The following is a 56237-nucleotide window of genomic DNA, read 5'->3' as shown; positions in this document are numbered from 1 at the left end:
GCGTCGTCGAGGCTCTGGATGCCCCGCAGCGGCCTGCGCGAACCATCCTGCAGCTCGGCCGCGACGTCGCGCCACTCCGGCACGTCGTCAGGGTTCTGCAGCAGATGCTCATCGGCCAGGTCAGACACCGTCACCTCGTCGACCGCTGCGACAGCGTGGTCGCGAGACACCATGACAACCTGAACCTCCTGGTACAGGTTGATCACGCTGAGTGCCTCAGCATCGATCGGCAACCGCACAAAACTCACGTCAGCACTCACCTCAGCGATGACGTCGTCGTCAGCAACGCCAGCCCCGAGCACCGCCGTCTGCAGCCCCGGTTCACTGCGGAACACGCTCAGCGGAACATCGGGGTGGCGCTCCTGCCAGAGCCTGGTCCACTTCGTCACCGTCACCCCGACGGCGAAGGCGATACGAAAGGGCGGAACCTCGTCGAACGGGTTGTCGCTCATGCCGGCCCCGATCATCTTGTCGCCGCGCACTCTGCACCGCTCGAACTTCGCCAAGCGATATTTGCCGCGCGCCACTCGACGCGCGATATTACCGCTCAATGCTTCAGGATACGCTGGCCTCATGACCGCGCAGAAATCGCCCCAGACAATGAAACCCGAAACCGCCGCAAAAAAGCTGGGCATCTACCTGCCCGCAGCGCCGGCCGAGTTTCACGGCGTCGACGTGACACGGGCCGAATTGAACGCCCTGCTCGAGAGCCCTCCCGAGTGGCTCGTCGAGTTGCGCCTGAACGGGCCGCACCCCCGGCAGGAAGTCGCGCGCAAGCTCGGCATCTCGATCTCGGGCCTCACGAGGGCCGGAGTAGACGACCCATTCACGACGGCGGAGATCAAGGCGCTGCTCGCCGCCCCGCCCGAGTGGCTCGTCGTCGAACGCGCCCGCCAGGCCGGAGTACACGAGGAGAACGCGCGCATCAAGACCGAGCGCGCCGAGAAGCTGGCCGCCAAAGAGCGCGCCGAACGCCACGCCCGCACGAACCCCAATGCCGTTGCTCCCAAGAGCCCGGCCGCAGCCAAGAAGAAGCGCTGACCCCACCGCCCACCGCTGAGACCGGAGCCATGACCTCGACACCGCCTCGCGCCGCCGACCTCCGTCGCTGGCGTCAGTACATGGCCGACGAGCAGGCCGAAGCCTCTGTCTACCGCGATCTCGCCGAGCGTCGCACCGGCGAAGAGCGCGCCATTCTGCTGGCCCTCGCCGAGGCCGAGGCCCGACACGAGTCGCATTGGCGTGAGCTGCTCGGTGACAACGTGGGCCGCGCGCACCGGGGCGACGTGCGTACGCGCGTGCTCGGTTTTCTGGCCCGGCGCTTCGGGTCTGTGTTCGTTCTCGCTCTCGCGCAGCGGGCCGAGACCCGCTCGCCGTATGCCACCGATTCCGACGCCACCGCGGCGATGGCAGCCGACGAGCAGGTGCACGCCGAAGTGGTTCGCGGGCTCGCCGCGCGCGGCCGCAACCGCCTCTCGGGCACCTTTCGCGCCGCAGTGTTCGGGGCCAATGACGGCCTGGTGAGCAACCTGGCCCTGGTCATCGGAATCTCCGCCAGCGGCGTTCCCAACTCCGTCGTACTCGTCACCGGCCTCGCCGGCCTCCTCGCCGGCGCCCTCTCGATGGGAGCAGGCGAGTACGTCTCCGTGCGTTCGCAGCGCGAGCTGCTCGAGGCCTCCACCCCCAGCCCCGAAGCCACCCAGGCTGTGCCGCACCTCGACGTGAACGCGAACGAACTCGCGCTCGTGTACCGCGCCAGGGGCATGTCACCCGACGAAGCCGAGGCCCACGCCCGCGAGGTGCTGAACCACCCTGCGGCTCTGGATGCCCTCCCACCCGTTCCCGCCCTCGCGACGTCTGCAACCTCAGACATCGTCGCGGAGGCCGCCGTGTCCTCCGTCGCCGACCCTGCCGCCCACGAAGAGGTCGACGAGCACGAAGCCGTCGGAACCGGCCTCAGCGCAGCCATCTCGAGTTTCTGCTTCTTCGCCTCGGGCGCCGTGATTCCTGTGCTGCCCTACCTGTTCGGCCTGCAGGGCCTGCCCGCGCTGATCGTGGCGGCAGTGCTGGTGGGCATCGCGTTGCTCGGCACCGGGGCCATTGTGGGCATCCTGTCGGGAGGCCCGCCGCTTCGGCGAGCACTTCGCCAGCTGCTCATCGGCTATGGCGCCGCAGCCGTCACCTACCTGCTCGGCCTGCTCTTCGGCAGCGCGTAACCCGCACCGCCCCGCGTATCACGGCCGCATCACATCGAGCATGAACCCGCTCACCCGAGTTTCGAGCCCCATCACCTTCTCTGCCAGAACACTCTCGGGGTCTGAGTAGTACGACGCCTGCGGCACGTCGACTCGAATGTTGCCCGAACACCCCAGGTTGGCACAGATGTACGTGCCCACGGTGTTGCCGTTCATGCCCGCCTCACCTGCGCGCCTGGCGCTGAACAGCGAGACGCCGTGCCCGGTGTGGGTTGCCCGGCAGAGCTGGCACATCATCATGCGTCGCTTCGACAGGGGCCCGTCTGCTTCGCGAACGACGATGCCCATCGGCTTCTCCCCCTGCCACCGGATGATGTACCCCAGGTGAGGCGAATGCGAGTCGCGCCAGCCCAGGTAGTCGAGGTTCTCCCAGTCGAGTTCGACGAAATTCGAGGGCAGCACCAGGTTTGCAGCCTCGGTTGCCGACCCGTTGACAAGCGAATGCCGTATCTCGATGCCGGTCATTCTCTTCACTCACACACTCCCTTGCATCCGAGCTTCCAGCCTAAACCTGCGTCGTGCGCGGGGCACCCGAGAGCGGCCGGGTCAGGTTCAACTCACGAATGAGGCTCGCCGCGTCGTAGGGCCCGTGGTGCCGCTTGCCGTCGATGAAGAAGGTCGGTGTCGAGTGCACGTCCATCAGGTCGGCGTCGATCGTGTCGTCACGCACGCGATTCACCACGTCGCTTGAGCGCATGTCTTCTTCGAATCGGTCGAGATCGAGCCCGAGGGCGGCCGCGTAGCCGAGCAGGTCGTCGAACTCGAGTTCGTCTTGATTCTCGAACATCACAGGCGACAGATCGAAGAACCGCCCCTGCAGCGCTGCGGCCTCGCTGGCGCGCGCCGCGAGGAGCGCGTGCGGGTGAACCCGAGTGAGCGGCAAGTGTCTCCAGACATACCGGAGGTCATCGCCGAAGTGCGCGCGAACCTCATCGATCGACCCCGTTGCCTTCGAACAGAAGGGGCACTCGAAGTCGCCGTATTCGACCAGCGTGAGCGGGGCATCCAGCGGCCCTTTGATGTGGTCGCGCCGAGGGTCGACGGGTCTGGCGAGCACCTGGCTCATGCGCGACGGAGGCTGCACCCTGTCGACGATTCTGAACACCGCCCAGCCGAGCAGAAAGGCGATGAGCGACGCCGCGAGCACGCCGACGCGCGCTTCGTCTTGCTGCTGCGGATCGGTGATGGCAAGATCGATGATGAACAGCGAGATAGTGAACCCGATGCCTGAGAGCGCGGCCCCGCCGGCCACTCGGCCCAGGGTGAGACCGGGCGCGAGTACGCCGAGTTTCAGTACCTTGATGAGAGCCGTGATTCCGGTGATGCCCACGAGCTTGCCGATGACGAGCCCCGCCACCACACCCCAGGTGAGGGGTGACCGGATGGCCGCCGCCAGCGTCTCGCCGGTGAGATGAACCCCGGCGTTGGCCAGCGCGAACACCGGCAGAATGATGAAGCTCGTGTAGGGCGAGTAGAGCGTGTGCAGCCGATCGTTCACCGAGACAGACCCGAGCAGGCCCCTGACGGCAGCCTGCGCGTATGCGGGGTTCGGCGATTGGCGGAACGCCCGGCTGAGAGCCGCCGCGTTCTCAACTTCGCGCCGCCGCGGCGCGTAGACCGGAATCGCCAGCGCAATGGCGACTCCAGCCAGGGTGGGTTGCACGCCAGAGGCATACAGCGCGACCCACACGACGATGGAGAACACCACGTAGGCCGGCCCCTGGCCGAGTCGCAGGTACCTCAGAGACCAGATGACAGCCAGCCCGAGCACGGCCACGACCAGCGGAACTATGTCGAGGTGCCCGGTGTAGAAGATGGCAATGACCGCGAGCGCACCGACGTCGTCGACAACGGCGAGTGCGAGGAGAAAGATGCGCAGATGCCCGGGCAGCCGGGGCCCGACGATGGCGAGGGCCCCGAGCAGAAATGCCGTGTCGCTCGAGATGACGACTCCCCACGCGTGGGCCGTCTCACCGCTCGGGTTGATGGCCAGAAAGATCACGGCGGGAATCGCCAGACCCGCTATGGCGGCAGCCACGGGCACCACCGCACGCGACCAGTCGCTGAGCTCCCCCAGCGCGAATTCACGTTTCACCTCGAGCCCCACAACGAAGAAGAACAGCGTCATCAGCGCTTCGTTGACCACCGACCGAAAGTCGAGTTCGAGCGACGAGCCGCCGATACGCAGCGAGATGGTCGAGTGCCAGAAGGAGTCGTACGTGCTGCCGCCCGGCCAGTTCGCCCACACCAGCGCCGCGACGGTGGCGATGAGCAGCAGCGCCGCGGCCGTCTTCTCGGTGTCAGAGAAGCCTCTCCGTTGATTCAGCTTCTCTCGAAGCCGGGGAAAGAACGGCGCGCGATCACCCTCAGTGACCTCGGGGCTCTCTGCGCCAGCCGTCATCGGTCAGTGCCTCTGCCCGCGCCCGCCGCCGCCTCGGCCGACGCCAGGCGCCGTACTGCCTCTGTCAGCACCTCCGCCGAGCACGCCAGGTTCAGCCGCGCGAACCCCCTGCCCGGCGAGCCGAACGAGGGGCCCGGGTTCAGAGCAACCGCTGCCTCCTCGAGCGCCCGGATGCTCGGGTCGTCGCCCCAGGCGAGAGCCCTGAAGTCGAGCCACGCCAGGTAGCTCGCCTGCGGGCGACGAAACCGCACTTCGGGCAGGTGTTCGGCGAGCAACTCTTCGAGCAGGTCGGCGCTCCGACCGATGCACGCGAGTGCCCCGTCGAGCCACGGTTCGCCGTCGGTGAAGGCGGCCACGCTGCCGTGCAACCCGAACTGGCTGGTGCGCATGCTCACCTCGGCGGGCATCGCGTCGAGCAGAGCAAGCATCTCGGGGCCCGCAGCGACCATGAGAGCGCACTTGGCACCAGCGACGTTCCAGCCCTTGCTCGCCGAGGTGACCGCCACCGCGTGCCGGCGTGCGGCATCAGAGACGCTGAGGTACGGCGTGAACGTGACGCCGGGGTGCACCAGCGGCCCATGGATCTCGTCGCTCACAACGATGGCGCCATACCGCTCGGCCAGCGCAGCGACCGCCGACAGCGTCTCCCTGGTGTGCACGAGCCCCAACGGATTGTGCGGGTTGCAGAGCAGCACCCCCTTCGCACCGGCCTCGAACGCCCGTTCGAGACCGTCGAGGTCGATCGAGCATGTCTCGCCGTCGTCGTTCAACGGCACTTCGACCACCACACAGCCCGCTTCGGGCACCAGCTCAAAGAACGGCGCATAGACCGGCGGCATGATCACGATTGCCGAGCCGGGGGCCACGGCCTGGCGCAGGGTCTCGACGATCGCCACGCTCACATCGGTGGTGGTGCGGATGCCCGTGGCATCGATGCTCCACCCCCACCGTGTGGCAGCGAACGAACTGAAGGCGGTGCCCACCGCATCGGGCGAACCGATGTAGCCCACGTCTGAGCGTTCGATCACGGCCCGGAAGGCTGCGGCGAGGGGAGCGGCGAGAGGGTAATCCATCTCGGCGACGAACAGGGGGAGCACGTCGTTCGGGTAGGTGCGCCACTTGGCGCTGGTGCGCTGGCGAAGAAGGTCGAGCGTGTCTGAGCGAAGGGAATCTGCAGGAACAGCGGGCATTGCCCCAGTCTGCCCGATGCTGCCCACCGATCGACGAATCATTTTTGTTCGCCTGCTTGACTTAACGATATATAGCGATATATCTTTAACCCATCGCCGATACTCGGTGATACATCAATCATCAGAAAGGTGAACGCGATAATGAACCGCAATCACATCAACTCAGAGAACACGCCCTTCGGGCGCCAGCACGACTCGGGCCACCACAACGGTGGTCATCACAATTCAGAACACCGCAGCTTCGAACACCGCAACTTCGGCGGCGGGTTCGGCGGCGGAGAAGGCCGCGGCTTCGGCCCCGGCGGTTTCGGCCCCCTCGGCGGCGGGTTCGGCCCGGGCTTCGGGCCCCGCGGCAACCGGCGGGCAGGCAAGGGCGACATTCGCTCGGTCATCCTGTCGCTGCTGGCCGATGGCCCTTCAAATGGCTACGGCATGATCAAGGCCATCGCGGAACGCACCGGCGGCACGTGGCGCCCGAGCCCCGGCTCGGTCTACCCCACGCTTCAGCAGCTCGTCGATGAGGAGCTGATCGCCTCTTCTGGCGACGGTCGCCGCACCGAGTACGAGCTCACTCACGCCGGTCGGGCCTACCTCGCCGAGCACGAAGACGAACTGAAGAAGGCGTGGGAGGCGACCCCCGGCCGCAACGCCCAAGACACTGCGTTCATCGAGAGCGTCGGCAAGCTCATGGGCGTCGTTCAGCAGTTTCGGCACGGCGCAACAGAGGCGCAGCGCACCGCCGCCATCGAGAAGCTCGACGAGGCGCGCCGCGCCCTCTACCTGATCCTCGCCGACTAAACGGCGGGCAGCGACCGCTCGATCAACCCGATGATCTCGGGGTCGTCTGGCTCGGTGCGCGGGCGGAAGCGGTGAACCTCACCCGACGGGGTGATGACGAACTTCTCGAAGTTCCAGGTCACCCGCCCGGCCTTGCCCTGGGCATCCGGAGTCTTCTTCAGCTCGGCGTAGAGCGGGTGGGCCGAACGGCCGTTCACCTTGATCTTCTCGAACATGGGAAACGTGATGCCCCAGGTCGTTGAGCAGTACTCCTTGATGGCCTCTTCGGTGCCGAGCTCCTGCAGAAACTGGTTGCTCGGAAACCCGAGCACGGTGAAGCCACGGTCACCGTAGGTCTTCTGCAGCTGCTCGAGCTTGTTGTACTGCGGCGCGAGACCGCACCGCGAGGCCACGTTGACGACGAGCTTCACCTGGTCGCCGAACTCGGCGAGGGTGGTCTCACCGCCGTCGATGGTGGTAATGGCGATGTCGTTGAGCTCAGGCACGCGTCAGCTCTCTTCGATGTCGGAGAACAGCAGCCGAACGCCACCGGTGGCGAGGCCGAAGATCGACGGGAACAACAGAGCGGCCTCGGGCGTGGCGACGGCCGCGCTGGCCGAGTCGTAGTCGTCGAAGTACAAGTCGATCATGCGGTACGCGGGCGTTGGGGTGCCGTCTTCTTTCGGCCACACCTTCGACGATTCGAACCGGATGAGCCCGGGAACCTTCTTCGCCAGCGCCACCTGTTCACGCGCGTAGCCCTCTTCGAAGGCCTCTGCGTCGGTGGGGTTGTCGTAGATGACAGTGAGTTTTGTTGGCATGGCACACGCCTTCTTGTCGATTGTCAGAGAACGGGCATCCGCTCGTCGCCGTGCGGAGCGCGTGCTTTCATCGTACGTGCGTATTACGCTCACAGGGATGACTAATTCACTCGCCACCCCCTACGAAGACCTGCTACGCCACACGCTCGCCGAGGGAGTTGCGAAGGGTGACCGCACGGGCACCGGCACCACGAGTGTGTTCGGCGCGCAGTTGCGCTTCGACCTCTCGCAGGGGTTTCCGTTGATCACCACCAAACGGGTGCACTTCAAGTCGATCGCCTACGAGCTGCTGTGGTTTCTGCGCGGCGAGAGCAACGTGGGCTGGCTGCAGGAGAACGGCGTCAGCATCTGGAACGAGTGGGCCGACGCCGCTGGCGAACTCGGCCCGGTGTACGGCGTGCAGTGGCGCTCGTGGCCCACGCCCGACGGCTCGCACATCGACCAGATCAGCCAGGTCATCGAAACGCTGAAGACCGACCCCGACTCGCGGCGCATGATCGTGTCGGCGTGGAATGTGGCCGACATTCCGCAGATGGCGCTCGCGCCCTGCCACGCGTTCTTCCAGTTCTACGTGGCCGACGGCAAGCTCTCATGCCAGCTGTACCAGCGGAGCGCCGACCTGTTTCTCGGGGTTCCCTTCAACATCGCCAGCTACGCCCTGCTCACCCACCTGGTGGCGGCGCAGGCCGGCCTCGAGGTGGGCGACTTCATCTGGACGGGCGGTGACTGCCACATCTACGACAACCACCGCGAGCAGGTCATCGAGCAGCTCAGTCGGTCGCCTTTCCCTCTGCCGACCCTCGAACTGACGCGCACCCCCGCGAGCATCTTCGACTACACCTATGACGACTTCGCGGTCGTGAACTACCAGCACCACCCGGCCATCAAGGCGCCGGTCGCGGTGTGAGCGTCTCGCTGATCTGGGCCGAAGCCCGGGGCGGGGTCATCGGCGACGGCGGCGGTATTCCCTGGCACGTGCCCGAAGACCTCGCGCACTTTCGCGAGGTGACCACCGGCGGCACTGTGCTCATGGGCCGGCGCACCTGGGATTCGCTGCCCGAACGCTTTCGCCCCCTGCCGGGCCGGCAGAACCTCGTGCTCACGCGCGACCCAGGCTGGTCGAGCCGCGGCGCCGAGGTGGTGCACTCGCTCGACGAGGTTCTGCCCCGCTTCACGGCTCCGGATGCTCCGCTCTGGGTCATCGGGGGCGGCGAGCTCTACCGCCAGAGCATCTCTCACGCCGCCCGGCTCGAGGTGACAGAGGTCGACCTCGACGTCGCGGGTGACACCGTTGCGCCGAGGCCGGGCGACTCGTGGCAGAGCACCGCCACGGCCTGGGCCATCTCCCGAACGGGCATCCGGTACCGTTTCGTCACCCACACCCACGCCCACAGCCGCTGACCCGCGGGGCGACGTCAGCCCGCGGCGAGGGCGAGGCCGGCGAGCACCTGGTGGATGGTCGGCACGCCAGCCGAGCGAAAGACCTCGGTGCCGTCGTCGGAGGAGAAGATGACGGTGGGCGTGGCCTCGATGCGGGCGAGTTCGGCAGCGTCAGGGGCGAGTGCCACGTTGCGCTCACTGAGAGTCACGCCGGCTACAAGCCACTGTGCCTGTTCGATCACGGCGCGCGTCGAGGCGCACGCTCCGCAGAACGACGACGACCAGAGTTCAACCTTCACTCTGGGTACAGCCGCACGGCAGCCCCGAACATTCCCGCGCGGCGCACCGGAGTGCTTCGAACTGGCAGCCGCACCTCGACCTTCGGCAGCTCGACCTACAGAACCTCGCTCTACAGCGGCTTGATGCCGAACGCCTGAGCCAGCTTGTCGATCTTCTGCGCGCGGCCGAGGCGAGGCAGGTCGCTGCCGTCGCGAATGACGCGGCCGCGCGACTCGAAGTCGGCGAGAAAGTCGCGGGCCCACGTGGCGTCTGAGCGGGTGGGGCTGATGACCTCGTTGATGACGGGTAGCTGCTCGACGTCGAGGCAGAGCTTGCCTGTGAGGCCGAGTGTGACGGCGAGCGCCGACTGTTCACGCAGCACCGGATGGCTGCTGCCCACCGTAGGGCCGTCGATCGGGCCGGGAAGCTTGCCGATGCGGCTCGCCACCACGAGGCGCGAGCGCGGGTACGCCATGGCGAGGTCGTCGGCACCGGTTCCGGTGTCGCGCCGATAGTCACCGCTGCCGAACGCCAAGCGGAACGCGCCGCGCGCCTCAGCAATGGAGCGGGCCTCTTCGATTCCCAGCGCCGACTCGATGAGCGCGATGACCGGAGTGCTGCCGCCCAGCCGGTCGAACGTCTCGGAGACGTGCGCGCCGGCCTCGGTCTTGGCCAGCATGACACCCCTCAGACCGGGAATGCCTTTCAGGGCATCCACGTCACCCGACCAGAAGTCGGTGGTGCGGTCGTTGATGCGCACCCAGGCGCTGCCGCCCTCGCTCAGCCAGCGCGCCACGCCTTCACGGGCGGCTGGTTTTGCTTTCGGGTCGACCGCGTCTTCGATGTCGAGAATGATCTGGTCGGCGCGCGAGGCGGCCACCTGATCGAAGGTCTCGGGCCGTGTGGCATTCACCAGCAGCCACGAGCGGGCGATCTCAGCCGAGACACCGCGGCGGGTGTCAGGCGACGAGGCGGAGGTTTCTCGTTCGGGGGTAAACGTCATCGACGACCTTCTCTACGGCAGTGTGTTCGGGTGCGGTGGTGAAACTGTTCGAGCCGCGAAGCTACTCAAGCAGCTCAAGCAGCTCAGGCAGTTCAGGCCGTGGTGTTGGCTTCGACGCCCACGGTCACGGTGGCGAGCACGGCGTCGAGCGCCGCTGAGGCCTCTTCGTCTGTCATGCTCTGCGCAAGCGCGAGTTCGGAGACGAGAATCTGGCGCGCCTTCAGAAGCATGCGCTTCTCGCCGGCCGAGACACCGCGCTCGACGTCGCGGCGCCAGAGGTCACGAACAACCTCGCCGACCCGAAAGACGCTGCCGCTGGCCATCTTCTCCTGGTTGGCCTTGTACCGGCGCGACCAGTTGCCCGGCTCTTCGACGAACGGGTTGCGCAGAACGTCGTAGACCGCTTCGACACCGGCGTCGTCGATGACGTCTCGAACGCCCACGAGGTCGATGTTGTCGACCGGGAGCTTGATGGTGAGTTCGCTGGTGTGCACGCTCATCGTGAGATAGGTTTTTTCGACACCCTTGATCGTGCGGGTTTCGACGTGTGTAATGGTGACCGCACCGTGGTGCGGGTAAACCAAGGTTTCTCCGACTTCGAAGTTCATGCGAGTATGCCTCAATCCGTTTGTCGTGCATTCGACCAGCGAAAATAGGCCGACGTCAATTCTACCAGTTCTACGGTATGCTCCCCGCCGGGGCAGATGAGGTTCTTACAGGGGGCCCAGCGTGCACGATTCGGGGTACAGATCAGCCCACAGAACGCTGGTCAGATCCGGTCTGCGGCGCCTCGCCGCCGGCGCGATCGCACTGCTTCTCGCGGCGGGGGGCCTGAGCCTCACCTCTGCCACTGCAGCGACCGCGGCGAGCACCGCCGGCGGGGCGACCGCCACCACGCCCGCGCCGACGACCACCCCCTCCGGCTGGCTGCACACCGACGGCGGCAGCATCAAAGACAGCACCGGCAAGACCTACGTCATCAAGGCCGCCGCCTGGTTCGGCATGGAGACATCGAACTGCGCACCCCACGGCCTCTGGAGCATCAGCCTCGACGCCGGGCTCGCCCAGATCAGATCGATGGGGTTCAACACCATCCGCCTGCCGTACTCGAACGAGTGCCTGGCCGCCCAGGCCACCACCTCGATCAACTACGCCGTCAATCCCACCCTGAAGAATCTCTCGCCGCTGCTCGTCTTAGACGCCGTCGTCGCCCGCGCCAAGGTCTACGGCCTCAGCGTCATTCTCGACCAGCATCGCCCCGACTCCGGCGCACAGTCAGAACTCTGGTACACGGCCCAGTACCCCGAATCCACCTGGCTCTCAGACTGGCGGATGCTCGCCAAACGCTACGCGTCGAACCCCACCGTCATCGGGGTCGACCTGCACAACGAGCCGCACGGGTCAGCCTGCTGGGGCTGCGGCACTGCGGCCGTCGACTGGCAGGCCGCGGCCACCCGCGGAGGAAACGCCGTGCTCGGCGTCAACCCGAAACTGCTCGTCATCGTCGAGGGCACCGACAGACAGCCCGACGGCACCACTACATGGTGGGGCGGTGCGCTCGGCGGGGTCAAGGCGAAACCGGTGACCCTGTCGGTCGCCCACCAGGTCGTCTACTCGCCCCACGACTACCCGTCGTCGGTCTACACCCAGAGCTGGTTCAGCGCGGCGAACTACCCGGCGAACCTCGCGCCGCTGTGGGACAAGAACTGGGGCTACCTCGCGAAGTCGAATATCGCGCCCGTGCTGCTCGGAGAATTCGGCAGCACGCTCGCAACCCCCTCTGATACGAAGTGGATGACGTCGATCGTCAGCTACCTCGCAAACACGGGCATCAGTTTCGCCTACTGGTCGTTCAACCCCGACAGCGGCGACACCGGCGGCCTGGTGAAAGACGACTGGGTCACTCCCCAGGCGGCCAAGCTCAGCGCACTCAAACCCCTGCTCGGCGCCGGGGCACCGGTTCCCGTTCAGACACCGACACCCGTTCCGTCAACCGGCACCACAACCACGCCGACCCTGCCGATTACTCCCACTACACCAGCACCGGCGCCTTCGCCGAAGCCCACCACCGGGACCCCACCATCGTCGTCACCGCCACCCCCACCGTCACCGTCGCCGAAACCGCAGCCCGGAACCACCGGCCCTCCCACCGCGAGCGCCGCCGGCCCCGTCGCCGCGAGCGCCAGCTGGGCACTGCAGAGCTCATGGGCCGACGGCTACGTGGCCACCGTCTCGGTGACCAGCACCACGGGAGCTTCGGGCTGGAGCGTCACCTGGCCCGACACCCGTGCCACCGCGATCACCAACGCGTGGGGCATGACGTGCTCGCTGAAGGCGTCGACGTCGATCACCTGCACCGGCGTCGATTGGGGCGCCGCCGTGGGCACGGGACAGACACTCTCCGTGGGCCTGCAGGTGGCGGCCCCGGCAGCTCCCACGCTGCCGAGACTCACCGTCACTGCCCGCTAGCCCGGCACCGCCTAGAAGTACTGCGACCCGGCGTCGATACTCAGGTGCTCCGCCGTGATGAGCCGAGCGTCGTCAGACGCGAGAAACGCCACCGCGTTTGCGATGTCTTCGGCCTCGGCCGCCCACACCGGCAGAAACGGCGTGCCCATCGCGGCGAGTGGCGGGTTGCTCGCATTGGTGCGCGTGATGGCCTCGATCATGTCTCCCGACCCCATCGGTGTGTTCACCGCGCCCGGATGCACACTGTTCACCCTGATGTTGTGCTTGCCGAGTTCGGCCGCGAACGCCCGCGTCATACCGGTGACCGCGTGTTTGCTCGCGGTGTAGTGCACCATGAACGGCTGCATCTTCTTACCGGCATACGAGCTGGTCAGGATGATCGATCCCCCGCCCGCTGTCACAAGGTACGGCGCACCCACCATCACCGTGTTCCATACCCCAGTCACGTTCGTGTCCATGGTGACCTGGAACATCTCGGGCGTGGTTTCGTCCCACGTCGCCGGAATACAGATTCCTGCATTCGCGACGACGATGTCGAGGTGACCGAGCTCGGCCACCCCCTTCGCCACGATCTCCTTCATGCGGGCGAGGTCACGCACGTCGCCCTGCTCTGCCACGATGCGCCGGTCGAGCCCTTCGACCAGACGAACCGTCTCAGCGAGGTCTTCTGGCGTCGACGAGTCGTACGGCACCAGTGGGATGGGGCCGGCGAGGTCGAGCGCGATGATGTCGGCCCCCTCGCTCGCGAGCTTCACCGCGTGCGCCCTGCCCTGGCCGCGGGCCGCGCCCGTGATGAATGCCACTTTGCCTTCGAGCCTGCCGGTCATGATGCACTCTCTTTCGTTTCGCTCTTCATTGCGTCGGTCTTCATTGAGTCGTTGTGAACTGAGTCGGTGTGAACTGAGTCGTTCTGCACCTGCGGAAGCGTGCGCGCGAAATCTTTTGCGATCACGAGGTCGGCCGGGCTGAGTTCGGAGATCGACGAGTGCCCGAGCCCGAGCACCGCCGAGTCGAGACCCCCGCGCAGAATGTCGAGCACGTTCTCGACGCCGGCCTGCCCATTGGCCGCCAGCCCCCAGAGGTAGGCTCGGCCGATCATCACGGCGCGCGCTCCGAGTGAGAGCGCCTTCGCAACGTCTCCGCCCCGGCGAACCCCGCCATCCAGAACCACTTCGATCTGCCCGTCGATCACCTCGGCCACCGAGGCGAGAACGCGAATCGTGGCCGGTGTGCCGTCGAGGTTGTTGCCGCCGTGGTTCGACACCGAGATGGCGTCGACGCCGGCATCGATTGCGCGCCGGGCATCGTCGGTGCGCGAGACCCCTTTCAACATGAAGGGGCCACCCCATTCTCTGCGAAGCCACTCCACGTCATCCCACGAGGGGGGCGGCGTCTGCATCCATTCGTAGTAGGCACCGAAGAAAGTGGGTGCCTCACCGCCGGGCGGAGTGAGGTTGGGGGCGGTGAGGTCGGGAACCCTGCCGGTCTTGGCGAACTGCCAGAGCCACTGTGGGTGCGGCAGTACGTTCGGCGCGAAACTCACCATCGTCTTCAGGTTCATGCGTTCGGGAATCTGCGGGCTGCCCCAGTCACGCCCGTTCGAGAACGACCAGTCGAGGGTGGCGATGAGCCCTTTGGCACCGGCCCTGCGCGCACGATCCATGCGCTGCACCATCGCCTCACGCGTACCTGTCCAGTACATCTGAAACACCGTGTTGGGGTTGGCGGCGGCCACCTCTTCGATCGGCTTGCTCGCGAACGAACTCAGCCCCATGATGGTGCCGCGGTTGGCGGATGCCCGGGCCACCGCCACTTCGCCGTCGGGGTGTACCGCCTGAACCCCCGTGGGCGAGATGAGCACCGGCAACGAGATGGGAATGCCGAGCACAGAGGTCGAGAGGTCTCTCGTGGCCTGATGGCCCGCAACGTGCGGGGCGAAACCCAGCTCTGAGAAGGCGGCCATGTTGTCGTCGTAGGTGAGCCCGCGCTCAGAGCCGGCGACCAGAGCGCCGTACACCGAACTCGGCAGGCGTTTCTTGGCCCGGCGCTGGGCTTCGGCGACGGTCTCGAACCATGCATTCTTGGCCATTGTGGCTGTCTCCTTCGACAATTCCGACTTCTGCGGCGAAATACTGCGCTGGCCCCAAGGGTAATGGCACTCGGTGCCAAAAGCCAGCGGAATTCGGTTCTTCGAACGCTAAGCAAACTGACGGTTTGCGAGCGTAGGCTCCGTATCACGACAAGCAGAATCAGGTGCTGACGGCGCCTGAACAGTACAGAGAGAGGCTCATCGTGACTCAGTGGAAGCGCTGGATTCCGGCAGGTGTGGCGTCAGTAGTGGTGGCCGGCGTGGCGATTGCCGTGCCGTTGTCAGCGAACGCCACGGCGGCGCTGCCCAGCAAGACAGCCGAGCAGGTCATCGCCCTCGTGACGAACAGTTCGGTCACCGCGTTCTCCGGCACGGTTCAGCAGAGCTCGAACCTCGGCCTCCCCTCGCTGCCGGCTGGTGCGAGTTCGAGCCTCGGCTCGTCATCCACTGCCACCCCCGGTGCCACCGCGTCGACCGGAGGATCAGGCAGCACCTCCTCGGCCGACATCTCATCGGCCCTCGAACTTCTCACCGGCAGCCACACGGCCCGCGTGTACGTCGATGGCCCCACGAACGTTCGTGTTCAGGTGCTCGACCAGCTCGCCGAGCGTGACGTGATCCGGGGCGGCACCGACCTCTGGGCGTACGACTCGAGCAAGCAGACGGCGGTGCACAGCACCCTCCCCGCGAAGAGCGACTCCACCGCGACACCCACCCCCACTGACACCGCAACACCCGACCAGCTCGCCCAGAAGTTTCTCGACGCGGTCGACCCGAGTACCGGCGTCGCTGTGGGCGGCGACGTCACCGTCGACGGGCGAAGCGCCTACGACCTCGTTCTGACCCCCGCCACCACCGACAGTCTCGTCGGCAACGTCTCGATCGCGGTCGACTCCGCCACCGGACTGCCGCTGCAGGTAGAGGTCACCGCCAAGGGCGCGAGCGACCCGGCCTTCAGCAGCGAACTGACCGGGCTGAGCCTCGACACTCCGTCGGCCGACCTGTTCTCGTTCACTCCCCCGGCCGGCACCGCCGTCACCGAGAAGACCCTCTCGGCACCCGACCCCTCGGCAACGGCCGACTCGAAGGCGAAAGCAGCCGCCGCGGCCAAGCCGGTCGTCACCGGAACCGGTTGGAGTTCGATTGTCGAGCTGCCCGCCGCGAGCGGCTCCGACGCCGCCGCGCTCACCAGCAACCCCTTGGTCGCGCAGCTGACCACCCCCGTCACCGGGGGGCGCCTGCTCAGCACCACTCTTGTCAACGTTCTGCTCACCACTGACGGCCGCGTGTTCGCGGGCTCCGTCAGCGCCGAGCAGCTGGAGGCCGCAGCCGCCGCCACGCCCGCCGCCCAGTGAGCGACCCGTCGCTCGCCATCGAGACGCGGGCGCTCACCAAGAAGTTCGGCAAGCAGACCGTTGTCAACGAGCTGTATCTCTCGGTGCCGCGCGGATCGGTCTTCGGCTTTCTGGGCCCGAACGGCTCAGGCAAGACCACGACCATCCGCATGCTGTTGGGGCTCGCTTCGGCGACCGGCGGCGAGGTGAACCTGCTCGGTGAGCCCATGCCGCGCCAGCTCTCAGGCGTTCTTCCCCGCGTCGGCGCCCTCATCGAAGGCCCGGGCTTCTACCCTTTTCTCTCGGGGGCAGCGAACCTGCATCGCCTCGACACGGCCGATCGTTACGCCTCGGGGGCGACCCGGCGTCGGCGCGTCGCCGAAGCCCTCGATCGGGTCGGGCTCACCAATGCCGCCGGCAAGAAGGTGCACGCCTACTCCCTCGGCATGAAACAGCGGCTCGGCATCGCCAACGCCCTACTGATGCCTCGCGAGCTCATCGTGCTCGACGAGCCGACCAACGGTCTCGACCCGCAGGGCACCCGCGAGGTGCGGCACCTCGTTCGCTCGCTCACCGAAGAGGGCACCACCGTGTTCGTCTCCAGCCACCTGCTGGCCGAGATCGAGCAGATGTGTACCCACGCCGCGGTCATGCGGGCGGGAAATCTCGTGGCCCAGGGCAGCCTCGACGAGCTGCGGCACGCCGGCCAGACACGCGTGCGCGTCGTGACACCGGATGTCGAGAGCGCAGAACGGGTCTTCAGGGCGCTCGGGCTGAGCCCCGGGCATCCGGAACCGACCGCGCACCCCGGGCAGTTGCTCGACGCCGAAGACGACTACGCCCTTGAGGCCCCGTTGGGCGACACCCTCGCCCCCGACGCCATTGTCGCGGATCTCGTCGCGGCCGGCGTGCGGGTGCGCGGCTTCGCCGTCGAGCGGGCCACCCTCGAAGACCTGTTCGTGGCGCTGACAGGCGAAGGGTTCGACGTTGCCCAGTGATCTGACAGGGCCCCCCACCCGCCGCTCGTCGGGCATGGCCCTGATGTGGTCGGAGCTCTCCGTGCTGTTCCGGCGCCGCCGAACCATCGTGATGCTCGCCGCGCTGGCGCTCATCCCCGTGCTGGTCGCCGTGGCCGTGCGCATCTCGTCGGCGGGGTCTTCGGGCCGCGGGCCGGCCTTCATCAACCAGATCGCCGGCAACGGGCTCTTCGTGAGCCTCGTGGCCCTCACCATCTGCATTCCCCTCTTTCTGCCGCTCACGGTGGGCGTGGTCGCGGGCGACACCATCGCGGGCGAGGCGAGCCTCGGCACGCTGCGCTACCTGCTCGTGTCGCCGGCGGGGCGCATCCGGATGCTCGTGGTCAAGTACATCGCGGCCATCGTCTTCACCGCCGCCGCCACCGTGGTGATCGTTGTCGCAGGCATCGTCGTCGGCGCCATTCTCTTTCCCGTCGGGCCTGTCACGCTGCTCTCGGGCGGCACCATCAGCATCGGCGAATCGGTCGTGCGGGCCTTGCTCATCGCCTCGTACGTCACCGTCTCGCTGCTCGGCCTGAGCGCCATCGGCGTGTTCATCTCGACCCTGACCGACGTGCCCGTCGGGGCCATGGCTGCCACGGTCGTCATCTCGATCGTCGCCCAGGTGGCTGACTCGCTGCCGCAGCTCGACTGGCTGCACCCCTGGCTCTTCAGCCACTACTGGCTGAACTTCGCCGACCTGCTGCGCCAGCCCATCGAGTGGTCGTCGTTCGGTTCGAACGCCCTGCTGCAGCTCGGCTACGTGGTCGTGTTCGGCGCCCTCGCCTACGGCCGCTTCTCGTCGAAAGACGTTCTCTCGTAACCCCCGCCCGCGCGCCCCAAGCGGCTGGAGAGCCGCTTGGGGCGGTCAGAGCGCGAGGATGAGCCGCAAACCGCGATCGACGTCGCGGAGCACGTACGGTGGCAGGTCAGCCGTCTGTTCGACGAGATCGCCCTTGTCGAGCGTGACGAGTTGCGAGACGTTGACCGCCGAGTCTTTCGGGAGCCCCGAAGCGGCCGCCGGCACGAAAACGTTGCCGGGATACTCGGCGATCTGAGTGTTCGAGGTCACCACGGCAACGGTGACCGTGGCGATCGCGCTCGCTGAGAACTCGTCTGCCTGCACCACCACCACGGGTCGACGCTTGGCGGGCGCGCTGCCGCGCGCCTCACCCAGGTCGACCCACCACACAGAACCACGACGAATCACCATTCGTCGTCGCCCCACCACACAAATCGACGACGAATCACCATTCGTCGTCGGCCGTGAGCGCTGCAAGACGTTCGCGGCCGACGCGCGTGACCGTCGCTGTCTCAGCCTGAAGCAGAGTGCCGCTGCGGAGCACCGCGGCGTCTATCTCGCGGGTCAACGACAACGCATCCAGAGCGTCAAGGTACCGCTCTGCCGCCCTCGAGAAGAACTCCGAGCGGTTCATGTGGAGTTCTGCGGCACGTTGGTCAACACGATGGAACGTTTCGTCTGGTACCGATATCGCCGTCTTCATGACGTCAGTATAACTCGGTATAACAGCTGCAAGCGAGGGAGAGATGGCACGCTCGCAGCCGGAGTGTGAACGGGCCTCGGTAGTCATGAACTGAGCGTATCTCACTTAGGGTACGGCGTGGCTCAACATAGCTGCGGATTTGCTGCCAAAGGGGGTTTCTGCCGCCAAGCTGGGTGTGCTGAGAACCGGGCTGCCCTAGATTCATGAATGGTAGCCCCAGTCCTTGGTCGCCACGAGAATGCGCGGCGACAGCGGCATCGTTCTCTTCCTGATCAACTCGCGGAATGAGGCTCAATTGTGAGCAGCCCTTCAATCACCCCGCCCGTCGTGACGTTCACCAGAACGAAGCCGGGTGGCAACAAATCGAACCCGACCACCGAGTACTCCGCGCTGCTGCGTACGGTACGCGATGCTGGCCTGCTGCGGCGCCGCACGGGCTACTACTACATCATGTTCAGCGCCCTCACCCTGGCACTGGGCGGCGTCATCGTCGGCATCGCGCTGCTCGGCGACACCTGGTACCAGCTCATCATGGCCGGGCTGCTCGGCATCATCCTCACCCAGTACGCCTTTCTGGCGCACGAGGCCTCGCACCGCCAGGTCTTCGAGTCGGGCAAGACCAACGATGTGGCCGGCCGCATGCTTGCCAACCTCTTCGTGGGTATCAGCTACAGCTGGTGGATGACGAAGCACAGCCGGCACCACGCCAACCCCAACATCATCGGCAAAGACCCCGACATCGACCGCGACGTCGTGTCGTTCACTCCCGAGCAGGCCGCACAGGCCAAGGGCATCTACGGCTGGTTCACCCGCCGCCAGGGCACGTTCTTCTTTCCGATTCTCGTTCTCGAGGGCCTCAACCTGCACCTGCACGGCTTTCGCACCGTCTTCGGCCGCGGCAAGGTCGACAAGCGGGCCGTCGAGATCGTCATGCTGGTCTCCCGCATCGGCCTGTATGTGGCGCTCATCTTCATGACCCTGCCGCTCGGCATGGCGTTCGCGTTCATCGGCGTACAGGTCGCAGTGTTCGGCGTGTACATGGGTTCGTCTTTCGCCCCGAACCACGTGGGAATGCCCATCCTGCCGCACGACTCGAAGGTCGACTTTCTGCAGCGCCAGGTGCTCACCGGCCGCAACATCAGCGGTGGTTGGTTCATGAACATCTTCATGGGCGGCCTCAACTACCAGGTCGAGCACCACCTGTTTCCGAACATGCCCCGCCCGGCATTGAAGAGCGCCCAGGTCATCGCCCGCGAGTACTGCGAAACACACACCATTCTGTACACAGAGACCACCCTGCCCCAGGCCTACGCCATTGTGGTGAAGCACCTGAACAAGGTCGGTCTGAGCGCGGCGAGCAAAGAGTTCGCCTGCCCGGCTGCCGCCTCGTACGGCCGCTAGAGTTCTCACCATGCCGATGCGCCCCCGAACCCGCGAACAGCGGTTCGAGGGGCGCATCGCTGGTTTCGGCAGCACGTCGGGCACCCGGTTCGTCGTCGGAATGTGGCAGCACTCCCCCTTTGGCCGCTTCGTCGACGTGATGATCGAGCAGCCCGGCGGCCACCGCACCCTGCTCGCACCGAGCGACGCGGTCGCCGAGTACGTGTCGACCACCTACACGTTCGATCAGACGACGGTTCTGGATGTCTCGTTCCGCCGCATCGACGGAGGCCTCCGCATCGACGCTCGCGCCGGCACCGAAAGCACCCTCTCGCTGTCGCTCGCCGTCGGCACCCTCACGCCCCTCGGCCGCCTGCTGCGGGCGATACCCCCGCCACTCGCCACTGCGCCGGCCTGGCTCACGCTCATCGACCCGGCCGCCCGCGTGTTGGTGCCCGGGGCACGCACCAGCGGCAGCGCCGGCGCCGGCCGTCGCGAGTACTACGGCGTGCGCACGATTCGGGCGCTCACCGCGATCAGCGGGCACTACGACGGGAGCGACGTAGGTGCTCTCGCACGGCTCGATCCACCCGTGACCTTCGGGTTCGGCTCTGCCCCGGCGGCTCCGAGCCTGGTCGACCTCACCACGGTCATCCGGCAGCAGCCGGAGGCCCGGGAGTAGCATAGACACCGACCGAAGGCGGCTCGCCCGAGGCCAGGTGAGCCGAAGACCACGAAGGCACGCTACATGAAGCAGTTCACCCGTCGAGCGTTTCCTTGGCCGATGCTGGTGGGAATCGTACTGATCGGGTTCATTCTGCGCGGGCCGATCATTGCGGTGGCACCGATCACGGGTATTCTGCGTGCCGACCTCGGGCTGACGGCCGCCGAGGTGGGGCTGCTCACGAGCCTGCCGGTGCTGTGCTTCGCCCTCGTCACCCCGCTGGCCTCGTTCTTCGTGGGCCGCGGCGGGGCGAACTTCTCGACGACTGTCGCCATCATCGGGGTGGGCATCGGGTCGATCGTGCGCTCGTCGGGCGGCGTGGAGGCCGCCTTCGTCGGCACCGTCATCATGGGCGGGTTCATCACCATCGGCAACGTGGTGGTGCCGGTGCTGATCCGCCGTGACGTGCCACCGCAGCGGGTGGGTATCGTCACGGGTGCCTACACGTCGGCCCTCAACGTCAGCTCGATGATCACGTCACTGGCGACCGCACCGCTCGCCGAGGCGTTCGGTTGGCACGTGGCCCTTCTCGCGTGGCTGGGGTTCGTGGTGATCGCTGCGGGCGGCTGGATGTTCGCAGTGGGCCCCCGCGCCGCATTCCGTTTCGGTCCCGTCGCCCCGCTCATCGAGACGGGTGCGGTCGACACGGTTGTCATCGACACGGGTCGCATCGACCTGCGGCCGACCAGCGCCGCAGAAGAGGCTCGGCGGCCGCGCACGTGGCGAAGTGCATCCGCCCTGCTGCTCGCGCTGGCTTTCTCGGGGCAGGCCTTCGCGTACTACGGGCTGACAGCCTGGTTTCCGTCGATTCTCGTTCAGGAGCTCGGCTTCACGGTGACGGCCGCCGGGTCGAGTTCGTCTGTCTTTCAGATCGCTGCCGTGGTGGGCGCGCTGGGGGTGCCGTTGCTGTCACAACGCATTGGCGTTCCGCGCACCTTCGCACTCGTGGCTGCGCTCTGGCTGAGCTGCCCCATCGGGCTGCTGCTGGCGCCGAGCTCTTGGTTGGCGTGGGGGTTCTTCGGCGGCGTGGCCCAGGGCGGCGGCATCACGATCGTGTTCATGCTCATCGTTCAGCTCGCCGTGAGCGGAACACACGCACGAGGGCTGTCGGCCATGATCCAGGGCACCGGTTATGCCCTGGGTGCCACGGCGCCGACTCTCATCGGAGCCGTGCACGACGCGACGGGTGCCTGGGGTGCGCCGCTCGCGGTCGTGGGTATCGGCACGCTGGCGTTCACGGCTGCCGGGCTCGCCGGGTCGCTGCGTGCGACACGGGGAACCCGGCAGAGCGTTATAGAACGATGACCCCGCGACCACAATTGGTGCTCACCACCAGGTCTGCTGCTCGCTAGCCACTACGTCACGAACGAGCGTTCCGCAACCGGGCTGGCCTCGATTGGCCGAAATCCAAGCTCGACCAAACCCGTTAGCGAGTGGCTCCGCATACCCACTATGTCAATCACCATAGAACCGTCGTCTTCACCCGAGAGGGTGAAACGTCTGGCTGTGCGGTTGCGCCGATCTGGTCGACGACTCACGTCGTTCGGGCTGATCGGCGGAATCGCCTTCGTGGTCGACTTCGCTGTGTACAACGCCCTGCGGGCGACCGTTCTCAGCGATTCACCGATCTGGTCGAAAGTCGTTTCGGTGAGCATCTCGATGGTTGTCGCCTGGATTGGCAACCGGTATCTCACTTTTCGAAACCAACGCTCATCGAACGCCCTGAAAGAGGGCTTTCTCTTCGCCGTCGTGAACCTCCTCGGGTTGCTCATCGCCACGGGCTGTCTGTTCGTTTCGCACTACCTGCTTGGATTCACCTCGCAGCTCGCTGACAACATCTCCGGCAACGTGATCGGTCTTGTTCTCGGCACAGCATTCCGTTTTGCGGCTTATCACTTCGTGGTCTTCCGCACGGCGCCGGCTCACCCGATGGCCGAGGCCATGCCGGATGCCCGCCCTGTCGTACTCGAATACGAACCCCAGGGCGCCCTGCTCTCTGACTAGCGCTACTCCACCGCACCACCCACTCTGGAGATCGACGATGACATTCGTGACAGACGCTACGCCCGCGCCCGCGGGCCCTGCGCCTCTGCTTACCCCCGCCCCCCTGCCGAGCCCCGACTCGGTGATCGACCCCAACCGCCCCGACCCGTCGCAGATCACCCCCGGTGACCCCGTGTCGGCCTTCGGGTTTCTCCCGCACTGGAGCCCCGGCGAGTGGATCGGCTACACCAGCCTGATGCTCGTGGCAGTGCTGCTCACCGTGATCGCAGCAACCACGCTGTGGTGGATGCTGCACGCCTGGCGCTCGCCCTCGAGCCTCACCCGCACGCAGTTCTCGGCGAACCCGAGGCCCGCGGCCCACTCGTTCACGCTGCTCGTTCCGGGGCGGCACGAAGAGGAGGTGCTGGGTGAGACGCTCGACGTGCTGGCCCAGCAAGACCACCCCGACTTCGAGATCATCGCGATTGTCGGCCACGACGACCCCGGTACCGAAGCGGTGGCCCGCGCCGCCGCCGAGCGGCACCCCGACCTCATCAGGGTCATCGTCGACGACAGCGTGCCCAAGAACAAGCCGAAGGCACTGAACCTGGCCCTGAAGTCGGCCCGCGGTGACGTCGTCGGTGTGTTCGACGCCGAAGACGAGGTGCACCCTCGCCTGCTCACGGTGGTCGACTCGAAGTTTCAGGAGACCGACGCCGACGTGGTTCAGGGCGGCGTTCAGCTGATGAACTTCGAGAGCAGTTGGTGGGCGCTTCGTAACGTGCTCGAGTACTACTTCTGGTTTCGGTCTCGCCTGCACTTTCACGCGAAGAGCAAGTTCATTCCTCTCGGCGGCAACACAGTGTTCGTCACCAAAGAGTGGCTCGACTGGTCTGAGGGATGGGATGCGAACTGCCTGGCCGAAGACTGCGAGCTGGGCGTTCGACTCTCGAGCGCCCAGGCGAAAGTCGTCGTGGCGTACAACCCCGAGTTCGTGACCCGCGAAGAGACCCCCGGCTCGATGACGTCGCTCTACAAGCAGCGCACGCGCTGGAACCAGGGCTTTCTTCAAGTTCTCGGCAAGGGCGAGTGGCACAAACTGCCCACCCTGAAGCAGCGGATGTTCGCCCGGTACCTCTTGGCCATGCCGTTCCTGCAGGCAGCGACCGGCATGCTCATCCCATTCTCGCTGTTGCTCATCATCTTTGTGAAGGTGCCCACCATCGTCGCGCTGGTGACGTTTCTGCCCCTCGTGCCCACCATCATCACGCTAGCGGTCGAAGCCACGGGACTCGCCGAGTTCGGCCGGGTCTACGACAAGAAAGTTCGGGTTCGCGACTACGTGAAGCTCGTGCTCGGTCTTCTGCCGTACCAGGTGTTTCTCGCCCTCGCGGCGATCAGGTCGGTCATCCGGCAGGTTCGCGGAATCAACAGCTGGGAGAAGACCGAACACACCGGAGCACACCGCTCTGACGAGACCACCGCGTCGGCCGCACCCTCATTCGCACTTCAGCAGGCAGGAGGCACGTCATGACCAGCACCCTCGAACGCCCCTCAGACACACCCTCTGACATCGACAACGCCACCGAGACCACCACCGCCGCGACGGGGGCCGCAAAGCCACCGCGGCGGCGATCACGATTCACCGACCGCATTCGGCGCAGCCGTCGCTCAGCCGTCTGGTTCGTGCCCGTACTCGTGCTCGGCGCGGTGGCGCAGATCGTCAACCTCGCCGGGTCGCCCCAGCGCATCGATGATGAAGGCACGTACACCGCTCAGGCCTGGGCCATCGACAAGCTCGGCGAATTGACGCACTACACCTATTGGTACGACCACCCGCCGCTCGGCTGGCTGCAGCTCGCGGGGTACGCGAAACTGACCGGCGCGTTCGATCGCTATGACACCGCGGTGCTGGCCGGCCGCGAGTTCATGGTCGTCAGCGTCATTGTCAGCGCCGCACTGCTCTGGGTGCTGGCACGCCGACTGCGATTCAGCCGACCGGCCGCCGCCATCACGCTGCTGCTGTTCACGCTGTCACCCCTCGCCCTGCAGTTTCACCGTTCGGTGTACCTCGACAACATCGCCACGCCCTGGCTCATCGGCTCGATCATTCTGGCCATGAGCCACCGCAAGCAGCTCGCCAGCTTCATCGGCAGTGCTGCCTGCCTCGGAATCGCCGTTCTCTCGAAAGAGACCTTTCTGCTCGCGCTGCCACTCGTGGCGTGGCTGATGTGGCGAAACGCCCACCCGGCAACCCGGCGCTACACACTCTCTGTCGCAGCGAGCGTACTCGCGCTGATCGGGTTGACGTACGTTCTGCTTGCCGCGGTGAAGGGCGAGGTCTTCTCGGGCGCCGGACATGCCAGCCTCATCGACGGCCTGAGCTTTCAGCTGTCGAACCGCCAGTCGAGTGGGTCGATCGGCGACCCGAACAGCCTCATCAATAAGACATTCTCGATGTGGTGGCAGCTCGACCCGGTCTTCATCGTGGCCGGTGTCGTGGCGGGAATCGTGGCCCTGTTCATCCGGCGCCTGCGCCCCTTCGCGATTCTGCTGCTCGCGCTGGTGGCATTCATGTTCCGGCCCGGCGGCTACCTTCCGGTGCCGTACATCATCGCCCTGCTGCCGTTCGGCGCACTTCTGGTGGTGGGCGTGGTTCAGAACGCCGTACAGAAGCTGCTTCGTACGTCGAAGGCCACCCCCGCCAGGCGGGTGACGGCCGCGGTCGTCATTGTCGCCACAGTGGCTGCAGGAGTCGTGGCGGCACCGCTCTGGAGCACGCAGCTGCGCGGATTCTTTCTGGCCGACCTCGACCAGCCGACCCGCGAAGCGCAGGCCTGGATCGACGCGAATGTGGGCCGCGAGTCACGCCTCATCGTCGACGACTCGATGTGGGTCGATTCGGTGAACGCCGGTTTCGCCCGCCAGAACGTCACGTGGTACTACAAGGTCGACACCGACCCCGCGGTGCAGGCGCTCTCGCCAAACGGCTGGCGCGACTCCGACTACGTGATCACCACGAACTCGATGCGCTCGCTGTTGTCGACCTTTCCGCAGGTCAACCAGGCCGTCGACAATTCGGTCGTGGTGGCCAGCTTCGGGCTGGGCGACCAGCAGGTCGACGTTCGCAAGATCGACCCTGACGGCATCACGCAGGCCACGACCGATGCCGACACCGCGAGCAAGGCACGCTCCTCCGCCGGTACCCAGCTGGCGGCGAACACGCGGCTCACCCTCGCACCATCGGCCAAAGACCTGCTGACGGGTGGCCAGGTCGACTCGCGCGGCATTCTGGCTCTCGGTCAGCTGCTCGCCCAGTCGAGCGTGACGGTCTCCGACTTTCCGCTGGTCGACGGCGAGCAGAACGCCGCTCGTCGCCAGATCCTCATCTCGTCGATCAACGGGCAGCCCACGCCTGCCGGCTCCCTCGCTGCAGCCGACGTCTCGGCGTACTTCTCCTCGCTGACCAACACCAACACCATCGCCCCGACGCTCACGCAGACCGCAGACGGTGTGCTGGTCACCTTCGCCTTCGGTGAGCCGACCGGCCTCCTCCCCACCCCCCAGAACTGACCCCGAAAGGAACCGCACCATGACTTCAGTACACGAGAACCGCTCGACCTGGTCGAAGGTGGCCGCCGCAACGGTGGCCGTCAGCGCAGGGCTCCTGCTCACCGTCTTCGGGGCCTCGTCGGCCCAGGCGGCGACAGCCGCACCCCAAGCCGCCTCGCAAGCCGCATCGCAGTCGGCAGCCCCGGTGGCTGCCGCCGCGAACACCGGCTGGATCCGGCTCGCCCATCTCTCGCCCGACACGAAGGCCGTCGATATTCAGCTCACCGCGCTCTCCGGCGGCCAGGTGCTCGAGTCCCTCACCAACGTGATCTACGGTCAGGTGTCGGACTACATGGCGCTACCGCAGGGCACCTACGTGGTGGCGATGGTTCCGGCGGGGGGCGACATGGCCCACCCGCTCATCCAGACCTCGATCAATGTCACGCAGGGGCAGCCGATGACGGTGGCCGCCATCGGCACCAACGCCAAGCTGACCACAGCGGTGTTCCCCGACGACCTCACCACCCCGACCGATGGCCAGTCGCGCGTTCGGGTCATTCAGGCGTCGACCACGGTTCCGTCGGTGAGCATCGCCACGAGCGCGGGCGCGGTCATCGCGACCGACGCGAAAGAGGGCACCGCGACGAACTACGCCAGCGTTCCAGCCGGGCCGTGGAACCTCGCGCTCACCGGCGCGGGCGCGGCAGCCTCGACCACGCAGATCACGCTGGGCGCAGGAACCGTGTCATCACTGTTCGTGCTCGACAACGCCTCAGGCGGTGTGACCATCAAGTCGGTCACCGACGCGGCGAGTGTCGGCGCAGCCCTGCCCACCGGCGGCATACAGACCGGTGGCGGCTGGGCCGCAGAGCACGTGGCCGGCGCGACCGGTGCTCGGGTTTCTGACACCGTGGGTCTGGCGCTCAGCGGCAGCATGCTCGCTGCGCTGGCTCTCGCCATCCTGCTCGTTCGTCGCTCGAACCGACTGGCAACCGGGGGCAAATGATGCGGCGCACCCCGGCAGCAGTGTTGGGTGCCGTAGCGGTCGCCGTCGGTCTGACGCTGGCCGGATGCACGGCGGCACCCGCCCCGGCACCGACCACCACAGCGGCACCCACCGGCGTGGCCGGCGCCAATCAGGTCGCCACCCGGTTTCTGACGGAGTACGTCGACTCCGGCCGCGTCGTTCGGCGCGACCAGGGGTCTGACACGGTGAGCGAAGGGCAGGCCTACGGCATGCTGCTCGCCGTCGGAGTGAACGACAAGGCCACGTTCGACTCGATCTGGAGCTGGACCCAGACCAACCTGCAACGCCCAGACGGCCTCATGGCGTGGAATTGGAAAGACGGAAAAGTTGTCGACTCCGAGCCCGCTAGCGATGCCGACCTCGACATGGCCCGGGCTCTCGTCGAAGCGGGAACGAAATTCTCCGACCCTGCGCTCATAGCAAGCGGCGACAAGCTGGGCGGGCTGATTCTCGACAAGTTGACGGTGACCACGGCGACCGGGCGCATCCTGCTGCCCGGCCTCTGGGCCGCGGCCAGCTCGCCGTACGCCTACAACCCGTCGTACGCGTCGCCCGCCGCGTTCAGCGAGCTGGGAGCGAGTTCGGGCGACCCGCGGTGGGCCGAGCTCAGCGCTGGGTCTCGTGCGGTCACAACGACACTGCTCACGAAGAGTGCGCTGCCGCCCGACTGGGCACAGGTGCACGCTGACGGAACCGTCGACCAAATGCCCGCACCACGAGGTGACAGCAGCGCGAACACCGTGGAATACAGCTACGACGCGGCTCGCCTGCCGATCAGGTACGCCGAGTCGTGCGACCCGGCCGACACCGCTCTCGCGGCGAAACTGGTGTCGACGCTGTCGCGTTCAGACCCACTGAAGGCACAGCTCGACCTCGGCGGCACCGCGACAACGACCGACACCAATCCCGTGAGCTACGCCGCGCGGGCTGCCGCCTACGCGGCAGCGGCCCAGCCCGACAAATCCGACGCCGATCTGGCGACAGCCGACACGCTCGATCAGACCACGCCGACATACTATGGCGCGGCGTGGACGGCCCTCTCGATGCAGCTGCTCGAGACGGCCAACCTCGGCTCGTGCCCTCCGCTGGCTTCGGCCTCGGGGGGCGTGGGGGCCAACCAAGACCCCCAGGCGACGTCGGTGAGTTCGACCAGCTCGAAGAAAGCTGAGGGGCTGACACCGGTGCGCGTGCAGATACCCGACATCGGGGTCGATTCGGGGCTCGAGTCGCTCACGCGCGATCAGACCGGCGCCATCCTCCCGCCCACCGATTTCGCCTCGGCCGGCTGGTACAAAGACGGGGTGGTGCCGGGCGACACCGGGCCCGCCGTCATCGCGGGGCACATCGACTCAGCCATCGGGCCGGCCGTGTTCTACACGCTGTCGTCGCTGAAACCGGGGGCGAAGGTCACCGTGACGCTGTCAGATGCGAGCACGGTGACCTACACCGTGAACAGCGAGCTGCAGGCGCCGAAGCAACAGTTTCCGACCGATCAGGTGTACGGGCCCACGCCCGACGCCCAGCTGCGGCTCATCACCTGCGGCGGGGTGTTCGACGACTCGTACGGGCACTACCTCGACAACGTGGTGGTGTTCGCGACCAAGACCTCGGCGTGAGCATCCGTATTGCTGAACACCCATTGTTGAACACCCACTGCCGAACACCCACTCTCGAAAGGCTGAACCATGCGCGACGCACTCGTGATCATTCCGACCTACAACGAGCTCGAAAACCTTCGACCCATCGTCGAACGGGTGCTGGCCACCGGCACCGCCGACGTGCTGATCGTCGACGATGGATCGCCTGACGGCACTGGCCGCCTGGCCGACGAACTGGCCCACGCCGACCCTGCGATCAGCGTTCTGCACCGCTCGGAGAAGTCGGGGCTCGGCATGGCCTACCTCGCGGGGTTCGAGTGGGGCCTGGCCCGCGGCTACACGGCGCTCGTCGAGATGGACGCCGACGGTTCGCACCACCCCGAAGCCCTGCCCGAGCTGCTCGCGCAACTCGTCGACCACGACCTCGTGCTCGGCTCCCGCTGGGTCGAGGGTGGCCGAGTGGAGAACTGGCCGGCCAAACGTAAACTGCTGAGCCGGGGCGGCAACCTGTACGCGCAGCTTGCGCTCGGAATCGCTGTCAAAGATGCCACCGGCGGCTTTCGGGCGTACCGTTCGAGCGCACTCGAACGCATCGGGCTCACGGCTGTCGAGTCACACGGCTACTGCTTTCAGCTCGATCTGGTGTGGCGGGCGCTGCAGGCGGGGCTGCGGGTGGTGGAGGTGCCCATCACATTCACCGAGCGAACCGTCGGCGAGTCGAAGATGAGTGGGTCGATCGTTCGCGAGTCGCTCGTACGGGTCACGGTGTGGGGGCTGCGGCGGCGAGCGCAGGCGGTGCGGGCGGTCGTGGTGAATCACCACCGGCTGCCGTCGGTGCGGGCGACGTCGTCGGTGGTGCGCTGAGGGTTCACAGGTGCCACGCGGCCCGCGCACACGGCAGCGGCGCGGCGCATCGAGACCCGCGCCCTGCGGTGGCGGCGCATCACGCGGGCCAGCGGGGTGCTGGTTCAGTGAGCGGGTGGAGGAGAATTGTGGGGAGCGATCGTACTGAATGAGATGAGAGTCATGCCCGAGCATCCTGAAGCCCCCTACACCTTCGAACGCGTCGAATACGACGATGCGCGGGCGGTCGAGCTGCGACGCGTCATGGATCTCGACATGAACGAGCGCTACAACGACGGCATCAACTCGCCCTCAGACCCCGCGGTCGTGAAGGCGCTCACTGTGAACCCAGCCGATGTGCAGGCGACGGTGCTCGTGATCGACGCCGACCAGACTCCGATCGGGCACGCGGCGCTGCGGCTGCTGCGGGGCGATTGGGAGGTCAAGCGGGTCATCGTCGCGGGCGACCAGCGCGGGCGCGGTGTCGGCCGGGCACTGATGACCGAACTCGAACACATCGCGCGGGCCGGCGGTGCGGTGCGGCTGATTCTGCAGACGGGTAACAAGCAGCCCGAGGCCGTGGCGCTCTACACCCGCCTCGGCTACACCCCCATCGCCGTGTACGAGCCGTACATCGAGGCGATTCCGTTCTCGCTCTGCTACGAGAAGCCGCTGCCGCGCGCCTGACACTCTTGCGCAGTGCAAATGTAGGAGTCTGGGGCAGACTGGCGACATGACTTTTCATCGGTTTGTGGATGACGACGAGTTCTGGCAGCGCGTCAGCGTGAGCGACGACGCGTTTCGCGAATCGTTCGCCCGGTTGCCTATGTTCGGCGTCGCTGGATGGCCTGCGCTCCAGATCGGCGAGTGGATGTTCGCGGGCGGCCACCGCTCACTCGTCTTCACCAGTCCGGTCCGAGGCGACGTCTCAGCGCACGCGACCACGCAGGATCACGCGGCGGCGACAGCCGGTGCGACGGTGACCGTTCACCTTGACGATCACCGTGACGCCCGCGAGTTTCGCACTCAGCTCAGCCGTCGCGCCGAGGCCTTCACCCATCGCGGCCACGCGTCGTACGAGCCCGTCGATCCTCTGGCTGCGGTTCCGGATGACCTGCTCACGCTGCTCGTCGACACCACCCCCGTGACGTTCGAAACCTGGTACTCGCACGCTGACCGCGGAGGCGTCTGGTGGGCATCCGGAACCCTCGGCCCCCACGCCATCGTTGTCGAGTCGAGCGGGCCCCTCACAGAGGCCCTTCGTTTGGATCGCCTGCACGACCCCGAGCCCCTCGTCACCGCGCATCACACCGTCATCGGCGCAGCCCGTGCCGCCGCCCTCGCCTCGCCGCCTTCGCCGTAGCTGCCACCTACGCGGCCGCACCCTGCCCCACCCACCCCACACGCACGCACGCACGCAAACGCGAGGGTGTGGGTCAGGAGTGCGTCGGGGTGGGGGGCTCGGCGACGTGTGCCGAGTGAGCGGCGTGCGAAGCCGAACCGGCGTGCTCGCCGCCAGCAGGCACGCCTGCGCCCGTGGCCGCAGGCGCCCCGGCGGCAGCGTGACCGCCCGCAGCGGGCGCTCCACTGCCCCAGGAGTTGACGCGCTTGGGCAGCGCGAACACGAGCAGGAACGCGAGCACCGCGAACGCGGCACTGACGAGCATGGCCGAGGCCGCCGCATTGGTGAACCCGGTGGCCACCGCGGCCGGAGTGCGCCCGGCGATGGTCAGCGATCCGAACAGCACGCTGCCGATGATGGCGATGCCCACCGCGCTGCCGATCCGCTGCACGGCCGAGATGACCGCGCTGCCGGCGCCAGCGTCTTTGCGCTCGACGGTGGCGACGATGAACTGAGCGTTGGGGGCGATGAAGAACCCGTTGCCCACACCGGCCAGGAACAGCGGAACCAGCACGAGCCAGTTCGTGAGATCGGCGGCGGGCGTGAGCAGCAGCACCAGCCACAGCCACACCAGCCCGATCGCCACGAGAGCCGTACCGATCACCAGCACGTTGCGGCCGAGCTTGGCGGAGATTCTGTTGCTCTGCGACGAGCTGATGATGCTACCCACCGCGAACGGAATAGCGACGGCACCCGACTCGAGCGCCGTGTGGCCGAGGCCGGTCTGCCAGAGGATGGAGATGGTGAAGAAGATACTCGTGAACGCCGCGAAGTAGACAAGCGCCAGAACAACGCCACCGGTGAACGCCGGGTGCGTGAATAGGCTCGGGGGTACGAGCGGCACCTTGCCGCGGCGGGTGTAGAGCACCTCCCAGAGTCCGAACAGGGCGAGCAGAACGATGCCGCCGGCGATGGTGAGGTACGTCCAGAGCGGCCAGCCGGCGTCTTGGCCCTGGATGAGCGGAACAAGCAGCGCCACGAACCCGGCTGACACCAGCACGAGCCCGAGCCAGTCGACGCCCGACGACGGCTGGGCATCCTTCGACTCACGCTTGGGAAGGAGCATGGCGGCAGCAATGAGCGTCACGACGCCGATGGGCAGGTTCACGAAGAACACCAGCCGCCAACCGTTCTCGTCACCGAAGGCCTGAATCAGAAGCCCGCCGATGATGGGGCCGAGCGCCGACGACACACCGATGACGGCGCCCATGATGGCGAACGCCTTGCCTCGGGACGCACCGGGGAACAGCAGCTGGATGAACGCGGTGACGGCCGGCACGAAGATACCGCCGGCGAGCCCCTGTACGACTCGCGCGATGACCAGCTGCGAGTCGTTCTGAGCGAACCCGCACGCGAAGCTCGCCACGGTGAACAGCGCGATTCCGGTGAAGAACACCCACTTGTGGCCGAGTCGGTCACCGATGCGGCCCGCGGGGATCAGCGCGAGCCCGAAGGCGAGGGCGTAGCCCGAGATGATCCACGACAGAGTCGATTCGCTGGCGTTCAGATTCGACCGGATGCTCGGCAACGCCACGTTGACAATAGTGGTGTCGAGCAGGGCGATGCACATGCCGAGCAGCAGAACGACGAGCGCCTGCCATGCGTGTTTGGGTACCACCGGGGGCGATGAGGCCGCGGGCGAGGCCCAGGCGGCAGATTTTTCAGACATTGGTGTGTGGCCTTTCGTGATTTACAGTGTGCGTGACAGCACGGCCGACGCGTTCATCGTCGACGATCTCGGGCAGGGCCTTGACAAGGCCTTCATGCCATTCGACTTCGGCGCGCAGGCGGTGCTCGCGGTGGTTCAGGGCGAATCTCTCGGCGAGCGAGAGGTAGGGCAGGGCTTTGGTGTTCAAGCCCTCGGTGTCGTGCAGTAGCTCCCGCAGTGCCTGCAGACGGTTCTGGATGACCTGCGGCAGTTCATCGAGCCGCCCCCGGTCGAGGCGGGTGAGTGCCAGGTCGAACGGGTCGGGCTTCATGGCGAACGTGCTGAGTTCGTCAAAACGCATCGTGGTCAACGCTTCGAGGCCCGCAGTACTGATGCCGTACACCTGGCGCTCCGGAAAGTTGCCTTCCCGCTCGACCCGTACCACCTCGATGAGGTTCTCGGCCGCGAGGCGCTTGATGGCGCCGTAGAGGGCGCCGACACTGATGTCTGTCCAGAGGTGAACATGCTCCTCTTCGGCGAGCAGGCGCAACTGGTGCCCGTGCATCTCTCCGTGCTGGGAGAGTGATCCCAGGATGAACAGACGAATGGACGACATGCGACTACTCTCACACAACTAGTCGCTCAAAATCAAGCGGGCATCACCCTCACTAGCTGGTAAAGTGAGCATATGCCAGCTATGCAGAGGGTCGGGCGCGCGACGGCAGGCTGCCTCGCCCTCGCCGCGGTGTTCGCCGTGACGGGCTGCTCGGCGCACACCGCGGGCGACGGTCAGAAGGTCGCCGACTGGGTCGCGGCTGAGGCGCACGTCTCGGCGGCGACCTCGCTCGTCGACACCGACCTCTACAACCAGAGCATCACCCTCACCGTGGCGGTCGACCCCGCCATCACCGACGAAGACCTCTCCCAGCTCGCCGTTCAGACCGACCACCGCGCCGAAGACGCCGGCTGGTCGAACCCGCACATCACGTACACCCTCGGTGCGAACCACAGCGTCTCGAACGTCGGCGGGCCCACAACGCTGGCCGTGTTCGACCAGCTGCGGCACACCGACGGTTACCTCGCGGTGAACGCCCGCGGCACCGTCGACTGCGGCGGCAGCTTCTGCGTGTCGGTGGTCAGCACCGACCCTGCGGCGCTTCTCGCCGCGGCGAACCAGCTGATCGGCGTGGCCGCGCGGGTGGGCGGCGTGCAGACCAACCTGTTCTTCGCCGCGTCGACCGAGGGCGGCCGGTTCGTGGTCAGGGCCCAACCGGGGGCGACGCCCGACGCCGCCGTAGCGCTCTGGCAGAGCATCGCGGCGACCGTACCCCTCGCGCGCGCCGACGCATATGAGGCAGAGACCTCTGACGGCTCACCGCCCGCCCCACAACTCGACCTCATCGTGGCGTCAGCCGATCAGCAGGCCACGGCCGAACGTCTCGTCGCTGCGCAGACTGCCGTCGAGGCCCGCGTCTACCTCGCAGCGGGGTAGACGCGGAGGTAGACACGGAGACAGACACGGGGAGCCGCCTCACACCGCCGTCGCAAGCTCCGCCGCCGCCGCCTCGAGCGCCTCGCGAAACACTTGCACGGCCGGGTGCCGCGCCCCCGACCGCCGCACCGACGTGAAGATGGTGCGCCGCGGGGCACCGGGCAGCTCGAGCAGGCGGCAGGTGGTGCCCCGACCCGTCCACACGAGATCGGGCATCAGAGCCACAGCGTTGCCCGACTCGATGAGCCTGATCTGGGCCTGCAGGTCGGCCGTCTGATACCGCACGTCGGGCTCGAACCCGGCCTGGCGGCAGACCTGCTCGGCCCAGTGCCGGCTCGCGGCGCCCGGGGGCTCCATGACCCACGGCAGATCGTGGGCATCCTGAACCGACAGCACCGGATGCACCTCGGCGGCCTCTGGCGGGCACGCCAACCTCAGGGCGTCGGTGGTCAGCGTTCTGCGGTCGAGATCGGGGTGTCTCGGGGCGGCGTGGGCGGGGTACTGTTCGGCCACGACCATGTCGAAGTCGCGCGCCCACGTCTCGTAGAGCGCGGTCTCGGGCTCGCGCTGGATCATCTCGACCCGCACCGCGGGATACCCGGCGCGCATGGCCGTGAGGGCGGCCGGCATCAGGGCGAGGGCGGCCGACTGGAAGACGGCGACCCGCACGATTCCCGCAACCGCAGTGGAGGAGGCGCCGAGGTCGGCTTCGGCCTGCTCGAGGATGTCGAGCACCCGGGTGGCATGTTCGACGAGCAGCTCGGCCTCTGCCGTGAGCTGCACCCGGCGCCCGACTTTGCGCAGCAGTTCGACACCGGTCTCCTTCTCGAGCAGGGTGAGCTGCTGCGACACCGACGAGGCACTGAAGTTGAGCGCTTCGGCGACTCCGGCCAGAGTGCCGCGGATCTTCAGTTCGCGCAGCAGCCTGAGGCGGCGTACGTCAAGCATCGGGCATCCAATTGATCACTTCTACTTATGCCTATCATTCAGAAACAGTCGCTTTATCTAATTAGACAGCGCGATCATACTGAAGGCAACCCGACTGACGCGATTGAAGGATCACTGCCATGACGAACGTCACCGACACCCGCCCGAGTGTGCACCCGCTGGCCGACGAGACCACCGCGCTGGTGCGGCGCTGGCTCGCCGAGGCCGCCACGATTCCGGTCGACGCGTCGGGCCAGCAGCTCGCGGGGGTGCTGAAAGACCCGCAGGGCCTCGCCTTCACGGTGGGCTTCGTCGACGGCGTCGTGCGGCCAGAAGACCTCACCGTCGCGGCTCGAAACCTGCAGAAGCTCGCGCCCCTGGTGCCAGCCTTCCTGCCCTGGTACATGCGCTCGGCCGTGCGGGTGGGCGGCGCTCTCGCCCCGCTGCTGCCGGGCATCGTGGTGCCGGCGTCGCGCACGGTTCTCCGCAATATGGTGGGCCACCTCATCGTCGATGCGACCGACAAGAAGCTCGGTGCGGCGATCGCGAAGATCCGCACCGACGGGGTTCGCCTGAACATGAACCTGCTCGGCGAGGCCGTTCTCGGCGAGCGCGAGGCCGCCCGGCGGCTCGAGGGCACCCACACCCTGCTGGCGCGGCCCGACGTCGACTACGTGTCGATCAAGGTGTCGTCGACTGTCGCACCGCACCCGGCGTGGGCCTTCGACGAAGCCGTCGAACACGTGGTCACGAGCCTCACTCCCCTCTATGCGCGCGCTGCGGCTGCCCCGACGCCGAAGTTCATCAACCTCGACATGGAGGAGTACAAAGACCTCGACCTCACCATCGAGGTCTTCACCCAGATTCTCGACCGCCCCGAGTTTCTGAGCCTCGAGGGCGGCATCGTGCTGCAGGCCTACCTGCCCGACGCCCTCAGCGCGATGATGCGCCTGCAGACCTGGTCTGCCGCCCGTCGTGCCCGCGGCGGCGCCGGCATCAAGGTGCGCATCGTGAAGGGCGCGAACCTGCCCATGGAGCAGGTCGAGTCGTCACTGCACGACTGGCCGCTCGCCACCTGGGGTTCGAAACAAGACTCCGACACAAACTACAAGCGCGTGCTGAACTACGCCCTCGACCCCGAGCGCGTGAAGAACGTGCGCATCGGTGTCGCCGGGCACAACCTGTTCGACATCGCGTTCGCCTGGCTGCTGGCCGGCAGCCGCGGTGTGCAGGCGGGAATCGAGTTCGAGATGCTGCTCGGCATGGCGCAGGGTCAGGCCGAAGCCGTTCGCCGCGACATCGGCGAGCTGCTGCTCTACACGCCCGTTGTGCACCCGCAAGAATTCGACGTGGCCATCGCCTACCTCATCCGCCGCCTCGAAGAGGGCGCTTCGAGCGACAACTTCATGTCAGCCGTGTTCGAACTCACCGAGAACGAGGCGCTCTTCGAACGCGAGCGCCAGCGTTTTCTCGCCTCGCTGGCGAACCTCGACGACCACGTTCCGCCGTCGAACCGCGTGCAAGACCGTACCGTTCCCGTCGATGCGGGCGACCGGATGCACGGCTTCAGCAACACCCCCGACACCGATGCGGCGCTGCCCGCCAACCGCTCGTGGGGCCGCGACATTCTCGGCCGCATCCCGGGCTCGACGCTCGGGCAGGGCCTGGTCGAGAACTCGACTGTCACCGATGCCGCCGACCTCGACCGCATCATCACCACCACCGCGGCGGCCGGGGCCGGCTGGGCCGCGCTGACCGGAGCCGAACGCGCCGAGGTGCTGCACCGAGCCGGGGTCGTACTCGAACAGAACCGCGCCCGTCTCATGGAGGTCATGGGTTCGGAGACCGGCAAGACCCTCGACCAGTCAGACCCCGAGGTATCGGAGGCCATTGACTTCGCCCACTTCTACGCCGAACTGGCGCGCGAACTCGACAGCGTCGACGGCGCACGCTTCGTGCCGGCCGCGCTCACCGTGGTCACCCCGCCGTGGAACTTTCCGGTCGCCATTCCCGCTGGCTCGACCCTCGCGGCGCTGGCCGCCGGCTCTGCCGTCATCATCAAGCCCGCACCGCAGGCCGAGCGAAGCGGCGCCGTGATGATCGAGGCCCTCTGGCAGGCCGGTGTGCCGCGGGAGGTGCTGCGGTTCATCCAGGTGGGCGAGAACACTCTCGGGCGCCAGCTCATTTCGCACTCCGCCGTCGACCGGGTCATTCTCACCGGCGGCTACGAGACGGCCGAGCTGTTCCGCAGCTTTCGGCCCGACCTCCCTCTGCTGGCCGAGACCAGCGGCAAGAACGCCATCATCGTCACCCCGAGCGCCGACTTCGACCTGGCCGTGAAAGACGTCGTGTCGTCGGCCTTCGGGCACGCCGGCCAGAAGTGCTCCGCCGCCTCACTCGTCATCCTCGTGGGGTCGGTGGCCACTTCGCGCCGCTTCCACGACCAGCTCGTCGATGCCGTGTCGTCGCTTCGCGTGGGCTACCCCATCGACCCGGTCACTCAGATGGGCCCGCTCATCGAGCCGGCCGCCGGCAAGCTGCTGGCCGGGCTCACCACCCTCGGCGAGGGCGAGAAGTGGCTCATCGAACCGCGCTCGCTCGATGCGACCGGCCAGCTCTGGAGCCCGGGCGTTCGCACCGGCGTTCGCCGCGGTTCAGAATTTCACCTGGTCGAGTACTTCGGCCCGATTCTCGGCGTCATGACCGCAGCCACCCTCGAAGAGGCCATCGCCCTGCAGAACGAGATCGACTACGGCCTGACCTCGGGCCTGCACTCGCTCGACACCGACGACCTGCAGCTCTGGCTCGACACCGTGCAGGCGGGAAACCTCTACGTCAACCGCGGCATCACGGGCGCCGTCGTGCGTCGCCAGCCCTTCGGCGGCTGGAAGAAATCAGCCGTCGGCCCGGGCACCAAAGCGGGCGGCCCGAACTATCTCGTCGGCCTCGGGTCGTGGATGCCCGCCCACAGCACCGCGACCACCCCCGTCACCTCCGCCGCCGTTCGCGGGCTGCTCGCAGCCGCCGAGACCGCCGCCAGAAACAGCACATCGGGTGGATCCTCCGCCGCAGCGCCCTCGGGCGCAGCGGTCTACGGCGCCGTCGGCGGTTCGACCGGCTTCGACCTCTCGGCAGACGACCTGGCCTTCCTGCAGCGCGCGGCCCAGAGCGACGCCGCCGCGTGGGCGGCCGAATTCGGCACCGCACGCGACGTGTCAGAGCTCACCGCCGAACGCAACGTTCTGCGCTACCTGCCGCGCCCGGTCACCATCCGGCACAGCGAATCGCAGCCCGTCAGGGAGCTGCTCCGCGTGGTCGCCGCGGGTCTGCTCGCGGGCGCACCCCTCACCGTGTCGACCGCGAGCGTGCTGCCCTCCGGCCTGCTTCCGGCGCTCACAGACGCCGCCGTGGCCGTCACCACCGAGACCGACGCAGCGTGGATCGCCCGCGCGAAGTCGATCGGCGCTGGCCGCATCCGTCTGCTCGGCGGCGACGCATCAGCGCTCGCTTCAGCGACCAAGGGGCGGCCTGACATCGCCGTCTACAGTAACCCCGTCACCGAGTCGGGTCGGGTCGAACTGCTGCCCTTCTTGCAGGAGCAGGCCGTCAGCATCACCGCCCACCGCTTCGGCACCCCGAACCACCTGTCTGACGGGCTCATCTGACGGACTCATCTGACGACCAGAGCCGAGCGGCAGATCTGGGGGGCAGAGCCCCGCCAACCGGAGTATTCTTGATACTAGGCAGGAGGCCCGCATGGATGCAGACCGTGAACAGCTCGAGGGCGTCATCGCTCTCGCTCGTCGGCACGCCGACCTGCCGTCGTCGGCGGACGCCGTCGACGCCGTTCGGGCCTTCGCTGACCAGCTGAGTGCACGCGCCGACAACGGCGACTCAGACCAGCCGCCCGCCGCCCTCGTGGTCGCCGCGGCACCCGGTATCCCCCTCGACGACCTGACCGCCGAGTTCGCAGCCGGCCACGCCGACGCTCTGGTGGCACTGAAGCCTAAGTCGTCTTCGAGCATCGCGGCACGAGCCGTGCGCTGCGGCGCCGCCTCCATCGCGATCGTACGTCTGCCGGTGCTCCGCCGCGGGCTGACCATCATTCCGGTGCTCGACGAACCATGGGTCGTGGCACTCCCGGAAACCGACCCGCTGGTCGCGGCACTCGAAGCCGCCCCCACCTCCACCGTCATCCTCGCCCAGCTCGCCGGCCACCACCTGCTGCACAGCCCCGACGAGGTGCCAGAGTGGCGCGAGATCGCGGCTGAGCTGCGGGGCGTCACCGTCGGCCAGACCCAGAGTTTCGCGCTGGGCCAGCTCGACACCCTCGACGAACAGCTGGCGCACGTGGCGGCGGGCAACGGCATCGTCATCGTTCCGCGGTCGATCGGCCTCGGCAACGCCCGCGTCGGGGTCGTCTTCGTCACGGTCGATGACATGACCCGCCATCACCTCGCCGTCGTGCACGCGTTTCAGGCGCCGCACCCCGCTGTCGCCGCATTCGTCGAGCAGGCCGCCCAGGCCCTCGCCGTGCATCCGGCATTCGCAGACAGCACCCGAGAGACCCTCTGACGGCACCCGTCATGCTCGACCGTGAGATGCACTTCAGCCCCGATGCAGCGGCCTGGCACGCGTGGCTCGCCGAGAATCACGCCGTATCACCCGGTGTGCGGCTCGCCATCGCCAAGAAGGGCGGCGCCCAGCCCAGCGTGAGCTACAGCGACGCCCTCGACAGCGCCCTCTGCTTCGGCTGGATCGACGGCCAGAAGAACCGCCTCGACGACAACTACTTTCTGCAGAACTTCGGCCCACGACGCCCGCGCGGAATGTGGTCAGAGATCAACCGCGACCGCGTCGACCGCCTCATCGCCGACGGGCGCATGCGGCCTGCCGGGCTCGCCGAGGTCGAGCGCGCGAAGTCTGACGGGCGCTGGGCGGCCGCGTATGCCGGCTCGAAAACCATTGTGGTTCCGGATGATCTTGCCCTCGCCCTGGCAGCACCGCCCCTGGCCGCGGCCTTCTTCAGCGGACTTTCGAGCGTGAACCGGTACGCCATTCTCTTTCGCATCGGCTCGGTGAAGAGGGCAGAGACCAGAGCCCGCAAGATCGCCGAGTACGTCGAGATGCTCGAACGCGGCGAGACGATCTACCCGCAGCACTAGGCGTGTCAACCCCGGGCGACACCCGCCCGATTGGTGATGGGATGAACCGAGACGCCCGCCCGGGCATCCTGTACCCGCCAGAGGAGTCCCATGCGCATCGTTGTCGTCGGAGCCACCGGAAACCTCGGCACCGCCCTGCTCACCCGATTGCAGAGCGAACCCGCGGTCACCCAGATTGTAGGTGTCGCACGGCGCGTGCCGAACACCGCGGCGGCGCCCTACAGCGCAGTTGAGTGGCACCCGCTCGACATCGCCGACGACCGCGCGACCGAACGGCTGGCGACGGTGTTCGCAGGGGCCGATGCAGTGGTGCACCTGGGCTGGGCGCTGCAGCCCAACCGCGACGAGGCCACACTGTGGCGCACCAACGTCACCGGAACGCGGGCCATTCTGGCGGCCGTCGCGCGAGCCGGAGTGCCGCACATTCTCGCTGCGTCATCAGTGGGCGCCTACAGCGCGGGCCCGAAACACCGTCGGGTCGACGAGAACTGGCCGACCGGCGGGCTGCACACGTCGCACTACAGTCGCCACAAGGCCGTGAACGAGCGGGCGTTCGAGCGGTTCGAGGCCGAGAACCCCGGCGTGCGGGTCACGCTCATGCGGCCGGGGCTTGTTTTTCAGCGCCGGGCGGCGGCAGAGCTGCACGGCCTGTTTCTCGGGCCGCTGCTGCCGACGGGATGGCTGGGGCTGATTCGGCCGCCGGTGGTTCCGTTGCCGGTGCAGACCATCTTTCAGGCCGTGCACGCGAGCGATGTGGCCGATGCGTTCTGCCGCGCAATCGACCGGCGTGAGGCGGGCGCCTTCAACCTCGCCGCCGAACCTGTGCTGACACCCCCGCTCATCGCCGAAGCGCTCGGCGCGAGTCGCAGTGTGCCGGTTCGGCTGGCTGCCGCGCGCCTACTGGTGTGGGCAACGTGGAAGCTGCGCCTGCAGCCCACCGACCCGGGCTGGATCGACATCGCCGCAGGCGTACCCGTCATGTCGACCGAGCGGGCGCGAACCGTGCTCGGCTGGTCACCGCAGGTGTCAGCGACGGATGCCCTCGCCGAAGTCGTTCAGGGCCTCGCCGACGGCAGCCGCGTAATGGCCTCGCCGCCGCTGAGCGGTCAGCACTCTCCGCGGTCGCGAGGGTGAGCCGCTAGGCGCCCGGCTTCGTCGCCGCGAGGGCGGCAAGCAACGCCGTGCCGTCGGGTACACCCAGACCCGTGCACGCATCCCAGCCCGGGCCGGCCGTGAAGGCACCGTTCGAACCCTCGGTGACATCGCGAAGCCCGGCCGCCGACGAACCCGCTCCCGTGCCCGTGCCCGTGCTCGCTGCCGCCAGCGCGTACAACCGCGGCTGCAGCAGCCCGAGCGGCGTGCCGAGCGACTGAACCAGCCTCGCCACGAGCGCAGCCCAGAGCGGGGCGACCGCACTGGTTCCGCCGTAGACCGCCCGCTTGCCGTCGACCAGCACCTCGTACCCCGTCGCCGGGTCGGCGTTCGCCGCGACATCCGGCACCCCACGCCCACCGGGTCCATTGGGCGCGGCACCCGCCGGAACGCCGGCCGCACTCTGCCAGCTCGGCAGCCCGAACACATCGCTCACGCCGCCGCCCGTGGCGCCTTTGCCGGCGCCGTTGTTCCACACCGTCTCTGAGTTCACGCGGGTTGCGGTGGCGTGCAGGCTCGTGCCGCCGCACGCGAGCGCGTGGGGGCTCGACGCCGGAAAGTCGGCGTGGTTCCTGCCGTCGGCTGCGCCGTCGGAGCTGCCGTTGTCGCCCGCAGCCGCGGTCACCGTCACGCCGAGCGTCGCCGCATCGGCGAGGGCGTCGTCGAGCGCGGTTCGTGCCTGCGGCGTCCACTCGTCTTCGCTCTGGCCCCAGCTGATGCTCATTGCGGCAGGCGTGGGCGTGGAGTGGGCCGCCGTGGCGACGGCGTCGAGAAAGCCGGCGTCGGTGTTGGGCGCGAAGTACACCACGATCGATGCCTTCGGGCTCAGCCCGCCCACCACCTCGATGTCGAGCAGCACCTCGCCGTCGGCCCCCGTCGGGTCACCGCCCGGCACGTTCTTCGCCCCATCGACACCCACCGCCGTCACGCGCGGTGACCCCACTCCGAGCCCGCCGAAGTACGTGTCGAGGTCGCTCTGCTGATACCCACCGCCGAGTTCGACGATGGCGACCGTCTGCCCCGACCCATCGGTGTCGGCCGGAAAACGGTAGATCTGGCCCAACTCGACCGGCGTGTAACTCACCGTCGCGGCTCGCGCTTCAGCAACCCGAAACTGGGCGCGGGCCTGCGGCCGATCATCCAGCCCCAGCACAGCCGTCACGACCCCCTCGAGCGCGACAGGAATGCTCAGCCCACCCGTACGGTGGCGGTGCTCAACCCGTTGCCCGTCGGGCGCGCTGCTCGTCACCGCCTCGAGCGATGTGCCGAAGACGCGCCCCACCTGGGCCGCCGTGCCCTCGACTCGCACTCGCCGCGAGGCCGCATCGACCAGCAGCACGCTGAGCCCCAGCCCTTCGAGAGTCGACGTCACGAGCTCGACATCTGCCGGTGCCGCCCCCAGCTGCCCCGAAGCCTCCCGGCGCAGCACCACGGTCGCGTCGACCAGTGCAGCGGGCGGAAGCGCCCGAGCAGCGGCCAGCGCCTGCCGAGCCGGCGGCCGCTCACTGCCGGCCAGCGGCACCAATTCGATTCGTTCGTGGTCGCCCCGGGCGCCCTCTGTCTCCGTCATACCACCGGTCTACACGGCGCCACCGACACCGTCTAGCCCCCTTGCGACTCCATCGGCCCGTCGTGCCCTGGCTCAGTAGACGACGACTCCGCCGGTCACCTGGATGCGCGCGGGAACCCCTCTGGCGAACTGCCCAGCCTCAGCCAGCGGCACCCGCACGTCGATCTCGACCCCACGAGCATCACCACCTGCACCTGCACCTGCACCTGCACCTGCACCTGCACCTGCACGAACCGTAACGCGCGCATGCGACCCCCGCAGCGTTACCTCGAGCACCACCGCGTTCGCCGCCGATGCATTCGCACCCGCATCCGCCATCAGGCGCAGCTGGTCTGGTCGAAGAAGTGCCGTGGTCGGGCGGGCACCGCCAATGCTCCGGTCGTGCCGCACGGGCAACTCACCGAGCGCCGAGTGCGCAACACCACGCACGACCTCCACCGGCAGCAGCACAGCGGCGCCCAGGAACTCAGCCGCCCACGCGTCGACCGGGCTGTCGAACACCGCAGAGGGCTCCCCCGTCTGAACCAACCGGCCGCCCGTCAGCAGGCCGATCGAGTGGCCGAACGAGAGGGCCTCCTCCTGGTCGTGTGTCACGAGCACTGTCGTCACACCGCTGTGCTCGAGCGCGGCGATGACGGCCTCACGCGTCTGCGCCCGCAGGCCGGTGTCGAGAGCACTGAACGGTTCGTCGAGCAGAATGATGCCGGGCTCGGGGGTGAGCGCACGCGCCAGGGCCACGCGCTGCTGTTGGCCGCCCGAGAGCTCGTGCGGAAACCGCCCGAGCAGCCCGCTGTCGAGGGCCACGAGCTCGGCCACCTCGCGAACCCGGCGTTCTGCCGCCGCCCGGCCACCCGACAACGCACCCGATAGGCCTCCCGAATGACCGGCCGAACGACCACCCGACAGGCCGAAGCGCAGATTCTGCCGAACCGTGAGGTGCGGAAAGAGCGCGCCGTCTTGCGCCACGTACCCGACCCCGCGCCGATGCGCCGGCACCGAGACAGCACGCGCCCCACCGCCCCGCCCGGCACCGGCACCAGCACCGGCACCGGCAGCGTCAGCGGCAGCGGCACCGCCACCGGCATCGATACCGCCCTCGGCCAGCCCCGACGCAGAAGCACCAGCCGCCGCCGACACCACCCTGCCCCCCAGCACGATCCGCCCGGCATCCACCCGGTCGAACCCGGCGATCAACCGCAGCAGCGTGCTCTTTCCGCTGCCAGAGGCCCCGACCACGGCCATCCGGGTGCCCGATGGCAGCGAGAACGTCACGTCGGCGAGAACGGCTATCCCGCCGAGGGTCTTCGACACACCGGAGACAGAGAGGGCACTCATGTGGTCACACGCTTTCGGGATTGCGCGAACAGCAGCGCGACGGCGGGCACAGAAAGGAGAATCAGCAGCACCGCATAGGGCGCGGCGTTCGAGTACGCGACGGCCGAGCTCGCCGACCAGAACTGGGTGGCGAGCGTTCGGGTGCCGTTGGGCGCCAGCAGCAGGGTGGCGGTGAGTTCGTTCGCGGCCCCCAGCCCGACCAGTGCCGCGGCGGCACCGATCGAGGGCAGCAGAAGGGGCAGGGTGACGCGAAGGCGCGCCGAGACCAGCGAATGCCCGAGGGCCTCTGCCGCCTCTTCCAGGGCAACCGGGGCTTGGGCGAGCCCTGTGCGCAGGCTCACCAGGGCCCGGGGCAGAAAGATGATCACGTAGGCCAGGCCGACAGTGAAGGGGGTCTGGTAGAGCGCCGGAACGAGGCGAATCGTCACGGTGACGAGCGCCAGCGCAATGATGATGGCGGGCAGACTGCTCGCGACGTAGGTCGCCCCTTCGAGCACCCGCGCACGGCGGCTGGGGTGCCGAACGCTGAGCCACGCGACCGGCAACGCGACGAGCACGGCGGCTACAGCGCCGCCTCCGGCGAGGAGAACGGTTTGAATGATCGAAGTGGGCAGCTCTCGCTGCGACCACGGGTCGCCGACGCTCAGCCAGCGCACGAGGCTCGCCACGGGCACGCCGATCGACAGCACCGAGAGAAGAGCAAGCCCCACCAGGGCAAGGGGCGCGAAGGCCCCGAGCCTCGCCGGCGTCGCCCTGCGCGCCACCCCCGAACCGAGGCGCGCGAAGCGGGCCCGCCCCCTGGTCGACGCCTCGACCACCAACAGCACCAGGCAGACGGTCGCCAACACGGCCCCGAGTGCGCTCGCCGCCGGCCCTGCGAACGTCGACTCGTACTGCACGACGATCGCTGTCGTGAAGGTGTCGAACCGAATGAGCGCGAATGCCCCGTACTCGGCGAGCAGATGAAGCGCCACCACGAGGCCGCCGCCCCAGACGGCCAGCCTCAGTTGCGGCAGAACCACTCGAAAGAACACGGCCCACGGCCCCAACCCGAGCGACCGGGCCGACTCTTCGAGGGCTGGGTCGAGGCCCCGAAGGGTAGCCACGGCCGGCAGGTAGACGAGCGGAAAGTACGCCAGCGTCGCAATGAGCAGACCCCCACCGAGACCACCGATCGAGGGTACGGCACTCACCCAGCCGTAGCTGCTCACGAATGCAGGAATGGCCAGAGGGGCCGCCAGCAGCACTCCCCAGACCCGTCGCCCCGGCAGAGTGGTGCGTTCGACAAGCCAGGCACCCCCCACACCCAGGGCCACGCACAGCGGCACCCCGAACCCGACCAGCAGCAGCGAGTTGACAAGCAGTTCGCCGACCTTCGGCCGGAAGATCAGCGGCGCGAGCGTGCTCCACCCCACCTGCAGAACGATACTGAGCACGTATCCCACGGGCACCAGCATCACCACTGCGATGAGGCACACCAGCACAACGAGCAGAGCGGAAGGTCGTGAGCCTCGACTCACGACCTTCCGCCGGTCATTCTGAATACGTTCAGCCATAGGGTTTCGACTACAGCAGGCCCGCCTGCGTCATGAGATCGGTAACCTCTGTGCTGTTCAGCGTAGAGGGGTCGATGGTGGGTGCTTCGAGCGAAGCCAACGTCGGCAGTGCGGGGTTCGGTGCGACCTCGCTGGCAACGGGGTATTCGAAGCTCGTTCCGGTCTGCAGGATGCCCTGGCCGGCCTTGCCCGTGATGAACTTCACGAACGCCTGCGCTGCCGCCTGGTTCTTGCTCGAAGCGAGCACACCGCCGCCGGAAACGCTGACGAATGCACCCGGATCTTCGTTCTTGATGTAGTGCAGCTTCGTGTTGAGGCTGTTCTCCTTGGTGCCGGCCTGGTCGATGAACCAGTAATAGTGGTAGATCACCCCGAGCGGAATCTCGCCGGCATTGACCGCCTTCATGACGGTGCTGTTGCCCTTGTACGCGGTGAAGTTGGCTTTCATCGAGGTGAGCCATGCCAGCGTCGCGTCATGCCCCTTCTCGGCGAGCAGTGCAGAGACGATGGCCTGGAAGTCGGCGCCGCCGGGTGACGCAGCCCACTTGCCCTTGTATTTCGCGTCGGCCAGGTCGAGCAGCGACGCGGGCAGTTCGGCCTCACTGATCAGCGACGGGTTGTAGACGACCACCGTCGAACGGGCAGCGATGCCCGTCCACTTGCCGGTCGAAGGCTTGTACGCGGTGGGAACCTGAGCCAGCGTGTCGGCGTCGATGGCGGCGAACAGCCCGGCATTCTCGACCAGCGACATCGAGGGTGAGTTCTCGGCGAGAAACACATCGGCCGGCGACGCGGCGCCTTCGGCGATGATCTGGTTGCCGAGTTCAGAGTCAGAACCGTTGCGGAGCGTTACGGTGACGCCTGTCTCCTTCGTGAACTCGTCAGCCCACTCCTGGGTGAGTTCTTCGTGCTGGGCGTTGTAGACCGTGAGACTCGTTCCCGAGAACGAGGCGGCGCCGGTCGCCCCGGCGGTGGCGGCCGGCGTGGTGCTCGCAGACGAGCATCCGGTGAGCGTCAGCGCAGTTGCGGCTAGAGCGGCGGCGAAAACGAGGGGAAGGCGGTTCATGGCAGTACAGGGTCTTTTCTGTGAGAGCACGAAAGATCGAACAAAGGTAACCCTAACCTAACCTTCGGCCGTTCGGGTGGTGCAGACGGGATTGAACGAAACCCGCACACATCTCGTTAGGTTCCAGCACGGCTAGAGTGTCGACTGTGCTGGCCTGGTTCGAATCACACCCCCGGCTGGCCGACGCGGCCATCGCGGTTCTCGCCTTCGCCCTGTTCGGCGCAGCCGATTTCGTGCGTGACGGCGTCCCTGGCATGCTCATCGACATCGTCTTCGCCCTCTCGCTCGCTTTCTGGCGCCGGATGCCCGGCCTCGGCCTCGCGATCGCCTGGGTCGGGGCGCTGGTGCAGATCGGTACCGTCGACGGGCTGATTCTCGGAGACATCCTGATTCTCGGCGCGGTCTTCGCCACCGGCCTCACCGAGCAGAGATTCGTTCGCTGGGCGGGCCTCGCTTCGAGCGTAGTGGGCGGTGCGGTGGCCGGCGCCCGGCTCGTTCTCTTCGCCCCGAAGACGAGCGACAGCGCACTGCTGCCCACCGATCCGTTCTACCGCGGGGTCTACTTCGTGCTCGTCAGCGCGGTCATCGCTGCGGCGCTGGCGCTCTTCTGGGCGCTCGGAGTGCTCGTACGCAACAGACGGGCCGCGGCCGGCCAACGACTCGGGCGGCTGCACGACCGCATCATGGCCGAGGCGACGCTCGCCGAGGAACGCGAGCGCGCCCTGCTCAGCCGCGAGATGCACGACCTCATCGGTCATGCCCTGGCCGTGGTCATCGCGCAGTCTGACGGGGCTCGGTACGCGAAAGCCGCAGACCCCGAGGCGGAGACCCGTGCGCTCGAGACCATCGGCCGCACGGCCCGGGCAGCGCTCGACGACGTGCACGAACTGCTGAGCGTGCTGCGAGAGCCGCGCGATCCGGCGGCGCGGCCGGCGCTCGGCGCGGCAGGGCTCGGCGTCATGGTGGCAAGCGTCAGGGATGCCGGGCTCGCCGTGACCGTCACCGAGACGGGCTCCCGGGTGGCGCTCAGCGCGGCCCACGAGCTGGCGCTGTTCCGCGTTCTTCAGGAGAGCCTCACGAACGCGATCAAGCACGGCGGGCACGGGTCGGCGGTCGACCTGCGGCTCGACTGGCAGGCGAGCGCCGTTCACTTCGACGTGCTGACCGACGAGCCGGGCACAGGCACTCGCAGCCTCATCGGCACATCGGGCCAGGGGCTCATCGGCATGACCGAGCGCATGCGCCTGCTGGGCGGCGGGGTCGAAACCGGGCCTCGCACCGACGTCTCCCGAGGCTTTCGCGTTCGTGGCTACCTGCCGTACTCCTCAGCCTCACCCCTTCAGCATCTCCCCACCCAGCCCCGCACCCCCTTCCCCAGTGAGAGCAGCAGATGACCGCCGAGATTCGCGTAGGCCTCACCGATGATCAGCCGCTGTTCCGGGCGGGCATCGCCATGGTGATCAACTCGCAACCCGACCTCAGCGTGCGGTGGGAGGCCTCCAACGGTGCGGAGGCGGTCGCGCTCAGCGCTTCAACCCCTGTCGACGTGGTGCTGATGGATCTCGAGATGCCCGAGATGGGCGGAATCGAGGCCACCGGCTTGATCGTGCAGGGTCGGCCCGGGCATCCGGCGGCCGAAACGGTGCCGCGGATCATCGTCTTGACCACCTTCGACCTCGACGACAAGACCTTTCGCGCCATCAACGCCGGCGCGAGCGGGTTTCTGCTGAAAACGACCAACCCCGAGTTTCTGCTGGCGGCCATTCGCACGGTTCACGCGGGCAACGCCGTCATCGCCCCGGGCGCCACTGCGAACCTCGTGCGGCGCTTCGCCTCGCCTGTCGATACTGGCTCGGGCGCCGGCTCCAATCGCGAAGACACCCTCTCGCTGCTCACCCCGCGCGAGCGCGATCTGTTCGACCTTGTCGCCCGCGGTCTGAGCAACGCCGAGATCGCGGGCGAGCTGCACCTCAGCGAGGCCACCGTGAAGACGCACGTGAGCCGCATCCTCGGCAAACTCGAACTGCGCGACCGGGTTCAGCTGGTGATCTTCGCGTACCAGCACGGGCTCGTCTGACACGGTCGTCAGGTCTTCTGGATGGCACGCCTTCCTGGCGCGGTTCGTTACCGGCCCGACAGCGTCGTGACCACCGTCTCTGCGTCAGCGAAATAGTTCGCATAGTAGTTCGGGTCGGCGTTCACCTGCACGGCGTGAGCAGCCTCTGTAGGGGTGAGGCTGGTCCAGTCGGGCAGGGCCTCGAGCGCGCCGAAGAAGTTCACGGCCGCGGTGTACGGATCCATGCGGTCGGCCAGGGTACCCCACGCGCCGTTGTCGCGCTGCTGAAAAAGGCCGCGGCTGTCGGCTCCCGCCGCGTCGCCGTAGTCGAGGTTGCGAAGACCCGACTCACCCATAGCCGTCATCACGCCGATCGCCTTTGTGTGTGGACCCACCCCCATCGTGTCACCGGCGTTCATGATCTCGGCCGCGTTCACCAGTTGCGCCTGGCAGTACCCGGCGACGGGCCCAGCAGGCACCGTGATGCTGCCCACCGTGACGTCGGCCGCGGCCGGGCAGGTGAGGGCGGTGGCGCTCGTCACCTTGGAAGCGAATGGGTTCGAGCCCGAGCCGAAGAGGTTCACCACGAGCGCGGTGCCGCCGATGGCGCACGCGAGAACCGCGCCGGCAACGATCAGACTCGCGCGAGCTCGCATGGGGGCTACTTCTCTCTTCGGGAACGACAGACGGGCGTCTGCACCCGACGAGCCTACGAGACGCGCATCACTGTGTGGTTGGCGTGGGCTGACAGAAGCCTGCAGATGTCATTCACCCCGGTACTCCGCACACAGAAACGGTGTTTAGGCTGAAGGGGTGGAGCAGAACGCACAACCGAACGAGCATCAGAACTCGTCCCCGCCACGCAACCGGGCGAGCCTCGAAGTGCTGCGCGCCGAGGCCCGCGAAGAACTCGACACCGTCGTCAACGACCGGCTGCGGTCGGGCGAAGACCCGTGGGAATTCGTGCACGAGATGCCGAGCACTGACGAGCTCGTGGTCTACCTGCTGCGAGCCGACGCCATCACGGCGAACGACGGCCAACGCGGATCATCGGCGCGCGAGTATCGCCTGCTGCGGCAGATCGCGCTGCAGTACCCCGAACTCACCACCACCGTCTGGCGCATGCTGGGTGAGCACGGCTGGTTCGCCGAGCGGTCACGGTCACGAGAGCGGGAGTAGCGCCTCAGCGTGACGCCAGGAACGGTACGCAGAACCCGCCCACCGTCGCCACCACCATGCCGATTCCGAGCGCGATACCGCCCCTGACCCGCCGCCGGTGCGGCTCGGCTCGGGTCGAGCCCCAGAGCATGGCGTTCACGTGAACGCGGTGCGCCTCGTTGACGATCTCGCGGGTACCCGGCAGATCGGGGTCGAGTGTGCCGTTCGCAAAATGCGCTTCGATGCGTTTCGCCTCGCTGAGTGTCATCGGCGCTCCGGATGCCCGCTTCACGACACCACCCACCCTTCCGCCGCTCTGACCCGCTCGTTCACGTGTAGATGCTCACGCGAAGATCTCATCGAAGAACGCCCGCATGGCCACCCATGAGCGCTGGTTCGCGTGAGCGTCGAACGCGGCGCCATACTCGGGCGAATTGGCGTCGGGCATGGTGAACGCGTGCATTGCGCCGCTGTAACTGACCACCTGCCAGTCGGCGGCCCCGGATTCCCTCAGCTCGTTCTCGAACGCGACGACCTGCTCGTCGGGAACGACCGGGTCGTTCGCCCCGGTGAGTACCAGCACGGGCGACCGCACAGCGCCTTCGGCTGCCGGATGCCCGGTGGCGAGCCTGCCGTGGAATGACACCACCCCGGCGACCTCTGCCCCGTCGCGGGCGAGCTCGAGCGCAGCGCTGCCGCCGAAGCAGTACCCCATCACCGCGATGCGCTCGGTGTCGACACCCGGTTCGCTGCGGAGTCTCTCGAGGTTCGAGCGCATGCGCTCCCGAAACAGCTCGGTGTCGCCATAGAATCTTCCGGCCGCCGCCGGGGCTTCATCGTCGCCGAGCAACTGGCCGCCCCCGTAGACATCGCCCGCCAGAGCGATGTAGCCGAGGCGCGCCAGCATCTGTGCCCTCACCTTGGCGTGGTCGCCGAGGCCCGACCAGTCGGAGATGACCAGCACCCCGGGCCGCAGCGGCACCGCATCAGCACCCGCCGGCCTGGCAACGAACCCACCGAAGGCGGTGCCGTCATCGTGGTACTCGATGGCGGCGGTTTCGATGGGCGCCGTTTCGGGCACCGAATCGAGCAGGGCCGTGAGGCCGGCAGAGAGGGGAGCGGAATATTCAACTGGCACGTTATCTCCTGAACCGAAGGCGTCGCCCCATTGGGCGTTCAATAATCGTACGCTCAGAGATGAACGATTCCTGAGACAGGGACGACTCTTGAGAGAGGCCCGGCATGACGCTCCCATCCGAACCGCGTGAACCGCGTGAACTGCGTGAACCACTCGACCCCACCAAGGTGACCAACCAGCCCTCGCTCACCACCTCGACCGGGCGCATGTGGCTCATCGTGGGCGGCCTCTTCGCCCTCATCGCCGCCGCGGTGCTCATCTGGGTGCTGCCGTTCGAACCGCACGGCCTCGCGGCCATCGCCCTCGCAGTGGTGGTGCTCCTGTACGCGGGCATGGTCATCACCCAGTTGGTCACCCGTCGCGGCCGGCTGCGGCTGGGCATCCTCGCCGCCCTGATGCTGACCATTGCCGCCGTGGCACTTGTGACGCTGCTCATCATCGCGGCCAACCAGATCTGACCCACAGGCCAGGCCCCCTCGACGCTCTCGCAGTCGGCGGGTATCGTGAAGCCATGTCTGAAAGCACCGCTTCTCCCGAGTACCCCGATTCTGCTGGCTACCCCGACGGCGAAGGAGTCGTCGGCAACGGCCCGACCACCGACGCCGTGCCGTCAGGGGTCGACCCGACCATCGCCGATGAGCCTGAACCCGACGAGCCAGATGCTGCAACCGACGACGAGTCGACCGACGTCAACGACGGCTGACACCGCCCGACATGTCGACCTACTACTGAGGCGCGTCGAGCTACTACTGAGGCGCGTCGGTCTTCACGGCCGGGTCGGCCTTCGTCATAGCGTGCTGCGCATCTCTCTTCGCCTCGGCGATCCCCGCGACCCTCGCCGCTTCGAGGTCTTCGGCCTCGGCTCCGCTGACCGCTTCGCCGCGCGCCACCATACCCGCAACATCCGAGAGCGGAATCTGCTTCAACAGCAGTGACAGCACGAAGGCGATGGCAATGAACGGAATCAGGTACCAGAACACGGGTGCCAGCGAGTCGGCGTAGGCCGTCACCACCTGGTCGTGGATGGCCGGCGGCAGCTGATTCAAAGCGGCCGGGTCAAGACTCGCCGTCGACTGTGCCGCCTGCGCGGCCGAAGCTCCCGACCCCGTGAAGATGCCGGTCAGCTGCTCAGAGAGCCTGCTCGTGAACAGGGCCCCGAACACGGCCACACCGAGCGCTGAGCCCACCTCTCGAAAGTAGTTGTTCGTGCTCGTTGCCGTGCCAACCTGGCTGGCCGGCACCGAGTTCTGAACGACGAGCACCACCACCTGCATGATGAGGCCGAGGCCCGCGCCGAAGATGAACAGGAACACGCAGATGAGCCAGATGGGCGTGCTGACGCTCAGTGTGGTCATGCAGAACATGGCCACGCCGGTGATGAGGGTGCCCGCGATGGGGAACACCTTGTATTTGCCCGTGCGTGTGATGGCGACACCCGAGATGATCGACATTCCGATGAGCCCCACCATCATGGGCAAGAGCAGCAGGCCCGAAGCGGCGGCCGAGGCGCCCGATGCCATCTGAAGGAAGGTGGGAACGAAGGCGAGCGCGGCGAACATGGCAATGCCGAGAACGAACCCGATGGCCGTGGCAGTGACGAAGACGCTGTTGCGAAAGAACGAGAGCGGGATGATCGGGTCTTCGGCTCGCGATTCGACGAGCACGAAGGCGGTGCCGGCCAGTAGCAGGCCCACCCCGAACATCCACGTTTCGACCGCGCCCCAGCCGTGCCTCGAGTTGCCCCCGAATTCGGTGAAGAAGATGAGGCACGTCGTAGCGGCCGAGAGAAGCAGAACGCCCGCGATGTCGATGCGCAGGGTGGCGCGTTTGCTCGGCAGCGTGAGGGCGAACCAGGTGATGATGAAGGCGATGATGCCCACCGGAATGTTGATGTAGAACGCCCACTGCCACGTGAGGTGATCGACGAAGAAGCCGCCGAGCAGGGGGCCGCCGACGGCAGCCAGACCGAAGATTCCGCCGAGCGGGCCGAGGTACTTGCCGCGTTCTGAGGCTGGAACGATGTCGGCGATGATCGCCTGCGACAAGATCATCAGGCCGCCGCCGCCGAGGCCCTGCAGCGAGCGGAACACCACGAACATCCAGAAGTCGGTGGAGAACGCACAGCCCACCGAGGCCAGCGTGAACAGCGCAATGGCGATGAGAAACAGGTTGCGGCGGCCGAGAACGTCGCCGAACTTGCCGTAGATGGGCATCACGATCGTGGTGGCCAGGAGGTACGCGGTGGTGATCCACGCCTGGTTCTCGACCCCGCCGAGCTGGCCCACGATGGTGGGCATGGCCGTCGAGACGATGGTCTGGTCGAGACTCGAGAGCAGCATGCCGGCGATGAGGGCGCCGAAGATGATCCAGATGCGGCGCTTCGTGAGCAGCAGCGGCCCCGACGTGCTCTTCAGGGCGTTGGCGGTCGTCATGGGGTTGTCACCAGGTCTTTCGGTTGGGAGGGGTTGGTCTGTTGGGTGTTGGCACGCGTCGGCGCCTGTTCGGCGTTCAGCAGCCGTTTCGCGGTGGCGAGGGTGCTCCGCAGTATCTCGTCGAACGGGCGGGTGTTCGTCTCGACGAAGAACGCATCGGCGCTCAACCGCACCAGCGACCCGACGATCGCCACTGCCACATCGGCCAGCGCCCGGTCGCGCTCGCCCGTGAGACCTTCGCGCTCGACCACGAGCGCGACGAAACGCTGCTGCTCGGCCTGGCCGGAGCGCACAAGCGCCGGCAGAAGAGCGGGCTCGCGTTGCAGGGCGGCGATGAACTCGGCGGTGTCGTCGGGGGTCAAGCCCATCTCGTCGAAGTGCGCCACGGCGAGGGCTGCGAGATCATCGATCAGGCGCCCCGGGTCGACTGTCGCGGCTCCGGCTTCGGCTCCGGCTTCGGCTGCGGCTCCGGATGCCCGGCCTGCCATGAACGCAGCCACATGCCCCTCGTCGACCCCCTTCGCGAAGCCGAGCACCGCATCGTCTTTCGACGAGAAGTAGTTGAAGAACGTGCGTCGCGACACCCCCACACCGTCGCAGAGCTCCTGCACCGTGAACCCGGCGAGGCCATGCTCGGCCGTGAGCCGGCGCGCCGCCGAGGTCAGCCGCTGGCGTGCGCGGCGCTGGCGATGGGCCACCCCTCCGGCGGGCGGCTGGGTACCTGGGTCATCGTGCATGAGACCAACTTTGCACTTTAACTAAGAAAGTGCAAATGAATATTCTCGGCTCGGCTCGGTGCGGCTCGGCTCGATGCGGCTCGATGCCGGGCGGCCGGCATGCACCATTGTCGGCACTACTCGTCCACAATCGGAGCCCGCAACGACCTTTCCACAGATTGCCGCCTCCACCCCCGTGCCCCTGAAATCAGTGCTTGAATTGGCGCATGTCCCGAGCAATTCTCGCCTTAGAGCGAGGTGAAACCCATACCGCCCGACCGCTGACGACACCGCTGCACCCCGCATCATCGCGGCGCGATCGCTTCGCCGCCGCCGTCACCGCCGTCGTGGCGAGCCACCGCGCCCTCGCCACAGCCCATGCCCGGCACACCACCCTTGTCGAGCAGGCCCGTCTCGCCGGCCTCGCGCTCCACACCACCGACACGACCGTCGCCGGCCCCCGATGGTCATCCGACGTCGTTGCCGAGCGCCAGATCGTCACCGAACTCGCCGTCGCCCTCCATCACTCCGAAGCCGACGCCCGCCGCCTCGTGCACACCAGTCAGGCTCTCCACGGCCACTTCACCAACACTTTCACGGCACTAACCAACGGCACGATCTCCTACCGCCACGCCGAGAAGATCGTGCAACACAGCACCGCCCTTCCCGAAGACCGCCTCGCCATCTACGAAGCAGAACTCCTCCCCGCCGCACGCACCGTCACACCCCAACGTCTCGATCACCTCGCCCGAGCCGCCACCGAGCACGCCCAGCCCACCACCGCCATCCAACGCCACATCGACGCCGCCGCACACCGTCGCCTCTACCTCGACCCCGCCAGCAACGGCATGGCCTACCTCACCCACTACCTCCCCGCGGTCGAAGCCGTCGCCATCTACAACCGCGCCACCGACCTCGCTCGCTCCACCAAGAACACCGGCGACCGCCGAACCCTCACCCAGCTCCGCGTCGACGCCCTGAGCGACCTCCTCCTCAACGGCGAGACCACCGCCGCCGACCCCACCAACACGAGCACCACTGACAGCTCCAGCTCCAGCTCCAGCTCCAGCTCCAGCTCCAGCTCCAGCTCCAGCTCCAGCTCCAGCGGCGACCGTACCGGTTCAGGGATGGAGAACTGCCCTGGCAGCAGCATCGGTGCCGGCATCGGTACTGGCATCGGTACTGGCATCGGTACTGGCATCGGTGCCGGCACCCGCGGAATCCGCGCCCGAGTCCACATCACTGTGCCCGCCCTCACTCTCCTCGGCCACACCCTCCCGGCCGACGGCCACGACCCCGAGTACCGGCACGAGCGCGAGCACGGCCACGAACGCGAACGCGAGCACGGCCGCGACCACGAACGCGAGAATGACCGACTCGAGCCCGCGCACCTCGAGGGATACGGGCCCATTGATCGCCAAACCGCCCTCACCCTTGTCCAGGGCGCGCCATCGTTTCTTCGCGTGCTCACCGACCCCATCACCGGATGCGCGCTCACCTACGGCCGAGAACGATACAAACCACCGCCCGACCTCGACGATCTCATTCGCCTCACCCACACCGAATGCACGTTCCCTCTCAGCTGCGAGTCATCCGCAACCGCAGACCTCGACCACACCATCGCCTGGAACGACGGCGGCGAAACCGCCTACAACAACCTCTCCCCGCTCTGCACCAGCCACCACAACGTCAAACACCACACCGACTGGCACATTGAGCAATCCGCCACCGGCACTATCACCTGGACCTCCCCCGCCGGCTTCGAATACGCTGCAACTCCCACCCCGCTCACCAGGCC

56 protein-coding genes (1 of these 56 running past the window's edge) are annotated in these 56237 nt (G+C 67.3%); 31 read left to right on the top strand and 25 right to left on the bottom strand.

Annotation, left to right across the window (positions count from 1 at the left end):
* Nucleotides 1–551, bottom strand: the 5' portion of a protein-coding gene (locus D4765_RS04495) for a LysR substrate-binding domain-containing protein (RefSeq protein WP_161580356.1). 475 nt of this gene lie to the left of the window's left edge; 551 of the gene's 1026 nt are visible here — the first part of the coding sequence; its start codon is at nucleotides 549–551; its stop codon lies off the left edge, out of view.
* A gap of 22 nt (nucleotides 552–573) precedes the next feature.
* On the opposite strand from D4765_RS04495, the gene D4765_RS04490 reads away from it, so the two are divergent.
* Nucleotides 574–1041, top strand: coding sequence for a DUF5997 family protein (locus D4765_RS04490; RefSeq protein WP_136641067.1), 468 nt, complete (start codon nucleotides 574–576; stop codon nucleotides 1039–1041).
* Nucleotides 1042–1070: 29 nt separating this feature from the next.
* Nucleotides 1071–2216, top strand: coding sequence for a VIT1/CCC1 transporter family protein (locus tag D4765_RS04485; RefSeq protein WP_136641066.1), 1146 nt, complete (start codon nucleotides 1071–1073; stop codon nucleotides 2214–2216).
* A gap of 18 nt (nucleotides 2217–2234) precedes the next feature.
* On the opposite strand, the gene D4765_RS04480 is transcribed toward D4765_RS04485, so the two are convergent.
* From D4765_RS04480 to D4765_RS04470, 3 genes are read right to left on the bottom strand one after another with little or no spacing between them, the layout of a single operon-like run.
* Entirely contained in the window at nucleotides 2235–2720 is a 486-nt protein-coding gene (locus tag D4765_RS04480; protein ID WP_237280267.1) for an FBP domain-containing protein, read from the bottom strand.
* Nucleotides 2721–2760: 40 nt separating this feature from the next.
* Nucleotides 2761–4656, bottom strand: coding sequence for a Na+/H+ antiporter NhaA (nhaA, locus tag D4765_RS04475; protein ID WP_136641064.1), 1896 nt, complete (start codon nucleotides 4654–4656; stop codon nucleotides 2761–2763).
* Nucleotides 4653–5846, bottom strand: coding sequence for a MalY/PatB family protein (locus D4765_RS04470; RefSeq protein ID WP_136641063.1), 1194 nt, complete (start codon nucleotides 5844–5846; stop codon nucleotides 4653–4655). Before D4765_RS04470 ends, nhaA begins: the two co-directional genes overlap by 4 nt.
* A gap of 141 nt (nucleotides 5847–5987) precedes the next feature.
* Here D4765_RS04470 and D4765_RS04465 point away from each other — a divergent pair, with 141 nt between their 5' ends.
* Complete coding sequence (locus D4765_RS04465) at nucleotides 5988–6644, top strand: PadR family transcriptional regulator (RefSeq protein WP_136641062.1); 657 nt, start codon at nucleotides 5988–5990, stop codon at nucleotides 6642–6644.
* Here the strand turns inward: D4765_RS04465 and D4765_RS04460 are convergent.
* Together D4765_RS04460 and D4765_RS04455 are read right to left on the bottom strand one after the other, a co-directional pair.
* The gene (locus tag D4765_RS04460; protein WP_136641061.1) at nucleotides 6641–7129 is read right to left on the bottom strand and encodes a glutathione peroxidase; all 489 of its coding nucleotides are present in this window, start codon (nucleotides 7127–7129) and stop codon (nucleotides 6641–6643) included. The genes D4765_RS04465 and D4765_RS04460 overlap by 4 nt on opposite strands.
* Nucleotides 7130–7132: 3 nt before the next feature.
* Nucleotides 7133–7444: an EthD family reductase gene (locus D4765_RS04455; RefSeq protein ID WP_136641060.1), complete on the bottom strand. Its 312-nt coding sequence runs from the start codon at nucleotides 7442–7444 to the stop codon at nucleotides 7133–7135.
* A gap of 97 nt (nucleotides 7445–7541) precedes the next feature.
* On the opposite strand from D4765_RS04455, the gene D4765_RS04450 reads away from it, so the two are divergent.
* Together D4765_RS04450 and D4765_RS04445 are read left to right on the top strand one after the other, a co-directional pair.
* Nucleotides 7542–8351, top strand: a complete 810-nt coding sequence (locus D4765_RS04450) for a thymidylate synthase (protein WP_136641059.1) — start codon at nucleotides 7542–7544, stop codon at nucleotides 8349–8351.
* A complete protein-coding gene (locus D4765_RS04445; protein ID WP_136641058.1) occupies nucleotides 8348–8845 on the top strand; it encodes a dihydrofolate reductase in 498 nt (165 codons plus the stop codon). The genes D4765_RS04450 and D4765_RS04445 overlap by 4 nt, the downstream gene beginning before the upstream one ends.
* A gap of 14 nt (nucleotides 8846–8859) precedes the next feature.
* On the opposite strand, the gene D4765_RS04440 is transcribed toward D4765_RS04445, so the two are convergent.
* From D4765_RS04440 to D4765_RS04430, 3 genes are all read right to left on the bottom strand, one after another.
* Nucleotides 8860–9123: a thioredoxin gene (locus D4765_RS04440; protein ID WP_136641057.1), complete on the bottom strand. Its 264-nt coding sequence runs from the start codon at nucleotides 9121–9123 to the stop codon at nucleotides 8860–8862.
* Between the two features lie 110 nt (nucleotides 9124–9233).
* A complete protein-coding gene (locus D4765_RS04435) occupies nucleotides 9234–10106 on the bottom strand; it encodes an HpcH/HpaI aldolase/citrate lyase family protein (RefSeq protein WP_136641056.1) in 873 nt (290 codons plus the stop codon).
* Between the two features lie 92 nt (nucleotides 10107–10198).
* Entirely contained in the window at nucleotides 10199–10714 is a 516-nt protein-coding gene (locus D4765_RS04430) for a CarD family transcriptional regulator (protein WP_136641055.1), read from the bottom strand.
* A gap of 121 nt (nucleotides 10715–10835) precedes the next feature.
* Between D4765_RS04430 and D4765_RS04425 the strand changes: the two genes are divergently transcribed.
* On the top strand, nucleotides 10836–12575 hold the full coding sequence (locus D4765_RS04425; RefSeq protein ID WP_237280256.1) for a cellulase family glycosylhydrolase: 1740 nt from the start codon (nucleotides 10836–10838) through the stop codon (nucleotides 12573–12575).
* Nucleotides 12576–12586: 11 nt separating this feature from the next.
* Here D4765_RS04425 and D4765_RS04420 read toward each other — a convergent pair whose 3' ends face one another.
* Nucleotides 12587–13402: a mycofactocin-coupled SDR family oxidoreductase gene (locus tag D4765_RS04420; protein WP_136641054.1), complete on the bottom strand. Its 816-nt coding sequence runs from the start codon at nucleotides 13400–13402 to the stop codon at nucleotides 12587–12589.
* Nucleotides 13399–14664 carry a pre-mycofactocin synthase MftD gene (gene mftD / locus D4765_RS04415; protein ID WP_136641053.1) on the bottom strand — a complete coding sequence of 422 codons (1266 nt, stop codon included), beginning with the start codon at nucleotides 14662–14664 and terminating at the stop codon, nucleotides 13399–13401. Before mftD ends, D4765_RS04420 begins: the two co-directional genes overlap by 4 nt.
* Before the next feature lie 203 nt (nucleotides 14665–14867).
* On the opposite strand from mftD, the gene D4765_RS04410 reads away from it, so the two are divergent.
* Genes D4765_RS04410 through D4765_RS04400 form a run of 3 tightly spaced genes read left to right on the top strand, consistent with a single transcriptional unit; the run spans nucleotide 14868 to nucleotide 17837 of the window.
* Nucleotides 14868–16019 carry a LolA family protein gene (locus D4765_RS04410; RefSeq protein WP_338054620.1) on the top strand — a complete coding sequence of 384 codons (1152 nt, stop codon included), beginning with the start codon at nucleotides 14868–14870 and terminating at the stop codon, nucleotides 16017–16019.
* Nucleotides 16016–16996 carry an ABC transporter ATP-binding protein gene (locus D4765_RS04405; RefSeq protein WP_136641052.1) on the top strand — a complete coding sequence of 327 codons (981 nt, stop codon included), beginning with the start codon at nucleotides 16016–16018 and terminating at the stop codon, nucleotides 16994–16996. Before D4765_RS04410 ends, D4765_RS04405 begins: the two co-directional genes overlap by 4 nt.
* Before the next feature lie 34 nt (nucleotides 16997–17030).
* Nucleotides 17031–17837, top strand: coding sequence for an ABC transporter permease (locus D4765_RS04400; protein ID WP_237280266.1), 807 nt, complete (start codon nucleotides 17031–17033; stop codon nucleotides 17835–17837).
* A gap of 45 nt (nucleotides 17838–17882) precedes the next feature.
* Here D4765_RS04400 and D4765_RS04395 read toward each other — a convergent pair whose 3' ends face one another.
* Complete coding sequence (locus tag D4765_RS04395) at nucleotides 17883–18227, bottom strand: type II toxin-antitoxin system PemK/MazF family toxin (protein WP_136641051.1); 345 nt, start codon at nucleotides 18225–18227, stop codon at nucleotides 17883–17885.
* Between the two features lie 34 nt (nucleotides 18228–18261).
* On the bottom strand, nucleotides 18262–18519 hold the full coding sequence (locus D4765_RS04390) for a ribbon-helix-helix protein, CopG family (protein WP_136641050.1): 258 nt from the start codon (nucleotides 18517–18519) through the stop codon (nucleotides 18262–18264).
* A 294-nt stretch (nucleotides 18520–18813) separates the two neighbouring features.
* On the opposite strand from D4765_RS04390, the gene D4765_RS04385 reads away from it, so the two are divergent.
* The 11 genes from D4765_RS04385 to D4765_RS04335 all read left to right on the top strand — a co-directional run bounded on the left by D4765_RS04385 (nucleotide 18814) and on the right by D4765_RS04335 (nucleotide 30989).
* Nucleotides 18814–19920 carry a fatty acid desaturase family protein gene (locus D4765_RS04385; RefSeq protein WP_201799227.1) on the top strand — a complete coding sequence of 369 codons (1107 nt, stop codon included), beginning with the start codon at nucleotides 18814–18816 and terminating at the stop codon, nucleotides 19918–19920.
* Between the two features lie 10 nt (nucleotides 19921–19930).
* The gene (locus D4765_RS04380) at nucleotides 19931–20581 is read left to right on the top strand and encodes a hypothetical protein (protein WP_237280254.1); all 651 of its coding nucleotides are present in this window, start codon (nucleotides 19931–19933) and stop codon (nucleotides 20579–20581) included.
* A 66-nt stretch (nucleotides 20582–20647) separates the two neighbouring features.
* Entirely contained in the window at nucleotides 20648–21928 is a 1281-nt protein-coding gene (locus D4765_RS04375; RefSeq protein ID WP_136641049.1) for an MFS transporter, read from the top strand.
* A 147-nt stretch (nucleotides 21929–22075) separates the two neighbouring features.
* Nucleotides 22076–22627 (top strand): GtrA family protein, encoded by a 552-nt coding sequence (locus D4765_RS04370; protein WP_136641048.1) that lies wholly within the window; start codon nucleotides 22076–22078, stop codon nucleotides 22625–22627.
* A 46-nt stretch (nucleotides 22628–22673) separates the two neighbouring features.
* Nucleotides 22674–24140, top strand: coding sequence for a glycosyltransferase family 2 protein (locus D4765_RS04365; RefSeq protein ID WP_237280253.1), 1467 nt, complete (start codon nucleotides 22674–22676; stop codon nucleotides 24138–24140).
* On the top strand, nucleotides 24137–26179 hold the full coding sequence (locus D4765_RS04360) for an ArnT family glycosyltransferase (protein ID WP_136641047.1): 2043 nt from the start codon (nucleotides 24137–24139) through the stop codon (nucleotides 26177–26179). Before D4765_RS04365 ends, D4765_RS04360 begins: the two co-directional genes overlap by 4 nt.
* A 19-nt stretch (nucleotides 26180–26198) precedes the next feature.
* Nucleotides 26199–27164 (top strand): DUF4397 domain-containing protein, encoded by a 966-nt coding sequence (locus D4765_RS04355; RefSeq protein ID WP_136641046.1) that lies wholly within the window; start codon nucleotides 26199–26201, stop codon nucleotides 27162–27164.
* Nucleotides 27161–28801, top strand: coding sequence for a class F sortase (locus D4765_RS04350; protein WP_136641045.1), 1641 nt, complete (start codon nucleotides 27161–27163; stop codon nucleotides 28799–28801). The genes D4765_RS04355 and D4765_RS04350 overlap by 4 nt, the downstream gene beginning before the upstream one ends.
* A 69-nt stretch (nucleotides 28802–28870) precedes the next feature.
* On the top strand, nucleotides 28871–29647 hold the full coding sequence (locus D4765_RS04345) for a polyprenol monophosphomannose synthase (RefSeq protein WP_136641044.1): 777 nt from the start codon (nucleotides 28871–28873) through the stop codon (nucleotides 29645–29647).
* A gap of 162 nt (nucleotides 29648–29809) precedes the next feature.
* The gene (locus D4765_RS04340) at nucleotides 29810–30313 is read left to right on the top strand and encodes a GNAT family N-acetyltransferase (protein WP_136641043.1); all 504 of its coding nucleotides are present in this window, start codon (nucleotides 29810–29812) and stop codon (nucleotides 30311–30313) included.
* A 46-nt stretch (nucleotides 30314–30359) separates the two neighbouring features.
* Nucleotides 30360–30989 (top strand): hypothetical protein, encoded by a 630-nt coding sequence (locus D4765_RS04335; RefSeq protein ID WP_136641042.1) that lies wholly within the window; start codon nucleotides 30360–30362, stop codon nucleotides 30987–30989.
* Nucleotides 30990–31062: 73 nt separating this feature from the next.
* On the opposite strand, the gene D4765_RS04330 is transcribed toward D4765_RS04335, so the two are convergent.
* Both D4765_RS04330 and D4765_RS04325 read right to left on the bottom strand, forming a co-directional pair.
* The gene (locus D4765_RS04330) at nucleotides 31063–32697 is read right to left on the bottom strand and encodes an MFS transporter (RefSeq protein WP_136641041.1); all 1635 of its coding nucleotides are present in this window, start codon (nucleotides 32695–32697) and stop codon (nucleotides 31063–31065) included.
* Nucleotides 32690–33292 (bottom strand): PadR family transcriptional regulator, encoded by a 603-nt coding sequence (locus D4765_RS04325; protein ID WP_136641040.1) that lies wholly within the window; start codon nucleotides 33290–33292, stop codon nucleotides 32690–32692. Before D4765_RS04325 ends, D4765_RS04330 begins: the two co-directional genes overlap by 8 nt.
* A 72-nt stretch (nucleotides 33293–33364) precedes the next feature.
* Between D4765_RS04325 and D4765_RS04320 the strand changes: the two genes are divergently transcribed.
* Nucleotides 33365–34168 (top strand): hypothetical protein, encoded by an 804-nt coding sequence (locus D4765_RS04320; protein WP_136641039.1) that lies wholly within the window; start codon nucleotides 33365–33367, stop codon nucleotides 34166–34168.
* Between the two features lie 39 nt (nucleotides 34169–34207).
* On the opposite strand, the gene D4765_RS04315 is transcribed toward D4765_RS04320, so the two are convergent.
* Nucleotides 34208–35116, bottom strand: coding sequence for a LysR substrate-binding domain-containing protein (locus D4765_RS04315; RefSeq protein ID WP_136641038.1), 909 nt, complete (start codon nucleotides 35114–35116; stop codon nucleotides 34208–34210).
* Nucleotides 35117–35235: 119 nt separating this feature from the next.
* Here D4765_RS04315 and D4765_RS04310 point away from each other — a divergent pair, with 119 nt between their 5' ends.
* The 4 genes from D4765_RS04310 (at nucleotide 35236) to D4765_RS04295 (ending at nucleotide 41394) form a co-directional block, all read left to right on the top strand.
* Nucleotides 35236–38760 carry a bifunctional proline dehydrogenase/L-glutamate gamma-semialdehyde dehydrogenase gene (locus tag D4765_RS04310; protein WP_136641037.1) on the top strand — a complete coding sequence of 1175 codons (3525 nt, stop codon included), beginning with the start codon at nucleotides 35236–35238 and terminating at the stop codon, nucleotides 38758–38760.
* A 91-nt stretch (nucleotides 38761–38851) separates the two neighbouring features.
* Nucleotides 38852–39670, top strand: coding sequence for a LysR substrate-binding domain-containing protein (locus D4765_RS04305; protein WP_136641032.1), 819 nt, complete (start codon nucleotides 38852–38854; stop codon nucleotides 39668–39670).
* 11 nt (nucleotides 39671–39681) lie between these two features.
* Entirely contained in the window at nucleotides 39682–40260 is a 579-nt protein-coding gene (locus tag D4765_RS04300) for a YdeI/OmpD-associated family protein (RefSeq protein ID WP_136641027.1), read from the top strand.
* A 90-nt stretch (nucleotides 40261–40350) separates the two neighbouring features.
* Nucleotides 40351–41394, top strand: coding sequence for an NAD-dependent epimerase/dehydratase family protein (locus tag D4765_RS04295; protein ID WP_136641020.1), 1044 nt, complete (start codon nucleotides 40351–40353; stop codon nucleotides 41392–41394).
* A gap of 4 nt (nucleotides 41395–41398) precedes the next feature.
* Here the strand turns inward: D4765_RS04295 and D4765_RS04290 are convergent, their stop codons facing one another.
* The 4 genes from D4765_RS04290 to D4765_RS04275 form a co-directional block, all read right to left on the bottom strand.
* Nucleotides 41399–42982 (bottom strand): S53 family peptidase, encoded by a 1584-nt coding sequence (locus D4765_RS04290; protein WP_136641015.1) that lies wholly within the window; start codon nucleotides 42980–42982, stop codon nucleotides 41399–41401.
* 72 nt (nucleotides 42983–43054) lie between these two features.
* On the bottom strand, nucleotides 43055–44317 hold the full coding sequence (locus D4765_RS04285) for an ABC transporter ATP-binding protein (protein WP_136641013.1): 1263 nt from the start codon (nucleotides 44315–44317) through the stop codon (nucleotides 43055–43057).
* The gene (locus tag D4765_RS04280; RefSeq protein WP_136641008.1) at nucleotides 44314–45873 is read right to left on the bottom strand and encodes an ABC transporter permease; all 1560 of its coding nucleotides are present in this window, start codon (nucleotides 45871–45873) and stop codon (nucleotides 44314–44316) included. Before D4765_RS04280 ends, D4765_RS04285 begins: the two co-directional genes overlap by 4 nt.
* 10 nt (nucleotides 45874–45883) lie before the next feature.
* Nucleotides 45884–46939, bottom strand: a complete 1056-nt coding sequence (locus tag D4765_RS04275) for an iron ABC transporter substrate-binding protein (protein ID WP_136641003.1) — start codon at nucleotides 46937–46939, stop codon at nucleotides 45884–45886.
* 146 nt (nucleotides 46940–47085) lie between these two features.
* Here D4765_RS04275 and D4765_RS04270 point away from each other — a divergent pair, with 146 nt between their 5' ends.
* Together D4765_RS04270 and D4765_RS04265 are read left to right on the top strand one after the other, a co-directional pair.
* The gene (locus tag D4765_RS04270) at nucleotides 47086–48333 is read left to right on the top strand and encodes a sensor histidine kinase (protein ID WP_136641000.1); all 1248 of its coding nucleotides are present in this window, start codon (nucleotides 47086–47088) and stop codon (nucleotides 48331–48333) included.
* Nucleotides 48330–49016 (top strand): response regulator, encoded by a 687-nt coding sequence (locus tag D4765_RS04265; protein WP_136640998.1) that lies wholly within the window; start codon nucleotides 48330–48332, stop codon nucleotides 49014–49016. Before D4765_RS04270 ends, D4765_RS04265 begins: the two co-directional genes overlap by 4 nt.
* Nucleotides 49017–49063: 47 nt before the next feature.
* Here D4765_RS04265 and D4765_RS04260 read toward each other — a convergent pair whose 3' ends face one another.
* Nucleotides 49064–49651, bottom strand: coding sequence for a hypothetical protein (locus D4765_RS04260; protein ID WP_136640995.1), 588 nt, complete (start codon nucleotides 49649–49651; stop codon nucleotides 49064–49066).
* Nucleotides 49652–49808: 157 nt separating this feature from the next.
* Between D4765_RS04260 and D4765_RS04255 the strand changes: the two genes are divergently transcribed.
* On the top strand, nucleotides 49809–50174 hold the full coding sequence (locus tag D4765_RS04255; RefSeq protein WP_136640992.1) for a tryptophan synthase subunit alpha: 366 nt from the start codon (nucleotides 49809–49811) through the stop codon (nucleotides 50172–50174).
* A gap of 4 nt (nucleotides 50175–50178) precedes the next feature.
* Here the strand turns inward: D4765_RS04255 and D4765_RS04250 are convergent, their stop codons facing one another.
* Together D4765_RS04250 and D4765_RS04245 are read right to left on the bottom strand one after the other, a co-directional pair.
* Nucleotides 50179–50421: a hypothetical protein gene (locus D4765_RS04250; protein ID WP_136640988.1), complete on the bottom strand. Its 243-nt coding sequence runs from the start codon at nucleotides 50419–50421 to the stop codon at nucleotides 50179–50181.
* Nucleotides 50422–50496: 75 nt separating this feature from the next.
* Complete coding sequence (locus tag D4765_RS04245) at nucleotides 50497–51291, bottom strand: dienelactone hydrolase family protein (RefSeq protein ID WP_237280252.1); 795 nt, start codon at nucleotides 51289–51291, stop codon at nucleotides 50497–50499.
* A gap of 104 nt (nucleotides 51292–51395) precedes the next feature.
* On the opposite strand from D4765_RS04245, the gene D4765_RS04240 reads away from it, so the two are divergent.
* Entirely contained in the window at nucleotides 51396–51749 is a 354-nt protein-coding gene (locus D4765_RS04240) for a hypothetical protein (protein ID WP_136640981.1), read from the top strand.
* Between the two features lie 53 nt (nucleotides 51750–51802).
* On the top strand, nucleotides 51803–51994 hold the full coding sequence (locus D4765_RS04235) for a hypothetical protein (RefSeq protein ID WP_136640980.1): 192 nt from the start codon (nucleotides 51803–51805) through the stop codon (nucleotides 51992–51994).
* 43 nt (nucleotides 51995–52037) lie between these two features.
* Here the strand turns inward: D4765_RS04235 and D4765_RS04230 are convergent, their stop codons facing one another.
* Complete coding sequence (locus D4765_RS04230; protein WP_136640979.1) at nucleotides 52038–53723, bottom strand: MDR family MFS transporter; 1686 nt, start codon at nucleotides 53721–53723, stop codon at nucleotides 52038–52040.
* Nucleotides 53720–54460 (bottom strand): TetR/AcrR family transcriptional regulator, encoded by a 741-nt coding sequence (locus tag D4765_RS04225; protein WP_136640978.1) that lies wholly within the window; start codon nucleotides 54458–54460, stop codon nucleotides 53720–53722. The genes D4765_RS04230 and D4765_RS04225 overlap by 4 nt, the downstream gene beginning before the upstream one ends.
* 206 nt (nucleotides 54461–54666) lie before the next feature.
* Between D4765_RS04225 and D4765_RS04220 the strand changes: the two genes are divergently transcribed.
* Nucleotides 54667–56237 (top strand): HNH endonuclease signature motif containing protein (locus tag D4765_RS04220; protein WP_136640977.1); only part of this gene is annotated, 1571 nt, incomplete at its 3' end.

Origin of the sequence: Subtercola vilae (assembly GCF_004923255.1) — a bacterium.
GTDB classification, from domain to species: domain Bacteria; phylum Actinomycetota; class Actinomycetes; order Actinomycetales; family Microbacteriaceae; genus Subtercola; species Subtercola vilae.
The sequence above is the reverse complement of the archived record's forward strand: the minus strand, read 5'-3'. Positions and strand labels throughout refer to the sequence as shown.

Coding starts and splice junctions, on each gene's coding strand:
- D4765_RS04490 (WP_136641067.1), top strand. CDS start 574: ATGACCGCGCAGAAATCGCCCCAGACAATGAAACCCGAAACCGCCGCA.
- D4765_RS04485 (WP_136641066.1), top strand. CDS start 1,071: ATGACCTCGACACCGCCTCGCGCCGCCGACCTCCGTCGCTGGCGTCAG.
- D4765_RS04480 (WP_237280267.1), bottom strand. CDS start 2,720: ATGACCGGCATCGAGATACGGCATTCGCTTGTCAACGGGTCGGCAACC.
- nhaA (WP_136641064.1), bottom strand. CDS start 4,656: ATGACGGCTGGCGCAGAGAGCCCCGAGGTCACTGAGGGTGATCGCGCG.
- D4765_RS04470 (WP_136641063.1), bottom strand. CDS start 5,846: ATGCCCGCTGTTCCTGCAGATTCCCTTCGCTCAGACACGCTCGACCTT.
- D4765_RS04465 (WP_136641062.1), top strand. CDS start 5,988: ATGAACCGCAATCACATCAACTCAGAGAACACGCCCTTCGGGCGCCAG.
- D4765_RS04455 (WP_136641060.1), bottom strand. CDS start 7,444: ATGCCAACAAAACTCACTGTCATCTACGACAACCCCACCGACGCAGAG.
- D4765_RS04450 (WP_136641059.1), top strand. CDS start 7,542: ATGACTAATTCACTCGCCACCCCCTACGAAGACCTGCTACGCCACACG.
- D4765_RS04435 (WP_136641056.1), bottom strand. CDS start 10,106: ATGACGTTTACCCCCGAACGAGAAACCTCCGCCTCGTCGCCTGACACC.
- D4765_RS04430 (WP_136641055.1), bottom strand. CDS start 10,714: ATGAACTTCGAAGTCGGAGAAACCTTGGTTTACCCGCACCACGGTGCG.
- D4765_RS04420 (WP_136641054.1), bottom strand. CDS start 13,402: ATGACCGGCAGGCTCGAAGGCAAAGTGGCATTCATCACGGGCGCGGCC.
- mftD (WP_136641053.1), bottom strand. CDS start 14,664: ATGGCCAAGAATGCATGGTTCGAGACCGTCGCCGAAGCCCAGCGCCGG.
- D4765_RS04400 (WP_237280266.1), top strand. CDS start 17,031: ATGGCCCTGATGTGGTCGGAGCTCTCCGTGCTGTTCCGGCGCCGCCGA.
- D4765_RS04395 (WP_136641051.1), bottom strand. CDS start 18,227: ATGGTGATTCGTCGTGGTTCTGTGTGGTGGGTCGACCTGGGTGAGGCG.
- D4765_RS04390 (WP_136641050.1), bottom strand. CDS start 18,519: ATGAAGACGGCGATATCGGTACCAGACGAAACGTTCCATCGTGTTGAC.
- D4765_RS04380 (WP_237280254.1), top strand. CDS start 19,931: ATGCCGATGCGCCCCCGAACCCGCGAACAGCGGTTCGAGGGGCGCATC.
- D4765_RS04375 (WP_136641049.1), top strand. CDS start 20,648: ATGAAGCAGTTCACCCGTCGAGCGTTTCCTTGGCCGATGCTGGTGGGA.
- D4765_RS04370 (WP_136641048.1), top strand. CDS start 22,076: ATGTCAATCACCATAGAACCGTCGTCTTCACCCGAGAGGGTGAAACGT.
- D4765_RS04360 (WP_136641047.1), top strand. CDS start 24,137: ATGACCAGCACCCTCGAACGCCCCTCAGACACACCCTCTGACATCGAC.
- D4765_RS04355 (WP_136641046.1), top strand. CDS start 26,199: ATGACTTCAGTACACGAGAACCGCTCGACCTGGTCGAAGGTGGCCGCC.
- D4765_RS04350 (WP_136641045.1), top strand. CDS start 27,161: ATGATGCGGCGCACCCCGGCAGCAGTGTTGGGTGCCGTAGCGGTCGCC.
- D4765_RS04345 (WP_136641044.1), top strand. CDS start 28,871: ATGCGCGACGCACTCGTGATCATTCCGACCTACAACGAGCTCGAAAAC.
- D4765_RS04340 (WP_136641043.1), top strand. CDS start 29,810: ATGCCCGAGCATCCTGAAGCCCCCTACACCTTCGAACGCGTCGAATAC.
- D4765_RS04335 (WP_136641042.1), top strand. CDS start 30,360: ATGACTTTTCATCGGTTTGTGGATGACGACGAGTTCTGGCAGCGCGTC.
- D4765_RS04330 (WP_136641041.1), bottom strand. CDS start 32,697: ATGTCTGAAAAATCTGCCGCCTGGGCCTCGCCCGCGGCCTCATCGCCC.
- D4765_RS04325 (WP_136641040.1), bottom strand. CDS start 33,292: ATGTCGTCCATTCGTCTGTTCATCCTGGGATCACTCTCCCAGCACGGA.
- D4765_RS04320 (WP_136641039.1), top strand. CDS start 33,365: ATGCCAGCTATGCAGAGGGTCGGGCGCGCGACGGCAGGCTGCCTCGCC.
- D4765_RS04315 (WP_136641038.1), bottom strand. CDS start 35,116: ATGCTTGACGTACGCCGCCTCAGGCTGCTGCGCGAACTGAAGATCCGC.
- D4765_RS04310 (WP_136641037.1), top strand. CDS start 35,236: ATGACGAACGTCACCGACACCCGCCCGAGTGTGCACCCGCTGGCCGAC.
- D4765_RS04305 (WP_136641032.1), top strand. CDS start 38,852: ATGGATGCAGACCGTGAACAGCTCGAGGGCGTCATCGCTCTCGCTCGT.
- D4765_RS04300 (WP_136641027.1), top strand. CDS start 39,682: ATGCTCGACCGTGAGATGCACTTCAGCCCCGATGCAGCGGCCTGGCAC.
- D4765_RS04295 (WP_136641020.1), top strand. CDS start 40,351: ATGCGCATCGTTGTCGTCGGAGCCACCGGAAACCTCGGCACCGCCCTG.
- D4765_RS04290 (WP_136641015.1), bottom strand. CDS start 42,982: ATGACGGAGACAGAGGGCGCCCGGGGCGACCACGAACGAATCGAATTG.
- D4765_RS04285 (WP_136641013.1), bottom strand. CDS start 44,317: ATGAGTGCCCTCTCTGTCTCCGGTGTGTCGAAGACCCTCGGCGGGATA.
- D4765_RS04280 (WP_136641008.1), bottom strand. CDS start 45,873: ATGGCTGAACGTATTCAGAATGACCGGCGGAAGGTCGTGAGTCGAGGC.
- D4765_RS04275 (WP_136641003.1), bottom strand. CDS start 46,939: ATGAACCGCCTTCCCCTCGTTTTCGCCGCCGCTCTAGCCGCAACTGCG.
- D4765_RS04265 (WP_136640998.1), top strand. CDS start 48,330: ATGACCGCCGAGATTCGCGTAGGCCTCACCGATGATCAGCCGCTGTTC.
- D4765_RS04260 (WP_136640995.1), bottom strand. CDS start 49,651: ATGCGAGCTCGCGCGAGTCTGATCGTTGCCGGCGCGGTTCTCGCGTGC.
- D4765_RS04250 (WP_136640988.1), bottom strand. CDS start 50,421: ATGACACTCAGCGAGGCGAAACGCATCGAAGCGCATTTTGCGAACGGC.
- D4765_RS04240 (WP_136640981.1), top strand. CDS start 51,396: ATGACGCTCCCATCCGAACCGCGTGAACCGCGTGAACTGCGTGAACCA.
- D4765_RS04235 (WP_136640980.1), top strand. CDS start 51,803: ATGTCTGAAAGCACCGCTTCTCCCGAGTACCCCGATTCTGCTGGCTAC.
- D4765_RS04230 (WP_136640979.1), bottom strand. CDS start 53,723: ATGACGACCGCCAACGCCCTGAAGAGCACGTCGGGGCCGCTGCTGCTC.
- D4765_RS04225 (WP_136640978.1), bottom strand. CDS start 54,460: ATGCACGATGACCCAGGTACCCAGCCGCCCGCCGGAGGGGTGGCCCAT.